This is a genomic window from Aquabacterium sp. (genome assembly GCF_049317225.1).
Taxonomy (GTDB): Bacteria; Pseudomonadota; Gammaproteobacteria; order Burkholderiales; family Burkholderiaceae_C; genus Aquabacterium.
Map to the genome: position 1 here is coordinate 172110 of NZ_JBMOIR010000002.1, position 55086 is coordinate 227195.

Annotated in this window: 58 protein-coding genes and 1 pseudogene (2 of these 59 running past the window's edge); 38 read left to right on the forward strand and 21 right to left on the reverse strand. The window is 62.5% G+C overall.

Annotated elements, in window-relative coordinates:
- Together ACOYNB_RS02715 and ACOYNB_RS02720 are read left to right on the forward strand one after the other, a co-directional pair.
- Positions 1 to 603, forward strand: partial view of a hypothetical protein gene (locus tag ACOYNB_RS02715; RefSeq protein ID WP_422837581.1) — the final stretch only. Its footprint begins 843 nt before the window's first position; only the last 603 of its 1446 coding nucleotides appear in the window; the start codon falls outside the window, past its left edge; it ends in the stop codon at positions 601 to 603.
- Between the two features lie 23 nt (positions 604 to 626).
- Positions 627 to 1403, forward strand: coding sequence for an energy transducer TonB (locus ACOYNB_RS02720; protein WP_422837582.1), 777 nt, complete (start codon positions 627 to 629; stop codon positions 1401 to 1403).
- Here the strand turns inward: ACOYNB_RS02720 and ACOYNB_RS02725 are convergent, their stop codons facing one another.
- The 5 genes from ACOYNB_RS02725 to modA are packed head-to-tail and all read right to left on the reverse strand — an operon-like array spanning position 1404 to position 4800.
- Positions 1404 to 1814 carry a PaaI family thioesterase gene (locus tag ACOYNB_RS02725; protein WP_422837583.1) on the reverse strand — a complete coding sequence of 137 codons (411 nt, stop codon included), beginning with the start codon at positions 1812 to 1814 and terminating at the stop codon, positions 1404 to 1406. It lies immediately after the preceding gene.
- A gap of 29 nt (positions 1815 to 1843) precedes the next feature.
- Positions 1844 to 2656: a TOBE domain-containing protein gene (locus tag ACOYNB_RS02730; protein WP_422837584.1), complete on the reverse strand. Its 813-nt coding sequence runs from the start codon at positions 2654 to 2656 to the stop codon at positions 1844 to 1846.
- 23 nt (positions 2657 to 2679) lie between these two features.
- Positions 2680 to 3345 carry a sulfate/molybdate ABC transporter ATP-binding protein gene (locus tag ACOYNB_RS02735; protein WP_422837585.1) on the reverse strand — a complete coding sequence of 222 codons (666 nt, stop codon included), beginning with the start codon at positions 3343 to 3345 and terminating at the stop codon, positions 2680 to 2682.
- Between the two features lie 8 nt (positions 3346 to 3353).
- Entirely contained in the window at positions 3354 to 4028 is a 675-nt protein-coding gene (gene modB / locus ACOYNB_RS02740; RefSeq protein ID WP_422837586.1) for a molybdate ABC transporter permease subunit, read from the reverse strand.
- 16 nt (positions 4029 to 4044) lie between these two features.
- Positions 4045 to 4800, reverse strand: coding sequence for a molybdate ABC transporter substrate-binding protein (modA, locus tag ACOYNB_RS02745; RefSeq protein WP_422837587.1), 756 nt, complete (start codon positions 4798 to 4800; stop codon positions 4045 to 4047).
- Positions 4801 to 4943: 143 nt separating this feature from the next.
- On the opposite strand from modA, the gene ACOYNB_RS02750 reads away from it, so the two are divergent.
- The 5 genes from ACOYNB_RS02750 to ACOYNB_RS02770 are packed head-to-tail and all read left to right on the forward strand — an operon-like array spanning position 4944 to position 8815.
- Positions 4944 to 6704 carry an ABC transporter ATP-binding protein/permease gene (locus ACOYNB_RS02750; RefSeq protein ID WP_422837588.1) on the forward strand — a complete coding sequence of 587 codons (1761 nt, stop codon included), beginning with the start codon at positions 4944 to 4946 and terminating at the stop codon, positions 6702 to 6704.
- Between the two features lie 19 nt (positions 6705 to 6723).
- On the forward strand, positions 6724 to 7302 hold the full coding sequence (locus tag ACOYNB_RS02755) for a TMEM165/GDT1 family protein (RefSeq protein WP_422837682.1): 579 nt from the start codon (positions 6724 to 6726) through the stop codon (positions 7300 to 7302).
- 14 nt (positions 7303 to 7316) lie between these two features.
- Positions 7317 to 7769, forward strand: a complete 453-nt coding sequence (locus ACOYNB_RS02760; RefSeq protein WP_422837589.1) for an acyl-CoA thioesterase — start codon at positions 7317 to 7319, stop codon at positions 7767 to 7769.
- Positions 7770 to 7776: 7 nt separating this feature from the next.
- Positions 7777 to 8562 (forward strand): hypothetical protein, encoded by a 786-nt coding sequence (locus ACOYNB_RS02765; protein WP_422837590.1) that lies wholly within the window; start codon positions 7777 to 7779, stop codon positions 8560 to 8562.
- A gap of 31 nt (positions 8563 to 8593) precedes the next feature.
- Entirely contained in the window at positions 8594 to 8815 is a 222-nt protein-coding gene (locus ACOYNB_RS02770; protein WP_422837591.1) for a SlyX family protein, read from the forward strand.
- A gap of 3 nt (positions 8816 to 8818) precedes the next feature.
- On the opposite strand, the gene ACOYNB_RS02775 is transcribed toward ACOYNB_RS02770, so the two are convergent.
- Entirely contained in the window at positions 8819 to 9328 is a 510-nt protein-coding gene (locus tag ACOYNB_RS02775; protein WP_422837592.1) for a hypothetical protein, read from the reverse strand.
- 104 nt (positions 9329 to 9432) lie between these two features.
- On the opposite strand from ACOYNB_RS02775, the gene ACOYNB_RS02780 reads away from it, so the two are divergent.
- From ACOYNB_RS02780 to ACOYNB_RS02800, 5 genes are all read left to right on the forward strand, one after another.
- Entirely contained in the window at positions 9433 to 9693 is a 261-nt protein-coding gene (locus tag ACOYNB_RS02780) for a DUF2249 domain-containing protein (protein WP_374257211.1), read from the forward strand.
- Positions 9690 to 10265, forward strand: coding sequence for a cytochrome c oxidase subunit 3 family protein (locus tag ACOYNB_RS02785; protein ID WP_422837593.1), 576 nt, complete (start codon positions 9690 to 9692; stop codon positions 10263 to 10265). Before ACOYNB_RS02780 ends, ACOYNB_RS02785 begins: the two co-directional genes overlap by 4 nt.
- Entirely contained in the window at positions 10262 to 10558 is a 297-nt protein-coding gene (locus ACOYNB_RS02790; RefSeq protein ID WP_422837594.1) for a cytochrome C oxidase subunit IV family protein, read from the forward strand. The genes ACOYNB_RS02785 and ACOYNB_RS02790 overlap by 4 nt, the downstream gene beginning before the upstream one ends.
- Positions 10559 to 10670: 112 nt before the next feature.
- Positions 10671 to 11072, forward strand: a complete 402-nt coding sequence (locus ACOYNB_RS02795; RefSeq protein ID WP_422837595.1) for a PA2779 family protein — start codon at positions 10671 to 10673, stop codon at positions 11070 to 11072.
- 32 nt (positions 11073 to 11104) lie between these two features.
- On the forward strand, positions 11105 to 12061 hold the full coding sequence (locus ACOYNB_RS02800) for a PA2778 family cysteine peptidase (protein ID WP_422837596.1): 957 nt from the start codon (positions 11105 to 11107) through the stop codon (positions 12059 to 12061).
- Here the strand turns inward: ACOYNB_RS02800 and ACOYNB_RS02805 are convergent.
- The gene (locus tag ACOYNB_RS02805) at positions 12050 to 13216 is read right to left on the reverse strand and encodes a GGDEF domain-containing protein (RefSeq protein WP_422837597.1); all 1167 of its coding nucleotides are present in this window, start codon (positions 13214 to 13216) and stop codon (positions 12050 to 12052) included. The genes ACOYNB_RS02800 and ACOYNB_RS02805 overlap by 12 nt on opposite strands.
- A gap of 45 nt (positions 13217 to 13261) precedes the next feature.
- Between ACOYNB_RS02805 and ACOYNB_RS02810 the strand changes: the two genes are divergently transcribed.
- Positions 13262 to 14050 carry a 2-keto-4-pentenoate hydratase gene (locus ACOYNB_RS02810; RefSeq protein WP_422837598.1) on the forward strand — a complete coding sequence of 263 codons (789 nt, stop codon included), beginning with the start codon at positions 13262 to 13264 and terminating at the stop codon, positions 14048 to 14050.
- 94 nt (positions 14051 to 14144) lie between these two features.
- On the opposite strand, the gene ACOYNB_RS02815 is transcribed toward ACOYNB_RS02810, so the two are convergent.
- The gene (locus ACOYNB_RS02815) at positions 14145 to 14603 is read right to left on the reverse strand and encodes an Rrf2 family transcriptional regulator (RefSeq protein WP_422837599.1); all 459 of its coding nucleotides are present in this window, start codon (positions 14601 to 14603) and stop codon (positions 14145 to 14147) included.
- Between the two features lie 105 nt (positions 14604 to 14708).
- Between ACOYNB_RS02815 and ACOYNB_RS02820 the strand changes: the two genes are divergently transcribed.
- The 6 genes from ACOYNB_RS02820 (at position 14709) to ACOYNB_RS02845 (ending at position 22523) form a co-directional block, all read left to right on the forward strand.
- Positions 14709 to 18335, forward strand: coding sequence for a DUF748 domain-containing protein (locus ACOYNB_RS02820; RefSeq protein ID WP_422837600.1), 3627 nt, complete (start codon positions 14709 to 14711; stop codon positions 18333 to 18335).
- Between the two features lie 123 nt (positions 18336 to 18458).
- Positions 18459 to 18758 carry a flagellar basal body protein gene (locus ACOYNB_RS02825; protein ID WP_422837601.1) on the forward strand — a complete coding sequence of 100 codons (300 nt, stop codon included), beginning with the start codon at positions 18459 to 18461 and terminating at the stop codon, positions 18756 to 18758.
- A 79-nt stretch (positions 18759 to 18837) separates the two neighbouring features.
- Positions 18838 to 20058, forward strand: a complete 1221-nt coding sequence (dinB, locus tag ACOYNB_RS02830; RefSeq protein ID WP_422837602.1) for a DNA polymerase IV — start codon at positions 18838 to 18840, stop codon at positions 20056 to 20058.
- A 22-nt stretch (positions 20059 to 20080) separates the two neighbouring features.
- The gene (locus tag ACOYNB_RS02835; protein ID WP_422837603.1) at positions 20081 to 20302 is read left to right on the forward strand and encodes a hypothetical protein; all 222 of its coding nucleotides are present in this window, start codon (positions 20081 to 20083) and stop codon (positions 20300 to 20302) included.
- A 7-nt stretch (positions 20303 to 20309) separates the two neighbouring features.
- On the forward strand, positions 20310 to 20585 hold the full coding sequence (locus ACOYNB_RS02840; RefSeq protein ID WP_422837604.1) for a 2Fe-2S iron-sulfur cluster-binding protein: 276 nt from the start codon (positions 20310 to 20312) through the stop codon (positions 20583 to 20585).
- 75 nt (positions 20586 to 20660) lie between these two features.
- Complete coding sequence (locus ACOYNB_RS02845) at positions 20661 to 22523, forward strand: polysaccharide biosynthesis protein (RefSeq protein ID WP_422837605.1); 1863 nt, start codon at positions 20661 to 20663, stop codon at positions 22521 to 22523.
- Here ACOYNB_RS02845 and ACOYNB_RS02850 read toward each other — a convergent pair whose 3' ends face one another.
- A complete protein-coding gene (locus tag ACOYNB_RS02850; RefSeq protein WP_422837606.1) occupies positions 22524 to 25292 on the reverse strand; it encodes a CHASE domain-containing protein in 2769 nt (922 codons plus the stop codon).
- A 161-nt stretch (positions 25293 to 25453) separates the two neighbouring features.
- Here ACOYNB_RS02850 and ACOYNB_RS02855 point away from each other — a divergent pair, with 161 nt between their 5' ends.
- The 11 genes from ACOYNB_RS02855 (at position 25454) to ACOYNB_RS02905 (ending at position 36920) form a co-directional block, all read left to right on the forward strand.
- Entirely contained in the window at positions 25454 to 26422 is a 969-nt protein-coding gene (locus ACOYNB_RS02855) for an MBL fold metallo-hydrolase (protein ID WP_422837607.1), read from the forward strand.
- 198 nt (positions 26423 to 26620) lie between these two features.
- Entirely contained in the window at positions 26621 to 28060 is a 1440-nt protein-coding gene (locus ACOYNB_RS02860) for a S41 family peptidase (RefSeq protein ID WP_422837608.1), read from the forward strand.
- A 37-nt stretch (positions 28061 to 28097) separates the two neighbouring features.
- A complete protein-coding gene (locus ACOYNB_RS02865) occupies positions 28098 to 28886 on the forward strand; it encodes a HesA/MoeB/ThiF family protein (protein WP_422837609.1) in 789 nt (262 codons plus the stop codon).
- A gap of 26 nt (positions 28887 to 28912) precedes the next feature.
- Positions 28913 to 29818: a TIGR00730 family Rossman fold protein gene (locus tag ACOYNB_RS02870; protein WP_422837610.1), complete on the forward strand. Its 906-nt coding sequence runs from the start codon at positions 28913 to 28915 to the stop codon at positions 29816 to 29818.
- A gap of 105 nt (positions 29819 to 29923) precedes the next feature.
- Positions 29924 to 30817 (forward strand): arginase, encoded by an 894-nt coding sequence (gene rocF / locus ACOYNB_RS02875; RefSeq protein WP_422837683.1) that lies wholly within the window; start codon positions 29924 to 29926, stop codon positions 30815 to 30817.
- Positions 30818 to 30864: 47 nt separating this feature from the next.
- Positions 30865 to 32106 carry a patatin-like phospholipase family protein gene (locus ACOYNB_RS02880; RefSeq protein WP_422837611.1) on the forward strand — a complete coding sequence of 414 codons (1242 nt, stop codon included), beginning with the start codon at positions 30865 to 30867 and terminating at the stop codon, positions 32104 to 32106.
- Positions 32107 to 32158: 52 nt separating this feature from the next.
- Positions 32159 to 32470 (forward strand): 50S ribosomal protein L21, encoded by a 312-nt coding sequence (gene rplU / locus ACOYNB_RS02885; RefSeq protein ID WP_420816409.1) that lies wholly within the window; start codon positions 32159 to 32161, stop codon positions 32468 to 32470.
- A 45-nt stretch (positions 32471 to 32515) separates the two neighbouring features.
- Positions 32516 to 32773 carry a 50S ribosomal protein L27 gene (gene rpmA, locus ACOYNB_RS02890; RefSeq protein WP_374255878.1) on the forward strand — a complete coding sequence of 86 codons (258 nt, stop codon included), beginning with the start codon at positions 32516 to 32518 and terminating at the stop codon, positions 32771 to 32773.
- Between the two features lie 159 nt (positions 32774 to 32932).
- Positions 32933 to 34591, forward strand: a complete 1659-nt coding sequence (gene cgtA, locus ACOYNB_RS02895; protein WP_422837612.1) for an Obg family GTPase CgtA — start codon at positions 32933 to 32935, stop codon at positions 34589 to 34591.
- A gap of 43 nt (positions 34592 to 34634) precedes the next feature.
- Positions 34635 to 35753, forward strand: coding sequence for a glutamate 5-kinase (proB, locus tag ACOYNB_RS02900; RefSeq protein WP_422837613.1), 1119 nt, complete (start codon positions 34635 to 34637; stop codon positions 35751 to 35753).
- 111 nt (positions 35754 to 35864) lie between these two features.
- Positions 35865 to 36920, forward strand: coding sequence for a putative solute-binding protein (locus ACOYNB_RS02905; RefSeq protein WP_422837614.1), 1056 nt, complete (start codon positions 35865 to 35867; stop codon positions 36918 to 36920).
- A gap of 59 nt (positions 36921 to 36979) precedes the next feature.
- Here the strand turns inward: ACOYNB_RS02905 and ACOYNB_RS02910 are convergent.
- Positions 36980 to 37631: pseudogene (locus tag ACOYNB_RS02910) on the reverse strand (RNA pyrophosphohydrolase); the annotation flags it as partial.
- 101 nt (positions 37632 to 37732) lie between these two features.
- Between ACOYNB_RS02910 and ACOYNB_RS02915 the strand changes: the two are divergent.
- Complete coding sequence (locus ACOYNB_RS02915) at positions 37733 to 39493, forward strand: proline--tRNA ligase (RefSeq protein ID WP_422837615.1); 1761 nt, start codon at positions 37733 to 37735, stop codon at positions 39491 to 39493.
- A 52-nt stretch (positions 39494 to 39545) separates the two neighbouring features.
- The gene (locus ACOYNB_RS02920; protein WP_422837616.1) at positions 39546 to 40226 is read left to right on the forward strand and encodes a lytic transglycosylase domain-containing protein; all 681 of its coding nucleotides are present in this window, start codon (positions 39546 to 39548) and stop codon (positions 40224 to 40226) included.
- A 6-nt stretch (positions 40227 to 40232) separates the two neighbouring features.
- Here ACOYNB_RS02920 and ACOYNB_RS02925 read toward each other — a convergent pair whose 3' ends face one another.
- The 6 genes from ACOYNB_RS02925 to hemA form a co-directional block, all read right to left on the reverse strand.
- Complete coding sequence (locus ACOYNB_RS02925; protein ID WP_422837617.1) at positions 40233 to 40802, reverse strand: UbiX family flavin prenyltransferase; 570 nt, start codon at positions 40800 to 40802, stop codon at positions 40233 to 40235.
- 7 nt (positions 40803 to 40809) lie between these two features.
- Entirely contained in the window at positions 40810 to 41127 is a 318-nt protein-coding gene (gene grxD, locus ACOYNB_RS02930) for a Grx4 family monothiol glutaredoxin (RefSeq protein WP_422837618.1), read from the reverse strand.
- A gap of 99 nt (positions 41128 to 41226) precedes the next feature.
- A complete protein-coding gene (locus tag ACOYNB_RS02935) occupies positions 41227 to 41970 on the reverse strand; it encodes a hypothetical protein (RefSeq protein WP_422837619.1) in 744 nt (247 codons plus the stop codon).
- 138 nt (positions 41971 to 42108) lie between these two features.
- Positions 42109 to 42924 (reverse strand): peptide chain release factor N(5)-glutamine methyltransferase, encoded by an 816-nt coding sequence (prmC, locus tag ACOYNB_RS02940; protein WP_422837684.1) that lies wholly within the window; start codon positions 42922 to 42924, stop codon positions 42109 to 42111.
- A gap of 7 nt (positions 42925 to 42931) precedes the next feature.
- Positions 42932 to 44032, reverse strand: coding sequence for a peptide chain release factor 1 (gene prfA, locus ACOYNB_RS02945; protein ID WP_422837685.1), 1101 nt, complete (start codon positions 44030 to 44032; stop codon positions 42932 to 42934).
- 8 nt (positions 44033 to 44040) lie between these two features.
- Positions 44041 to 45390 (reverse strand): glutamyl-tRNA reductase, encoded by a 1350-nt coding sequence (hemA, locus tag ACOYNB_RS02950; RefSeq protein WP_422837620.1) that lies wholly within the window; start codon positions 45388 to 45390, stop codon positions 44041 to 44043.
- A 117-nt stretch (positions 45391 to 45507) separates the two neighbouring features.
- On the opposite strand from hemA, the gene ACOYNB_RS02955 reads away from it, so the two are divergent.
- Genes ACOYNB_RS02955 through ACOYNB_RS02975 form a run of 5 tightly spaced genes read left to right on the forward strand, consistent with a single transcriptional unit; the run spans position 45508 to position 49688 of the window.
- Entirely contained in the window at positions 45508 to 45822 is a 315-nt protein-coding gene (locus ACOYNB_RS02955) for a hypothetical protein (protein WP_422837621.1), read from the forward strand.
- Between the two features lies 1 nt (position 45823).
- Positions 45824 to 46486 carry a 7-carboxy-7-deazaguanine synthase gene (queE, locus tag ACOYNB_RS02960; RefSeq protein WP_422837622.1) on the forward strand — a complete coding sequence of 221 codons (663 nt, stop codon included), beginning with the start codon at positions 45824 to 45826 and terminating at the stop codon, positions 46484 to 46486.
- 18 nt (positions 46487 to 46504) lie between these two features.
- Entirely contained in the window at positions 46505 to 47887 is a 1383-nt protein-coding gene (gene bioA, locus ACOYNB_RS02965) for an adenosylmethionine--8-amino-7-oxononanoate transaminase (RefSeq protein WP_422837623.1), read from the forward strand.
- Positions 47888 to 47893: 6 nt separating this feature from the next.
- Positions 47894 to 48631 (forward strand): dethiobiotin synthase, encoded by a 738-nt coding sequence (gene bioD / locus ACOYNB_RS02970; RefSeq protein WP_422837624.1) that lies wholly within the window; start codon positions 47894 to 47896, stop codon positions 48629 to 48631.
- Positions 48632 to 48644: 13 nt separating this feature from the next.
- Positions 48645 to 49688, forward strand: a complete 1044-nt coding sequence (locus tag ACOYNB_RS02975; RefSeq protein WP_422837626.1) for an NAD(P)H-dependent flavin oxidoreductase — start codon at positions 48645 to 48647, stop codon at positions 49686 to 49688.
- Positions 49689 to 49716: 28 nt separating this feature from the next.
- Here the strand turns inward: ACOYNB_RS02975 and ACOYNB_RS02980 are convergent, their stop codons facing one another.
- Positions 49717 to 50367: a Bax inhibitor-1/YccA family protein gene (locus ACOYNB_RS02980; protein ID WP_422837686.1), complete on the reverse strand. Its 651-nt coding sequence runs from the start codon at positions 50365 to 50367 to the stop codon at positions 49717 to 49719.
- Positions 50368 to 50525: 158 nt separating this feature from the next.
- Here ACOYNB_RS02980 and nhaR point away from each other — a divergent pair, with 158 nt between their 5' ends.
- Positions 50526 to 51431, forward strand: a complete 906-nt coding sequence (gene nhaR, locus ACOYNB_RS02985; protein ID WP_422837627.1) for a transcriptional activator NhaR — start codon at positions 50526 to 50528, stop codon at positions 51429 to 51431.
- A 61-nt stretch (positions 51432 to 51492) separates the two neighbouring features.
- Here nhaR and miaB read toward each other — a convergent pair whose 3' ends face one another.
- The 4 genes from miaB to ACOYNB_RS03005 all read right to left on the reverse strand — a co-directional run.
- On the reverse strand, positions 51493 to 52851 hold the full coding sequence (gene miaB / locus ACOYNB_RS02990) for a tRNA (N6-isopentenyl adenosine(37)-C2)-methylthiotransferase MiaB (protein ID WP_422837628.1): 1359 nt from the start codon (positions 52849 to 52851) through the stop codon (positions 51493 to 51495).
- A gap of 13 nt (positions 52852 to 52864) precedes the next feature.
- Positions 52865 to 53248: a hypothetical protein gene (locus ACOYNB_RS02995; RefSeq protein WP_422837629.1), complete on the reverse strand. Its 384-nt coding sequence runs from the start codon at positions 53246 to 53248 to the stop codon at positions 52865 to 52867.
- Positions 53249 to 53319: 71 nt separating this feature from the next.
- A complete protein-coding gene (murU, locus tag ACOYNB_RS03000) occupies positions 53320 to 54036 on the reverse strand; it encodes an N-acetylmuramate alpha-1-phosphate uridylyltransferase MurU (protein ID WP_422837630.1) in 717 nt (238 codons plus the stop codon).
- Between the two features lie 42 nt (positions 54037 to 54078).
- Positions 54079 to 55086: the 3' portion of an EAL domain-containing response regulator gene (locus ACOYNB_RS03005; protein WP_422837631.1), read on the reverse strand. The gene runs 1251 nt beyond the window's last position; the window shows 1008 of its 2259 coding nt (coding positions 1252-2259); the start codon falls outside the window, past its right edge — the gene reads right to left on this strand; its stop codon occupies positions 54079 to 54081.

A 55086-nucleotide genomic window follows, 5' to 3' on the forward strand; every position in this document is an offset into this window, starting at 1 on the left:
GCAGTGGATCTGTTGGTCACGTATGACGTGGTACTGGTGTTCCGTGAGCCTTACTACACCTACGACAACACAGAGTTCCATGGCAGCTTTGTGTTCAATGCGAGCCAGAAGACGGTGTCAGGTCTGACCGGCTCACTCAGTGAAGTCATGGCGGGTAACGACACGGCCAATCAGACGTGGCCAAGTGCCATGCCAGTCTTGAACCTGACGCACCAGTTGGTGAGCCAGCCCGCCTCCGGCGGTCTTCTTGTGGGTACCTTCTTGCTGAACAATGCGCTGACCCTGTCGACCGATCCTCGTGACAACGGCGTGGTCAATGGTTGGCAACCCGGGATGGGGAACTACAAGTACTACGGCTACGCGAACGGGGATCACACTTCAGCCAACCCTGGCAATGCGTATGCGCTGATTTATGTGAACACCACCGATCCCACGACCACGCTGACGCAGGCGCAGATTGACATGCTGGCCTACGCTGACTGCGCAGAGCAAGGGATGATGGGTGAGGACTGCATGACGGGAACCACCGTGAATGGCTATGGCGTGATCGGCTCCATGGGCGGGTATCCGGTTTCGCAGACCATCACGCGGCAAGCGCGCTGAGTCTGGTGCTGGGGATGATTCGCATGCGCAGGACAGGCCAAGGGTTGTGGTGTGGCACGCTACCTCCGCATCTCAAGCTGCTCGTTGGGGTGTTTGGCTCGGCCTTGTTGCATGGGGTCTTGATGCTGATCTTGGCCTCAGGCTCAGGTAAGCAGGTGAGCGCCATGGCCGCAGAGCCTGTCGATGCGGTGCACGTTCGCATCCTTTCCGAATCCATCCACGTGGAACCTGCCAGGCCAGCAGCCATGCCGGTGGTCCCGTCGCAAGCCGTTAGGCATCCTGAGGCGCCGATGCCTGCCGTTCCTCCAGCAGCGATGGCGGCGGTCCCTGCACGTGTTGCAGCGGCGGCCCCAACAACGATGGTGCCGGCGGCAGAACCTGCCGTATCGTCAGAGCCTTTGCGATCTGTGGCGACGACGGGTACGGTCAACCAGACCATGACGACAGCAGGAAGTGGTGCAAAGTCCACCGCGGCCAAAGACGCCTCAGCGACAGCGATCGTTTGGCGGGATGTGCTGAGTGGGATGTTGTTTCAGCGCAAGCGGTATCCCGTTCAAGCCCGGCGCATGCGCTTGCAGGGAACCGTGGAGATCAGCGCAGAGTTCTCGGCCAAGGGCGAGCTGATCGCCGTAGCAGTGAGTCGCAGCAGTGGGTATGACAGTCTGGATGCCGCCGCGATGCAGTTGCTCAGAGAATCTTCTGAGGCGGCGGCCCACGCCTCTGGCGGTCCCGAGCGCCACCTGCATCTGACGATTCCGGTGGTGTACAGCTTGGTTGCAGCCGGCGGCTCGATGGAGTGATCAGCTCGTTGGCGCCGGAATCGCGTACGTCCCCACCACATGGGCAACAGGTTCCGGTTTCCCCTCTGAGTACAAAGAGACTTCGCCCACGGCCAGCGTTCGGCCCGTCTTGATGAGCTTGCACACCCCGATGACACGCTTGTCGCCATCGGGCTTGCGCAGGAAATTGATGTTCAGGTTGGTGGTCACCGCCAGCGGCACGATGCCGATTTCACCCAGGATCGCCACGTACAAGGCCACATCCGCCACACCCATCAAGGTGGGGCCCGAAACCGTGCCACCCGGCCGCAGGTCGTTTGCCTCCACGTGCAGCGACACGGTGGCTCCACCCTGTCCCACCGCATCGATGCGAATCTTGGAGTGCGGAAATTCCTGGGCGATGAACGCGGCGACTTCTGCTGTGGTGGCCATCTGGGCTCCTGGTCAGAGTGGGTCTGGGATCAGGCCGGCACACCTACGATGACGCTGGAGGCCTTGAACACGGCCGTCATGGGCTGGCCGACCACGATGGCCAGATTCTGGCAGCTCTCGCTCGTCACGATGGCCGCGACGCTCAGGCTTTCTCCCAGATCGATGACCACTTCGGTGTTGACCGCACCGTCTTGCACACGGGCGACGACTCCACTGAGTTGGTTGCGCGCAGACAGTTGAACCGAAGCGTCAGCGGGCATCAGGATGATGGAAGACGACTTGACCAGCGCGAAGGCCTTGACGCCCGGCGTCAAGGCCAGTGAGAGGGTGCTGTCGTGTGTCACGATGGCTGTGATGTCGTGACCGGATGCCAGCTTCAGTGAGACTTCGTCGTTGACGGCACCGCGCTTCACTGCTGTGACGGTACCGAGAAACTGGTTGCGTGCGCTGGTTTTCACGGCAAGGTGCTTCAAAAGCAGATAGTCCTGTGTGAGGTGTTGTGCTTGCTGTGCCAGTTGTTGCACAAAGGCTTGGTGCGCTTGCTCAATCACCTGAAAGTTGTGGACCAATTGCTGGCCACGTGCGGTCAGACGTGTGCCGCCCCCGCCTTTTCCGCCTGCTGCCCGCTCGACCAGTGGCTCGCCCGCCAGATTGTTCATGGTGTCGATGGCATCCCAGGCGCCTTTGTAGCTCATGCCAACGACTTTGGCCGCCTGGGTGATGGAGCCACTTTGGGCCAATTGCGCGAGCAGGGCCATGCGGGCGCTGCCGCCCAGCTTTTCGCCATCGGCGCTCAGCCAGATGGCACCTTCCAGTGACAGCGGAGGAGTGGTTGTGGGCATGGGGTCGATGTCGTGCCGTGGCTTCACCTGACGATGATGCCGTTGTCCATGTGGAAGACGTCATCGCCAAAGGCGGCAACGTCTTCCCTGTCGTGTGTGATCAGGATCATCGGGATGTTGAGCCGACGCTGGACGGCATCCAGCTCTTCGCGCAAGGTGTCTCTCAGCGCCTGATCCAGGGCGGCAAAGGGTTCATCCAGCAACAGAATCTCGGGCTGAGTGACCAGGGTGCGCGCGAGTGCCGTGCGTTGCCGTTGTCCGCCCGACAGTTCGTGCGGATGATGGTGGCACAGCCCTTCCAGTTGGAACGCGGCGAGCCAGTAGTCGACGCGCTCATCCTGCTGTGTACGGTGCGTCGGGAGCCAATGCTTGCTCAGCCCAAACGCGATGTTCTGACGCACGGTGAGGTGAGGAAACAAGGCGTAGTCCTGGAACAGGTAGCCCACATGCCTGTCTTGCGTGGGGAGGTCAATGCGCCGGCCTGAGTCAAACAAGGTGCGGCCATTGACGCAGACGTGCCCGGCATCTGGCTTCATCAAGCCAGCGATTGCGCGCAGCGTCATGCTTTTGCCGGATCCGGACGGGCCATGTATGACGATCCGTTGTGCGGCAGATTGCAAGGCCACCTTCAACGCGAAGGTGCGGTGAGGCGAGTGGAGTGTTTTGTCAAAAGCGAGATCGACCAGCATGGGAAGCCTCACGTCCGGTGCGTTTGATGGCCGGGTGCCAGGCGGTGTGCGGCGAGTAGCACGATCATGCAGGTCACCGAGATCACGAGCACCAGCACACCCGCAACATCGTCTTGTCCGGCTTGCACCGCTTCGTAAACGGCCACGGACAACGTTTGTGTCTTGCCCGGGATGCTGCCGGCCACCATCAACGTGGCACCGAACTCACCCAGTGCGCGTGCAAAGCCCAGCAAAATGCCTGCGACGATGCCGCGCCAGGCCAACGGCAAGGTGACGCGACAGAACACAGCCCACTCCGACAAACCGAGGACCCGCGCAGCCATCTCGAGTTGCGCATCTACGCCTTCAAACGCTGCACGTGCAGGCTTGAAAACCAACGGGAAGGCCACGATGGTGGCGGCGATCACGGCGCCTTGCCATGTGAAGATGAGTTGAATGTCCCACGTGGTTTGCAGCCATCGGCCCAGCCAGCCCTTGCGACCCAGCAGCACCAGCAGGTAATAGCCCAGCACCGTGGGGGGCAAGACCATGGGCAAGGTCAGGAGGGTGTCCAGCAAGTTGCGGCCCGGAAAACGCAGACGGGCCAGCGCGTAGCCCACCCCAATCCCGAGCAGGCTCGTGAGCAGCGTGGCCCATCCGGCCACCTTCAACGACAGCCACCAGGCTGACCATGCCATGTCCATGCGTGCAACGCCCGCTTCAGGGCTTCAAGAAGCCATATTTGGCCAGTGTCTGCTGCCCAACGGGTGACAGCACATAGGCCACGAAGCGACGCGCGTCATCCGCATGGAGCGACCCCGCAATCGGTGCAATCGGATAGTGGATGGCCTCTTGGATCGGAACGGAAAAGGCGACCGTCACCTTGTCTTTCATGATCGCAGCATCGGTGGCGTAGACAAATCCCGCATCGACTTCACCGCGTGCCACGTAGTCCAAGGATTGGCGGACGTTCTGGGTGTTCACCGCTTTGACTTGGAGGGTGGGCCAGAGCTTGGCGGATGCCAAGGCTCGTTGGGTGTAGCGTCCCACTGGCACGCTGCCCGGGTTGCCAATGGCGATCCTTCTGATCTGAGGCGCCGTCAGATCCTTCAGTGAACCCAGGCGCACCGCGCTTTCGGCTGGGGTGACCACGACCAGTGTGTTGCGTGCAAACTTGCGACGTCCGCTGGTCAGGATGAGGCCCTGCTTTTCAGCCTGATCCATGGATTCCTCGTCTGCCGAGGCGAACACATCCACGGGGGCTCCTTTGGCGATCTGCTGCAACAGTGCCCCTGACGCACCAAAGTTGAGGAGAACTTTGCTGCCCGGGTTTTGTTGCGCGAAGCCTTGTGCCATCTCCTTGAAGGCGTTGGTCAGACTGGCGGCCGCCGATACCGTGAATTCACCGGCCTGGACCAGGGTACTGAGGCAAACCAGGGCTGCACCAATGAAGGCGGACGGTCGGATGCGACGCATGATGGGCATGAATCCAAGTGAGGGATAGCGCAATATACCCGTGTATATAGTGCTTTGCACATCCTCCGATCGGCGTATGCGAGTCCGGGGATAATCCAAGCTTGAAGCGGCGTTTGCACGGCGCCCTGGATTGACCACTTCCCATGAATCAAGCTGATCACCGCGGATTCAACTCGCGTCTGGCCCGGCGGTTTGCGCAGATTGCGGCCCCTTACTGGCGAGAGTCCGACGAAAAGTGGCGGGCGATCGGCCTGCTGTCCCTGTTGATGTTCTTGCTCTTGGGGCAGACGTGGTTCAACGTGGCGTTCAACCATGAGTCGGGCGAGTTCACCTCGGCACTGGCCGCCGGGGATGCGGACCGTTTCTGGTCGTCCATCAAGCGCTATACCTTCTTGCTGGCGGCTGCGGTGCCGGTCTATGGGCTGTACTACTTTGTGCGCGACACCTTGGGCTTGCGGTGGCGTCGCTGGCTGACTGAACGATTCCTGAACCGCTATTTCACTCATCGCGCTTACTACCGACTCAACAGCAGTGCAGCGATTGACAACCCCGATCAGCGGATCGCGGAGGACATCAACTCGTTCACACAGCAGTCACTGTACTTTTCGATGATCCTGTTGTCATCGATGATCCAGTTGGTCGCCTTTTCGCGGGTGTTGTGGTCCATCTCTCAAGGGTTGGTTTACTTCCTCATTGGCTACGCGCTGGTCATCACGGTGTTCACGGGCGGCGTGTTCGGTCGGCGTCTGATTGGCCTGAACTTCTTGCATCTGCAGCGGGAAGCCAATTTCCGCTTCGGTCTGGTTCGGGTGCGAGAGCATGCCGAGCCGATCGCCTTGCACGATGGTGAGGCCCGAGAAATGTCGGCCTTGATGCGGGTGTTCGAGTCTCTGTACGCCAACTACCGGCAGGTGTTGCGCTGGCAGTTGAAGCTGAACACGTTTCAGTATGCGCACAGCTTTTTGACCGTGGTGCTGCCGGTGGTCATCATTGCCAACGATGTGTTGTCGGGTGACCTGGAGGTCGGCCGCGCCATTCAGGCGACCGGAGCCTTCACAGCCATTTTGAGTGCCGTGTCGGTCATCGTGGAGCACTTTGAGGGCTTGAGTCGTTTTTCAGCGGGCGTGGATCGGCTGCATGCGTTTTCACGCTCACTCGACGACGATGCCCAGTCGACTCAGCAGGAGCCAGGCCAGCCGGCTGATCGTGTGGTGACCCGACCCGGTCAGCATTTGAGCCTGCAGCGCCTGACGGTGTACACCCCGAACAAGGAGCACCTGATCCTGCGTGACCTGACGGTGGATGTGCCGCCAGGACATGGCCTCATGATCACGGGCCCCAGCGGGGTGGGCAAAAGTTCGCTGCTTCGCGTCATCGCGGGGCTGTGGCACACCGGGTCTGGCGCGGTGATCCGGCCGGCCAGCCCGGACATGGTTTTCCTGCCGCAGCAGCCCTATCTGCCGTTGGGTGATTTGCGTGCGCAATTGCTGTATCCGCACACCGAGCGCGATATTTCGGATGCCGAGTTGCTGCAATGGCTGGCCGCCGTGAACTTGCCTGATCTGGCCGAGCGCTTTGGCGGGTTGCATGCGGAACTGGATTGGGGCAAGGTGTTATCGGTTGGTGAGCAGCAGCGACTTGCCTTTGCGCGTGCGTTGCTGGCCAAGCCCCGCTACCTTTTGCTGGATGAGGCCACCAGTGCGCTGGATGCGGACAACGAACGTTTGCTCTACAGCCAGTTGGCGGGACTGTCCATCACGCCCATCTCGGTCAGCCATCACCAGGCCATCATGGCGTTCCACAGCAAAGTGCTGAATGTGATCGGGGAGGGCGCCTGGTCGATTGAAACGGTTGGGGGCGCCTCAGGGGCGTCAACAGGCGCTGGTACCATCGCCGGCTTCTGAAGGACATCTCATCATGCAACTGGATTCGATTCTTGTCTCGACTGGCGTGGTCGCCCTGGCTGAAATTGGCGACAAGACCCAGTTGCTGGCATTCATCCTGGCTGCGCGTTTCAAGAAGCCCGTGCCCATCATCCTGGGCATTTTGCTCGCCACCATCATCAACCATGGTCTGGCAGGTGCCTTGGGCGCTTGGGTGACGTCGGTCTTGAGCCCGCAGGTGTTGCGCTGGGTGCTGGGCTTGTCCTTCATCGGCATGGCCATCTGGACCATGATCCCCGATGAGATCGAGGAGGAAGAAACCCAGATCGCCAGCCGCCTGGGTGTGTTTGGTGCCACCTTGGTCACCTTTTTCCTGGCTGAAATGGGCGACAAGACACAGGTTGCCACCGTGGCCATGGCGGCGCATTACGCCCAACCGTTGATGGTGGTCATCGGGACGACCTTGGGCATGTTGATTGCCGATGTGCCTGCCGTGTTTGTGGGTGACAAGCTCTCGGCACGCATTCCGATGAAGTTGGTGCACACGATTGCCGCAGGCATCTTCGCGGTGCTGGGGATCGTGACTTTGCTGGGCGCAGGCGCGTCGTTTGGATTCTGATGTGAGGGTGTGCCATGGCACGTGTTCAGTTTGATTTGCCCGAAGCCTTCATCTACACCACGGATGTGCAGGTGTATCTCAGTCACGTCAACCAGGCGGGACATCTGGACAACGCGCAACTGTTGACTTTGCTGTCCGAGGCACGGGCGCGCTTCTTCAAGTGGCTGGGTTGCACCGAGTTTGATGTGGGCGACGATGCCTCCATCGTCGTCGGTGACCTGATTGCCCAATACAAGTCCGAAGGCTTCCACGGGGATGTGCTCCGGGTGGAACTGGTGCCGCAGGACTTCAACAAGTACGGCTTTGACCTGGTCTTCAAGATGTCTCAGGCTGACTCCGGGCTGGAGGTGGCGCGCGGCAAGTGCGGGATCGTGTTCATTGACGTGGACACCAAACGTCCGACACCTCGTCCTGCCACGTTCATGGCCCGTTTGCAGGCGCAGGCACCCGGTTTGACGGTGGCGTGAGGTGGTGATGCAGTCTGCGGTTCTGGGTGCGTTTGACCACTACGCGTATGCCGTGGTTGCGGTGGTGGGCACGTTTCTGGCCGTGTGGGCTTGCGATTGGCTGTTGCGGCGGTCGCGTTGGGCGGCTTGGTGTGTGTCATGGCAAGGGGTGGTGCCGCCCTTCATCAACATCCTGGGGATGATGTTTGGCCTGACCTTGGCGTTTCTGGCCAACGACACCTGGAGTGCGCACGACCGCGCCATCAATGCGGTCTATCGTGAGGCCGATGCGTTGCGCACGCTGGCTGCTTTGTCGTCCCCCTTGCCCGAGGTTCAGCGTCTGCAGTTGCGCCAAGCCATGGTCGACTATGGGCAAACCAGTGCGGACGAGTGGTCGTGGTTGGCCCAGCGCACGCAACACCCTGACATGCAACGGCGGGCAGATGCCCTGATGATTCGCGTTGCGGCCAAGGACGTGCGTGAGGCCTTGGGGGACACCGTGCAAAAGCTGATGCTGGACAAGGTCAGCGAAATGCGACGTGAGCGTGATTTGCGCGTCTCATTGAGTCAGACTCACGTGAATCCACTTAAATGGCTGGGCATGGCTTTTCTTGGCTTGCTGACGCTGTTGTCCGTGGCCGTGGTGCATGTGGACAAACCCCGTGCCGCCCTCATGAGCATCATGCTGTTTGCATGCGGGGCAGCCCCCACGGCCGCGATCGTTCTGATCCAAGGTAACCCGTTTCTGGCGCCGACGGCCGTGACGCCCGAGCCGATTTTGTCCGTGCTGCCCGCATTGCGGCCTGCACCCTGAATGCGTGATTTCACGCAAGGAGCGTCCGGTCATGAGTGATGTGCACGCCGATGAACAACGTCTGATCGATCTGGAGATCAAGATGGCGTTCATGGAAGACATGGTCGAAAGCCTCAACCAAGTCATCGTCCAACAGCAGCAGCAAATTGATTTGTTGGTGCGCGAGACGGCTCGCTTGCAGTCCCAGCTCGAGCAGGGGGCGTCAACGCCCACGTTTCGCAGTCTGCGAGATGAGTTGCCCCCTCATTACTGAGGCTCACCGGCTGTCGGAGACCGGCCGTACACACCACACATCGTCGTCGTCCCAGTGCTGGCATAGCAGGCGTGCCACGCGGCCTTGCCACAGTTCTCGTAAACGAGCGCGCTCATCGTGGCTGGCTTCGCCGCGGACGCACCGAGGCAGCAGTGACGCCATCTCTGGGGCCGCCGGGACACGATGCAATTGAGCTTGCGCTTCAATGCTCTGCCCGTTGTCGAGGCGGGTGAAGCGCAGGTGCAGCGCCTGCTCAGGGTGATCGAACACCTGCCGGTTCTGGCGCACGAATTGCCCCCCTATGCCTTTGAAGCCACCGTCTTGTGCGGCACCGGTGAGCAAGGTCAGGATGCTGGCCGCCACGCCGGTGACGCCCTCTGTCACAGGCTGCTGAAACTGGATGCGCACGCTACCCCGTTGTGGCACGGTCTCGGGGTACAGCCGCTGCATGGCTTTGTAGCCCAGCGCATACGCCGAGGCCACGGTGGGGCAGGAATGGCCAGCCAGCTTCACGGCATCGGCATAGTTGTAGATCAGGATGCCGTCTTTGACCTAGCGCATGGTCTCGCCCGAGTCATCTGGTGAAAATAGGTTCATCAAAAATGAACCTTTAAATCGTGTCACATCCTCACCTGCATTTGTCACCTTCCGGGCTGTATCCGTTTGATGCGCGTGGCATTGCCAAGCGCTTTCGCCACGCCGCCATTTTTGGCGCGCTCGATGCTTTGCAGTCCGGCGAAACGATGCGCTTTTGCAATGACCACGATCCACTGCCGTTGCTGGATCAATTGCGCGCCCGCTATGGCGACCGCGTGAGCATCGAGTACCGGCAGCGTGAACCGGGTGCCATCGTGATTGACTTTGCCGTGGTTGGATGACCGCGTCATCTCCGGACGAGCCGCGCTTGGCGGGTGACTTGGCCATCTGGCTGGTCATCCTGGCCGAGTTGTTGACCTTTGCGCTGCTGTTTCTGGCCTACGCCTTCACCCGTGCTGGGCAGGTGGAGGTCTTCGATGCCGGGCAACGCACTTTGAATCTGCATGCCGGGGTGATCAATACCGTGCTGCTGATCACCGGGAGTTGGTGCGTCGCGCGCGCCGTGCATGCGGCGAGGCAGGACGAATCTGGTGCCAGTGCCAGGTGGTTGCTGGGCAGTTTGACCTGCGGCGTGTCGTTCTTGTTCATCAAGGGGCACGAATATGCAGACAAGTGGCAGGCGGGCTTGGACATGTCCACCAACGACTTCTACATGTTCTATTACATGCTGACCGGCTTTCACTTCCTGCATGTGGTGGCCGCGATGGGTTGGTTGGCCTTCTTGTGGTTCCGAACCCGGCAGGGCGCGTATGGTCGTCACGATTGTCATGCCCTCGAAACAGGGGCGGCGTTCTGGCACATGGTTGACCTGCTGTGGATCGTGCTGTTTCCTTTGGTCTATGTGATGCGATGAGCCTTCCTTCCTTCTCCGCCAAGCAGGTGTTTCACCTGAACCGCAATGGGGCCATCCTGTTGGCCGCCACCTTGATCACGTTCGCACTGGGGGAAAGCGGGCTGGCAGATGGACGGGGCGCATGGCCCGTGCTGCTCATGTTCGGTTTGGTCGCACTCAAGGGCTGCCTGGTGATCCTGGATTTCATGGAGTTGCGCCATGCGCCGTCGCTTTGGCGTTGGCTGCTCATCGGCTGGCTCTCCCTGGTGACGTTGGGCATTTTGGTCGCCTATGGGTGGTCTTTGCGGGCTTGATGCTTGGGCGACGGTTGGAACTGCTTACATCTCTTGGCAGTGAGATGCGGGCTGACTTGAGTAAGATTCGCCTCCATCGAGAATGTGTTGTTTGACCGATAGGAGTCGTGAGATGACCCGTACCAAGAAGCTGTTGGCCTGGACTGTTGCCATGGCCATGAGCCATACCGCTGGCTTGCAGGCTGCTCAGGCCGCCATGATTGCGACCGATTCCGTGGCCACGCACAGCAGCCTGACTCAGGTGGAAGCGCGTCGTGCCCAAGTGCTGGCGACGCTGAATCGCGCCGATGTGGCCGAGGCCTTGGTGGCCAAGGGTGTGGACATGGATGCAGCGCGTGCGCGCATTGCTTCGCTGTCTGACCAGGAAGTGGTGGCATTGGCCGACCAACTCGACCGTGCACCTGCGGGCGCGGCCGACATCCTCGGCACGATCGTGTTCATCTTCGTGCTGTTGTTGGTGACGGATATCTTGGGCTTCACCAAGGTCTTCCCCTTCACCCGTTCGATTCGTTGATTCGTTTTCGAATGACAGCAGTCTGGAGGGGGATGGCCGCGTGCATGCTGGCCTTCTGTCTCCAGGGCTGTGCCGATTTGCTGGCCACCCAGTCACGCGCCGTGATGGCGCACCCCCCTGCGGGCATGGCGCCTGTGGCGGAACTGAGGGATGTGCCGTTCTTCCCTCAGACTGAAAATCAGTGCGGCCCCGCCGCCTTGGCGACGGCCATGGGGGCCGTCGGGGTGCAGGTGCCTCCCCAGGCACTGGAAAGTGCGGTGTTTTTGCCTGCACGCCAGGGCAGTCTGCAAATCGAGATGCTGGCAGCAGCGCGGCGCCATGAGTTGGTCGCGACCCGCATTGGTAGCGATCTGCCGTCTTTGCTTCGTGAAGTCGCAGCCGGCCATGCCCCTGTGGTGTTGCTCAACCTGGGGCTGAGTGTTCAGCCGCTGTGGCATTACGCCGTGGTCGTGGGATATGACCTTCGTGCGGGCGAAGCGGTACTGCGCTCCGGCACCACTGAACGCCAGATCCTGCCCTTGTCGACCCTGGAGTTCAGTTGGGCGCGTTCGGGGAACTGGGCGTTTGTGGTGTTGCCGCCAGGGCAATTGCCCACGACGTCGGACGAGGCGGCCATCACCGAAGCCCTGCTCGCCTTTGAACGCGTGGCGCCGGCGAGCAAAGCCGCACAGGCCTATGCACCAGCCCTGGCCAAATGGCCGGACAGCTTATTGTTGGGCTTGGGACTCGCCAACAGCTTGTACGCTGCAGGTCAGACCGACTTGGCGGGGCAGGAATACCAGCGGGTGCTGCAAAAGCATGACAGTGCAGCTGCTTGGAACAACTGGGCCACGTTGCTCAGCGAACGAGGTGAATGGCGCGCAGCACACGATGCGGCAATGCGCGCCGTATCGCGTGCCCGTGCTGCCGAGCCTGAATGGCTGACCGCCGCGCAAGCCACTTTGGCCGACATCCAGGCGAAGCAGCCAGCAGGCGCATCAGTGCGCTGACATGGGGGTGGCCATGACCACTTGGTCGCGGCCCATGCTCTTGGCAGAGTACAGCGCCGCATCGGCTGCACGGATGAGGTCCTGAGGCTCCGACTGCCCTGCAGGATGGTGGCAATACATGCCAATGCTGACGCGCACCCCGATGTCTTCGCCGTCGTGGTGGATGTTGTGCTCGGCGATGGCTTCGCGCAAGGCTTCCGCCAGCAGCTTGCCGCCGGCCTCATCGGTGTTGGGCAGCACGATGAGAAACTCTTCGCCCCCAAGTCGTCCGACCAGATCCTGCGTGCGCAGGCGTTCGCGGATGGTTTGTCCGACGGCGGTCAGGACATGGTCGCCCGCGAGGTGCCCATAGGTGTCGTTGACCTGCTTGAAATGGTCAACGTCCAGCATCAGAATGGTCAGCGGATGCTGACTCCGCTCAGCCAGTGCGAGCTGACGCCGCAGGGCATCCAGGATGGCACGCCGATTGGGTAGACGTGTCAACACATCCTCCATCGCCAGGGTGCGTGTGGATTCACGGGCGCGCTCTTCTGCCATCAGGATGAAACCCGTCATGTAGAGCGTCAGCGTCACGAAACTGGATGCAAACGTGACGATCAAGAGCCAGTCGCTGGTCAGCAGGGTGAACAAACGGGCCGGACCGGTGAGGGCAGTGTCAATGCGAACCAGCAGACCCATGCTGATCACCAGGGTGCCGAGCGCCACCAGATTGGCACCCCGACTGGGTTGCATGCGCCCGTATCGAAACAGGGTGGCGAGGATGGCCAGGTGCTCGCACAGCACCACGGACGAGGTCAGGATCACCCGGTTGGGCGCATCGTCCATCAGCAGGATCAAGCCGGGCACCAAAAACAGAAGCGGGATGCCCACGATGGGAAGATGCCGGGGGCGTTGCCCGTAAAACAGCCGCAGGGACACCAAGATGCCGCTGACCGCCATGGCCAGGATGCTGTTGCCCACCACGATGGACAGGAAATCCGGGATCTGGTCACGGAGGATGAACAGGACGTAGGCCGCCGCATTGCCCAGCATGGCCCAGGCAATCGGGGTCAGGCTGCGGCGAGCTGGCCCCCTCAACACGTAGAGCAACGCCAGCCCAACGGTCAGGCTGACCGTGATCTGGAGCAGCAGCAATGTGGGCAAGTGCAGTGTCATCCGATCAGTCTCGCATAATCCTTCTACAACGGTTGAAGGTGATACATGGCTTACACGATCGAGATGGCAACCCAGGCCGCACAAGCGTTGGTGGCGCGCCGCAGCCATGGCAAGGCCGGTGCGGTGTTGCCGGCGGCTTGCCGCCCACAGACGCTGGATGACGCGCTGCAAATTCAGTCTGCCGTGACCGATTTGCTCGCTGCGCAGACCGGCGATGTGATCTGTGGCTGGAAGTGCGGGCTACCTGCGCCCGATAAAGTGGTTGTCGCCCCGATTTACGGACACAGTCTGCAACACCGAGCACCCTGTGCGGTGTGGGCAACGCACTCGCAAGTGAAGATTGAGCCAGAGTTGGCATTTCTGATGGGGCGTGACTTGCCGCCTTGTGGGCAAGCGTACACACCGCAAGATATTGACGCCGCCATTGCCTCCACCCACCTTGCCCTGGAGTTGATCCATGACCGGTATGTGGCAGATGCCGGTGTGCAGTTCGCGGATCGCCTGGCCGATGGTTTGGTCAATCAGGGCTTGTGGTTGGGGCCGGCGATTTCATCCGAACAGGGCGCGCAGGCGCATCAGATCGACATCCGGATTGATGTGGACGACTGCCCAGGAGACGTGGTGAAGGGGGTGCATCCTGCCGCGCAGCCAAGGGACCCGCTGTATTGGCTGGTCAACCACCTGTGCGAACGCGGCCTGACCCTGAAGGCGGGGCAAGTGGTCATCACTGGTTCATACGCCGGTGCGCCTTGGGTGCCTGTCGACAAGTCTGTGCAAGTGCATTTCATGGGGTTGGGAGTGGTGTCCACGCGTTTCGTGGCGCGTGGCACTTGATCCGGCCATCAACCACTGCAGCGAGCAGCCAGATGTAGCCGAGAGGTTTCCCCCATGGCGTTACCACTTCATGACGCGACCGGCGTTGTCTCACTCATGCTGTCTCCCGCGGAAAGAAGAGTACTTCATGCAGTGCGGCGTGGTTACGCGTGATGTCGGCCAGGGTGTAGTGATTCAGTTGGGCATAAAAAGCCTGAGTGGCTTCGCGCAGTGCGCCACGCAACAGGCAGACCGGATCAATCACGCAGGTGTGCCGTTCGGGATCGAAACACTCGGCAGGCATGGATGCGCCTTCCGTGCTTTGCACGACGTCACCAATGCGGATGTCTGACGGTGCGCGCCCCAGCCCCATGCCGCCGCCTTTGCCGCGGACGGTGCTGAGGTACTGACATTTGCTCAGGTGGTGTACGACTTTGGTCAGATGGCTCTCGGACACATCAAAGGCCCGAGCGATTTCGGCAATCGTGGCGCGACGTTCCGGGTCGGTGGCCAGGTAGATCAACACGCGCAAGCTGTAGTCGGTGAACTGGGTGAGCTTCATGAAACGCATCATAAGATTCATTTGGAAAGAATCTTTTTGAGTTGACTCAAGCTTCATCATGCGCGCAGGGGGCGAGGGGTACCATTCCAACTCTGACTGTTTGCTGCCTGTGTGCCCATGAGTGCTCCTGAAAAATCCACTTTCTTGTCGGCCCGATGGGTCAAGCCGCTGGCCTTGGTGGGGGCGCTGGCCGCTGTCTGGACGGTGGGCGTGGGCGTCTGGTTGCCGGGGTTCGTGCGCGCCAAGGCCGAAGTGGCTGCCACCGAAGCGCTCGGTACACCGGTGCACATTGGTGCGCTGCACATTCAGCCTTGGACTTTGTCCGTGGCTGCTGACGATGTGGCCATGGGGCCTCCCGGGGCGGCGTGGTTCAAACTCAAGCAGGCGCAAGTTCAGCTCTCTCTGGAATCGGTGTGGCGCTTGGCCCCGGTGGTCCGTCGTGTTCAGCTGACCGCGCCCGAGTTCTGGCTGGCGCGTCAGTCTGCGCAGCGGTTCAACATCAGCCCGGTGATCGACAAGCTGATGGCGCCGTCGCCCACGCCGCGGTCGGCGGGGGAGCCGCTTCGGTTCGCGGTCTTCAATGTGGCGCTGACCGATGGCGTCATTCGCTACACCGATCGGGTGCTGAAGCAGGAGCATGTGGTCGACCAATTGCACCTGAGTGTGCCCTTTGTGTCCAATCTGCCCAGTCAGATTGATGTGGAGCTGGCGCCGGAGTTGAAGGCGCGGATTGACGGCAGCCCCCTGAGCCTGCAGGGCAAGGTGCTGCCGTTCCAGGCTGGGCATCGCTCCGAAATCAAGCTGGACTGGCAGTCGGTGGACGTGGCACATTGGCTGGAGGCTGCGCAGCCCTTCCTGCCGGCGGCTCTGGGCCTCACGCCTGGGCAAGGCAAGCTGGACACCGCCTTGACAGTGCGATTCGAGCAGCGCCCTGCGCCTGCTGTGGCCTCGCTGTCCATCCAGGGGGGCGTGCAGTTGAGCCAGTTGGCCATGACCGTGGCGCATGCACCGGCTTTGGGGCATGTGGCGGTGGGCTGGCGCCAGTTCAAGCTGGATGGGCTGGATGCGCGTCCGCTGGAACAGCAGGCCAGCGTGGCTTCGGTCACGTTGGATGGCCTGACGTTGAAGGTGCGGCCCGTCGCTGGCGCTGTGTCGCCCGCACCCGCGAAAGCGGCGGCGGTGGTCTCGCCCCCGGCTTCCACCGCCTCGCCGGCTTGGCGGTGGTCGGTGGCCAAACTGCAGTTGGTGACCGATGCGTTGGATGTGCAGACCGAGGCCGATGCGCCCTGGCCCCGACTGGATCGCATCCAGGTTCAGGCCAGCGGTTTGAGCTCGGATGCCAAGGCCGCACCCGCCACGTGGCAGGTGGATGTGGCGGATCAGCATGGGGCCAAGCTGCACGGGCAGGGGCAAGTGCAGGTGGCGCAGCAGCACGTGGTGGCGGCTTTGGCCCTGGATCATGCCCACATCCCCGCCTGGCTGACCCCCATGGCGCGTGGCTTGGCGCTGCCGGTCCAGATTCAGCAGGGCGAGTTGGCCGTTCAGACCAAGGTGGATGCTCGCTTCCAGCGCGATCCGGCCATCCAGTGGGCAGATGGTGTGATCCGCCTGCAGAACGTGCAGACCCAAGCGTCGTCCTCGCGTGTCAAGGATCAGATTCAGTTTGCAGGATTGGCGGTCGATGGCCTGGCAGGTGAGTTGTCTTTGGCCCCCGAGGCCAAAGGTTTGAAGCGTGTGGACGTGGCCTCGGTGACCGTGGATCAACTGGATGCCCGCCTTACCCGCGGTGCACAAGGAACGTGGTTGGGCATGCCCGCAAGCCAGGCCAAGCCGGGCCGCCACGCCAAGGAGGTCAAGGCGGCCGCTGCACCGGTGGTGGCGCTCAAGTTGTTGCGTTGTCAAACCTGCCGTGTGCAGGTGACCGACCAGACGGTGACGCCCGCAGCGGTGCTGTCGGTGCAAAAGACGGATCTGTCCGTTCAGAACGTGTCGACCGATTTGTCGCAGACCCTGACCGTGGACCTGCGTGCGCTGGCCCAAGGGCAGGGACGCATCAATGTACAAGCCGAGGTGCGCCCCCAGCCCTTGCTGGTCAAGGCCAAACTGGGTGTGGCGGGCGTGGATTTGCGTGCTGTGCAGTCCTACATCGATCCCCACGTCAACATTCAACTGGCAGCTGCCAAGGCGCAAGCCGACGGGCGTCTGATCGTGCAGGACGACGCGCGCAAGGGCTTGTCGGCACGCTATCAGGGGCGTCTGGGCTTGACGGATCTTCGCGTGCTGGACCGCGTGAACGATGCGGACTTTCTCAGCTGGCGCAGCCTCACCTTGGACAAAACCAATTTGGGCTGGGCTGATGGGCAGATCGATGCCGACCTGGGCAAGATGGCGCTGCAATCCTTCTATGGTCGGGTGATCATCAACCCGAACGGGCAGCTGAATTTGGCCAGCATTGCCAAGCGCGAGGCCGGGGCGGCGCCCAAGTCCCTGACCACCCCTGAGCCGGCCTCGCCCACATCTGTGGCCGTGCCGTCTGCACCCTCGGGTGCTGCGCCGGCAAGCCCCGCTGCCGCGCCCATGAAGTTGCGTTGGCAAGGCATTCAGTTGTCCAAGGGCCGCATTGACTTCACCGACAACTTCATCAAGCCGAATTACTCGGCCGACCTGACCCGCATCGAGGGGGCGATTTCCGCAGTGGCATCCGACAAGCCGGAGCCTGCCACGGTGAGTGTGGCGGGTGCTGTGGACGACGGCGCCCCGCTGCAAATCACCGGTCAACTGCACCCCCTGGGCCCCCGTCTGTACACCGACATTCAAGGCAGCGCCAAGGGCATTGAGCTGACCCGTTTGACGCCCTACGCCGCCCGCTATGCCGGCTACAACATCGAGAAGGGTTCGCTGTCGGTCAATGTTCACTACAAGGTGGACGGCGGCAAACTGGAAGCCGACAACAAGATCTTCCTGGACCAGCTGACCTTTGGCGACAAGACCGACAGCCCGGATGCCACCAAGTTGCCTGTGCTGTTTGCGGTGTCCTTGCTGAAGAACACGCGCGGCGAAATCGACATCAACCTGCCCATTTCGGGCTCGCTGGATGATCCGCAGTTCTCGGTCGGCGGCATCATCTGGCGGGTGTTCGTGAACCTGATCACGAAGGCCGTGACGGCGCCGTTCTCACTGCTGTCGGGTGGCGGCGGCGACGAGTTGGGCTTCGTACCGTTCGAGGCGGGTTCGGCGGTGTTGTCCGACGCGGCGCGTCAACGTCTGGATGCCCTGGCGGGCAAGCTCAATGATCGACCGGCGCTGAAGCTGGAGGCCACGGGGCGAGCCGATCCAGCCGTGGATGTGGACGGTTTGCGGCAAGCTCATGTGGACCGGCTGATGCGCGTGGCCAAGGCCAAGGCGACTGGGCAGTCGCCCGATGACGTGAGCGTGGGCGCGGACGAGCGTGACACGTGGCTGACCGCTGCCTACAAGGCCGCCGATATCAAAAAGCCGCGCAATCTGGTGGGCTTGGCCAAGTCGCTGCCCCCGGCGGACATGCTGGCCTTGCTAAGGGCGTCGGCGCCGGTGGGGCCGGAGGTGTTGCGCGAGCTGGCCGACACGCGAGGCAATGCCGTGAAGGCCTATCTGTCGGCGCGGCTCTCGCCTGAGCGCGTGCTGCTGACCGCGTCCAAGGTCGGGGTCGACGGCCTTGCGCAGGACAAGGGCCCCAGTTCGCGGGTGCAGTTCGATATCAAATGATGAAATGACGATCCGACGTGGCGCGTGATTACCGCACGGCCACCATCGGGTCCTTTGGCGAAGGGGCTTTCCTTGTGGCGAGCCCCTGCCGATAATGATGACAGGCTATCCCTTGGGGTCATCATGAGTGCCATTTCATCCATTGCCTTATCGGGTGTGCAGGCGGCTTCGACCCGGCTTGATGCGGCCTCGCACAACATTGCGAACACGCAAACCGAGCGTTTCCATCGACAGGTGGTCAACCAGCAAAGTCAGGAGTCGGGCGGCGTGACCGCATCGGTGGCACAAGCCGATGAAGTGGGTGCAGACTTGGCGGCCGACTTGGTCGAACAGAAGAAGGCCAGCTACACCTACCGGGCCAATCTTCGCAGCATCCAGACCGAAGAACAGATGATGGGCAGCCTGCTCGACGTCAAGGCTTGAATCTGCCGCGGTGCTCCGGCGGCAAGTCGCCCCGTGATGCGTCAGAATCGTCAGCCTCATTGCTGTGAATGTCTGGCCCGTGACCGCGCCCCGCCGATTGATTGCTCACCTTGACATGGATGCGTTTTACGCATCAGTCGAGTTGTTGCGTTACCCCGAACTGAAAGGTTTGCCCATCGTCATCGGGGGCGGCCGTCGGCCAGCAGGTGGGGCATCGAGCCCGCGCGGTGAACCGGTTCAGCACGCACGGTTGCGTGACTACGCCGGGCGCGGGGTCATCACCACAGCCACTTACCCCGCGCGTGCGCTCGGCGTGCATTCGGGCATGGGCTTGATGAAAGCGGCCTTGTTGGCGCCGGATGCCATCTTGCTGCCGCTGGACTTCGAGGCCTATCGCCATCATTCGCGCCAATTCAAGGCGGCCGTGGCCGAGATCGCCCCCGTGGTGGAAGACCGGGGCATCGACGAAATCTACATTGACCTGACTGACGTGCCGGGCGCGCAGGATGCCATCGATGGCGACCCGCTGGGCGGGGTTCGCCAACTGGCCCGACGACTCAAGGACGCGGTGACCCAGGCCACCGGCCTGACGTGCTCGATCGGTGTCACGCCCAACAAGCTGCTGGCCAAGCTGTGTTCGGATCTGGATAAGCCCGACGGCCTCACGGTGCTGATGGCCGATGAGATCCCGGCCCGCATCTGGCCGCTGCCCGCCAGCCGCATCAACGGCATTGGCCCCAAGGCCAACGAGCGTCTGGCGGCCATGGGCATCCACACGATTGGTGAATTGGCGGCGACCCCGCTTCACACCCTGCTGGCCGAGTTCGGAAGCCAGTACGGTCACTGGCTGCACGATGCCGCTCATGGGCGCGATGACCGGCCCGTGGTGACCTGGCGTGAGCCCAAATCCATGAGCCGTGAAACCACCTTCGAGCGTAACCTGCACCCTCGGGAGGACCGTGCCTTGCTCACGCCCATCTTCACCCGCTTGTGTGAACAGGTGGCCGCTGACCTGGCGCGCAAGGACTATGTGGGGCGCACCGTCGGGGTCAAGCTCAAGTACGACGACTTCCGCACGGTGACCCGCAGCGTCACGATGCCGACCCCCACCCGCGAGGCGTCGATCATTCGGCAGTGGGCGGGGCGTTGCCTCAAAACGGTGCCCCTGGACCAGCGCCTGCGCTTGCTGGGTGTGAAGATGGAAGGCTTGCTCAAGGCCGATGCCGCACAGGTCGAAGCCGACGTGGACCCTACGCCCGAGTTGCCGCTGTTCGAGCCCGCCATGGGCGACAATGCGTGAACCCCTGGTCATCGGAGTTCCCATGAAGCGACTGAGTTTGTGCCTGTTGATGCTGCCCGCCTTGTCTGCGTGCTCGGTCCTGAGCGTGGCCGATGCCGCGGTCAGTGTGGCCTCGACCGCCGTGAGCGTGGGCGCGACCGTGGTGGGCACCGCTGTGGATGTGACGGCTGCGGGCGTCAAGGCCGCAGCCGGCTCCGAAAACACCCCGCTGCCAGACGGGCAGTCCCCCGTCGCGCCCCACTGAGACTGCGATGCCGGTGCGCCATCGGGTTCAGGTGCTGCCGGCCGGGACGGTGTTCGAGGTCCAGCCCGGGCAGACCATTTTGGAGGCTGCGCTGGCCGCCGGCCTGAACTGGCCCCGCTCCTGCCGGTCGGGCGCGTGCCGTACCTGCATGTGTCAGATCGAATCGGGGCGTGTCCGCTACCGCGTGGAATGGCCCGGTGTCAGCCCGGAAGAAAAGGAATGGGGTTGCATGTTGCCCTGCGTGGCCGAGCCCGACGCCGATCTGGTCTTGCGGCTGGTGTGACCTCAGGCGCCTGCCACAGCAGGCACAATGGCAGGTTGGCGTTCGTGTTCTGAAGTCTTCATCCTCTTGTCCACCATGCTTTGGACCTCTATTGACCGTTTGCTGGATCATTTGCGTCCCCGTCGCCAGTTGGCGGTGATGCTGGCCGATGCCCTGCTGATCCTGCTGGCTTGGCACACCACCTACCTGTTTCGCATGGGGGTTGAGCGCTGGCTGTACGAGCGTCCGGCTTACGACTGGGCTGTGGTGTTGGGCGTGATCGCTGTTTACAGCGCCGTGTCCTGGGCCCTGGGCGTGCCGCGCGCCAGCTGGCGCTACGTCGGGTTCCATGACATCACGCGTCTGGCTTGGGTGTGCCTGGGCGCCGGCCTGGCCAGTGCCGTGGTCGTGCTGATGGCGCAACTGGTGGAGGTGCCCCGAGCGGTGCTGGCCTTGCATCCGGTGCTCACTCTCATCAACCTGGCCTTGGCGCGCATGACGGTGCGCATGCTCAGCGAATCATCTCGGGCGCGGCGTACCGGGGCGCACACCAACGGCCAGCGGGCGCTGGTCTTGGGCGCGGGCGCAGCGGGCAAGTTGTTGATTGCCGGCATCCAGCACCGTGGCTGGACCGTGGTGGGCTTGCTCGACGACGATCCACGCAAGCAGGGTGCCCGCATTGCCGGGGTGCCCGTCCTGGGCGGCTTGGACCTGCTGGCCGATGCCCGCAACCTCGAAGACGCCACCCATCTGGTCTTGGCCATGCCATCGGCCAGTGTCGAGCAACGTAAGCGGGTGCTGGCGCTGGCCTCTGCCACCGGTTTGCCCGTGGTCACCGTGCCATCGGCCGATGAACTGCGTGAAGGTCGCTCCCGGGTGGACCGGGTGCGTGACATCGAACCCGAAGATGTGCTGGGCCGCGAAGCCGTCAAGCTCGACGAGAACGCCGTCTCCAGCCTGATCAGCGGTCGGGCCGTGTTCGTGACCGGGGCAGGGGGGTCGATCGGTTCCGAGTTGTGTCGCCAGATTGCCCGTTTTGGCCCGAGCCGCATCATCCTGTTTGAACTCAGCGAATTTGCGCTGTACCAGGTCGAGCAGGACCTCGGCGAGCGCTTCCCACACCTGCCTCTGGTGCGCCTGGTCGGCGACGTCAAGGACCTGTCTGCCTTGCGTCGCGCCATGCAATTGCATCAGCCGGATCTGGTCTTCCATGCGGCTGCGTACAAGCACGTGCCCTTGATGGAAGACGACAACGCCTGGATGGCCTTGCGCAACAACACGCTGGGCACTTACCTGGCGGCGCAGGCGGCGGCCGAGTGCGGGGTCAAGCGATTTGTGCTGATCTCGACCGACAAGGCCGTGAACCCCACCAACGTCATGGGCGCCACCAAGCGTGCGGCCGAAATGGTGGTGTCACACTGGGCCTCCAAGGCGCCGGGCACCCGCTACATGGCGGTGCGCTTCGGCAACGTGCTGGGCTCCAGTGGCAGCGTCATCCCCAAGTTCAAGGAGCAGATCGCCAAGGGTGGACCGGTCACGGTCACGCACCCAGAGATCACTCGCTACTTCATGACCATCCCCGAAGCCGCGCAACTGGTCTTGCAGGCAGCCGCCCTGGCCGAGTCGGGGCAGGTGTTCGTGATGGACATGGGGCAGTCCGTCAAGATTGCCGACCTGGCCCGTGAGCTGATTCGTCTGAGCGGCCACACCGAGGCCGAGATCCCCATCGTTTTCAGCGGCCTGCGCCCCGGAGAAAAGCTCTACGAAGAGTTGCTGGCCGATGCAGACACCACGCTGCCCACGCCGCATCCCCGTCTGCGTCTGGCACAGTTGCGCGGCGAGTTGCCCGCCGACTGGATGGAGCGCCTGATGGCTCTGGCGTCCGATGACACCGCCGCCAACCCCTCGGTGCTGCGTGCGCGTTTGCACGAACTGGTGCCCGAATACGCTCCTCGGTGATCAGTGATCCAGCAGAGCGTTGACTTGCGCCAGTAGCTTGGGCATGTTGACCGGCTTGGTGATGTAGTCGAGGGCCCCTGCCTGTTTGGCCGCTTCGATCTGGGCAGGCAGCGCATCGGCCGAAATCACCAGAACCGGAATTTTGCTGGTCTCCGGCTGCGACTTGAGGATGTGCAGGACCTCCATGCCCGACACATCGGGCAGGTGCATGTCGAGCAGGATCAGGTCCGGCCGACGTGTCTGCGTGTGCTGTTTCAGCAAGGCCAGGCCTTCTTCTGACGTGGGGGTGACGGTGACCGTCAGGTCGGGGCGCGTCATCAGGGCCACTCGGATCAACTCGCCATTGACCTGGTTGTCTTCGATGTACAGCACATGCTTGGGCGCGGGCGCAGCGCGCGGAGCGATCGTGGCTTCCTGGATGACTGCGGTCGTGGCTGGCGCCTCCGGTATCTGCACGTTGGCGGCAGGGAGGGTCAGCGTGAAGGTGCTGCCGACATGATCTTGGCTGCTGACCTCTAGCGTGCCACCCATCAAGGCGGCCAAGTGTCGGCTGATGACGAGGCCAATGCCCGTGCCATCCGGTGTGTTGCGTTCGCGGCCCAGTCGGTTGAACGGCTGGAACAAGGACGACAGTTGTTGATCGCTCATGCCCAAGCCCGTGTCGGCCACGATGAAGTGTGTCAGCGGGCGTCCTTGGGCATCACGAGATTGTTGAACTCTGACCGTCACCGAACCGTCCGGCTTGTTGTACTTGATGGCGTTGCTCACCAGGTTGGTCAGAACCTGACGCAGCCGGGTTGCATCCGCCTGCACACCCCAGCTTGCCGGGACCTGGTCAGGCCAATTCAGATGGATGCCTTGCTGGCGGGCCATTTCGTCAAACAGATTGGCAACGGACTGCAGGGCTTCTGTCAGGGGAATGGCCGTTGTTTCCAGCCGCAAGGTGCCAGTGTCCATGCGTGACAGATCCAGCACGTCGTCGATCATGTCCAGCAAGTGCCAACCTGCTTGCTGGATCTGTTTGGTTCGCCGCAACTGCGCGCCCGCCAGTGGGTTCTGCTTGTCCAGTTCCATCACCTGTGCAAAGCCCAGCACGGCGTTGAGTGGTGTGCGCAGTTCATGGCTCATGCGAGACAGGAAGTCACTTTTGGCACGATTGGCGGCCTCGGCCTGACGTGCCAATTCCTTGGCCTCGTCGCGCGCTTGCTCCAGTCGGCGCGTGTGACCGGTCATGGCCAGCAGGAGTGCTGCCAGAGCCGTGCTGAGAAATGCGCCACCCGCTGCGGCCAGCCAATACGTGCCACCACCGCCAGGCAGTGGGATCGGCTGGGTGGCCCAAATGTCCAGCTCCCATGTTCGCTGCGCAAACGAAACGGGAACGACGGTACGGTGCGCTTTGGCGCTGGCGGGAATGCCGGCATGGCAAGCCTCATCGCCCCCCAATAGCTTGCGCTGACCTTCGGCGTACTCGAAGAGGCAGGCATCAACGTACTCAGGCGCGCCCTGCATCATCGACTGCATCATGTCATCCATGCGCACAGCCAGGAACACGGCACCCGTTGCGGCGTGCCGGCGGTCCTCTATCGATTCTGTTTTGCCGTGGTAGATCGCTCGGTAGACGGCGACACCACGTTGATGCCCACTTTCCTGGGCCAGTTTCATGGCCTGAGAGGACACTGCCATGCCGGTGTCGCGCGCCCGTTCATAAGCCTCACGAGCCGCAGGGCGTGATAACACATTGAATCCAAACGCGCGAAGATTCTTGTCCTGAGGTTCAGCATACGTGATTGCGACCACTTCGTCGCCACTGGGCGGGACCCGGCCCTCATCAAACGCCCGGTAGTCCGGTAAGCCAGACTGGCGCTGCCGCGCTTCAAACGAGGCCAATGCCGAAGTCGGTACACGCGCTTCCCATCCCAAGGCTTGTACGCCACCCAAGGAGTTCAGCCAGTAGCGCGATGCTTGCTGGAATTCGCTGCGTGTCACCTCGTCCGATGCTTCAATCAACCCAGCCATGCTTTCCAACGCATGCAAGTAGCCGGTCAGCCGCAAATCCACGGCCTTGGCCGTGGATTCAACCGCCTGCGCAAAAACGGCATCTTTGCGTTCGATTTCCCAGTCCTGCACCTGACGGATGGACAAGGTCAGGGCCAGTGCGGTGATGGCCAGCGGTAGGGCAACGCGCCGCCGGCGAGGGCGCCACACGTCAGCAGGCTGCGCCACCATGGGCAGCATGATGGGGACGCCGACGAGCACCCCCAGGGCATCACCCGCCCACCAGCCGACAAAAATATGCGGCGCGGTCTGCCAAGGCAAACCATTGAGCATGACCATGGTCAGGCATGCCACGCTGGCGCTGGTCAGGCATGCCACCGGTCCGACCAGCAGCAGAAACCTCACCGCCCGCGAGGGCTGCGTCAAATCCAATGGGCCCGGCTCAACCCAACGCGCCAATGCGCGTGCTACCAGCACTTGCAAGGCAGCACCACCGCCAATCAGAAAGGCCTGCCACAAGGGCTGACCGAGTAAATCCGTGGCACCGCTCATCCAGCTGAAGTGCAGCGTGACGATCGTGCCCGCCAGCCAGACCGGCCAGAACATGCTGGCGCCCCAGCCCAGCGCATAAGCCACCCCCAGGCCTGCCGCCAGATACACCGGCGAGACGTAACCGTTCGGGGCGGCCAGTGACACGCAGAGCATGCCCGTGACAGCGCACGTCGTCGCGGCCATCACGAACCGAAATAGCTTGGAGTCGAACTTCGAGGGCATGCGGGGAGGTGCCATGTGCGGCGGCAAGGTGACTACCTGTTTTCAGGACATACCTTAGCACCTGTAATGGGCTCCCTTTGTAGGGATTTGAGGTGATAACTGACGCATATCACGTTAAACACCTAGACTGGTTCGCTCTGATTGAAGGAGGAGAAGCAAGCATGAAGAGATTCAACCGCAGTTTGTCCACGTTGGTTCTGGCATTGACGGCCTTGGGGGCGCCTGCTTTGGCCATGGCCGAAGCCGCCCAAGTCAAGACGCAGGTGCCGGGCTGGTACCGTCACATGGTGGGGCAGTTTGAGGTGACCGCGATCTACGACGGTCAAATCATGCTCGACACCAAACTGCTCAAGGGCGCGACGTCTGCCCAGATTCGCAAGCATTTGCAGGATGCATTCCGCGCTTCACCGACCCCCACGGCCGTGATTGCCTATCTGGTCAATACTGGCGACAAGCTGGTGTTGGTGGACGCGGGTGCGGCCAAGGTGTTTGGCCCGACGCTGGGGAATGTGCAGGCCAATATCAAGGCAGCGGGCTACGACCCTGCTCAGATTGATGCCGTTTTGCTGACGCATTTGCATGGTGACCACGTGGGGGGCTTGCTCACGCCCGACGGGCAGGTGGCGTTTCCGAAGGCGCGCGTCTTTGTGGCCAAAACCGATGCGGATTACTGGCTGAGCGCTGACAACATGGCCAAAGCCCCTGAATCTGCGCGAGGCTTCTTCCAGATTCCTCAGGCCGCTGTGGCGCCCTACGCCAAAGATGGACGGCTGACCACCTACGAGGGCTCTGCCGAAATTTTGCCCGGCATCAAGCCCATCAGCACGAATGGTCATACACCCGGTCACACCAGCTATCTGTTCGAGTCCCGCGGGCAAAAGCTGCTGGTCTGGGGCGACATTGTTCACAACGTGGCCGTTCAGATGCCGCAACCCGAAGTCACCATCGAGTTCGACACCTATCCCAAGCAGGCTTTGGCGACTCGACTGAAAGTGCTGGGATGGACGGCCAAGGATGCGCTCATGGTGGCGGGTGCCCATTTGCCTTTCCCTGGCATTGGGCACGTCCGTGCCGATGGGCGCCATCGTTTCAGCTGGGTGCCGGCTGATTTCGCACCTGTGCAACCGTGACCAAAGGGGCGCTTGTCGCCCCGGTGCCGCGCTGCCGCCCCCAATGCAGCATTCGAGCAACGTGAAACTTTGCAACTAGGGGCAAGTTCTCTCGTTATTCCTCTGTGAGGGGCGCAGCGCGGTCCTATACTGACCGCTCAAGAAGACGGGCTCGTGCGGACAGCTCGTTGCGCGGGTTCCAAAGGGCTGACAAACGCCATGACTTCCAAATTGAAGATTGCAGGCTGGGTTGCGCTGGGTGCGCTGGCCGGTGGCTTGACCACCATGCAGTTCGGGGCGACCGCCCGAAATTCTGTGGCCCCCCTGCCGCTGGAAGAAATGCAGCAGCTCGCGGCGGTCTTCGGCATGATCAAGACCGACTACGTCGAACCGGTGGATGAGAAGAAGCTCATCAGCGACGCCATCGGTGGCATGGTGTCGGGGCTGGATCCGCACTCGGTCTATTTCGACAAGAATTCGTTCAAGGAATTCCGTGAAGGCACCACCGGCAAATTCGTCGGCGTGGGCATCGAAATCGGGATGGAAGACGGGCTTGTCAAAGTCGTCTCGCCCATTGAAGGATCCCCCGCTTTCCGCGCGGGCCTCAAGACAGGTGATCTGATTACCAAGATTGATGACACCTTCGTCAAGGGTTTGACCATGGATCAGGCCGTCAAGCGCATGCGTGGCGAGCCCAACACCAAGGTGATCCTGACGGTGTTCCGCAAGGCTGAAAACCGCAGCTTCCCCGTGACCATCGTGCGCGAAGAAATCCGTGTCCAGAGCGTGCGTGCCAAGATGGTCGAGCCCGGTTATGGTTGGGTCCGTGTCAGTCAGTTCCAAGACCGTACGGTGGAAGATTTCGTGGCCAAGGTCAATGCCCTGTACAAGGAAGACCCCAAGCTGAAGGGTTTGGTGCTGGACCTGCGCAATGACCCGGGTGGCTTGCTGGAAGGTGCGATCGCCGTGTCGTCGGCCTTCTTGCCCAAAGATGTGACCGTGGTGTCCACCAATGGTCAATTGCCTGAATCCAAGGCTGTGTTCAAGGCTCGTGCAGAAGACTACTCGCGTCGCTACGGCTCGGACCCCCTGTCCAAGCTGCCCGCTGCGTTGAAGTCCATCCCGCTGGTCGTGCTGGTGAACGAAGGGTCTGCTTCGGCGTCCGAAATCGTTTCAGGCGCGCTGCAGGATCACAAGCGTGCCGTCATCATGGGTGGCCAGACCTTCGGCAAGGGCTCGGTGCAGACCGTGCGTCAGCTGACGGCTGAAACCGCGCTCAAGATCACCACGGCGCGTTACTACACCCCAAGCGGTCGTTCGATTCAGGCCAAGGGCATCGTGCCTGACGTGATGGTGGATGAAAGCGCTGACGGCAATCTGTACTCGGCCCTGCGCGTGCGCGAAGCCGATCTTGAAAAGCACATCGGCAGCGGGCAAGGCACCGAAGTGAAGGATGAAGCGCGCGAAAAGGCGCGTGAAGAAGCCATCAAGAAGCTGGAAGAGTCCACCAGCAAGAAGGCCGAACCCAAGCCGCTGCCTGAGTTTGGCTCTGCTGAAGACTTCCCGCTGCAGCAAGCGTTGAATCAACTCAAGGGCAAGCCCGTTCAGGTGTCCAAGACCATGACCGAGCGCAAGCCTGAGGACAGCAAGGCTCAGTAATCACCATGGACCCGTGCCTGCGCACGGGGTGAGATTGTTGGACGACGATCAACAGCTTCGATACAGCCGCCACCTCCTGTTGGATGAGTGGTCGGAGGCCGCGCAAGAGCGCCTGTTGTCCGCGCATGCGCTGGTCATCGGTGCGGGCGGCCTGGGTGCTCCGGCATTGATGTATCTGGCGTCGGCCGGTGTGGGACGTATCACGGTCATGGACCCCGATACGGTCGACCTGACCAATCTGCAGCGACAAATTGCGCACACCACCGACCGCGTGGGGCAGGCCAAAGTGCTGTCTGCGCAGTTGGCCATCGCGCAACTCAACCCGGGTGTGCAGGTGCATGCCATCGCTCAGGCGGCGGATGACGTCTTGCTGGCCGAATGGGTGCCGCAGGCTGATGTCGTGCTGGACTGCACCGACCGTTTCGCCATCCGTCAGACCATCAACCGTGCCTGCCGTCAGGCGGGGGTGCCCCTGGTGTCGGCGTCTGCCGTGCGCTTTGATGGGCAGATCAGCGTGTTTGATCCGCGGGTACCCGACGCACCGTGCTACGCCTGCCTGTTCCCTCCTGACGCGCCACCGGAAGAAACCCGTTGTGCCATGTTGGGCGTGTTCGCGCCCGTGGTCGGCATGATGGGCGTCATGCAGGCGGGCGAGGCCATCAAACTGCTGGCTGGGTTGACCGAGGCGGGGGCGCCCGGGCATCACCAAAGTCTGGCGGGCCGATTGTTGATATTCGATGGACGCGATTGGTCCTGGACCGCCATGCGTGCGCGCCGGAACCCCATGTGTCCGGTGTGTGGCACGTCGCCGCCCATCCGAGACTGACTTCACCACAAGAAGAGAGGCAGACGATGAACAATCCCAAAGAACTGCACGGCCGCAACTTCCCCACCGCTGGCCAGGATGCGCTCAACGCCAGTCGCCCTTCTTTGTATGGCGGTGATGACAGCAGTTACGAGTTGGCTTTCACGGACAACGACTTTCTGCTTCACCCCGATCTGCGCCCTGTGCGCATGCAGCTGGAGTTGCTCAAGCCTGAAATGGTTCAGCGCGAGGAGGGCGTCGAGTCCACCATCGTGGTGTTTGGCAGCGCACGCATCCTCCCCGCAGACGAATCGCAAGCTCGCTTGCGTTCGGCCATGGATCTGCCGGACGGGCCCGAGCGAGATCTGGCCGTCCGGCTGGCGCAGCGCCAGGTCGACATGTCGCGCTATTACGAGGAAGCCCGAGCCTTCTCGGCGCTGGTCACCAACAACTCGGCCAAGCTCGACAATCCCATCTATGTGGTGACGGGCGGGGGGCCAGGTGTCATGGAAGCGGGTAACCGTGGCGCGCACGAAGTCGGGGGCAAGAGCATCGGTCTCAACATCGTGCTGCCCCACGAACAAGAGCCCAACCCCTACATCACCCCCAAGCTGTGCTTCCAGTTCCATTACTTCGCCCTGCGCAAGATGCACTTCCTGATGCGCTCGGTCGCACTGGTGTGCTTTCCAGGTGGCTTCGGGACGCTGGATGAGCTGTTTGAAACCCTGACCCTGATTCAAACTGGCAAATGTCGCAAGCGTCCGGTGCTGCTGTTCGGGCGTGAGTTCTGGACCAAGCTGATCAACTTCGATTACCTGGTCGAAACCGGCATGATCAGCCCCCAAGACTTGGGGCTATTCCACTACGTTGAGACCGCCGACGAGGCTTGGGCAACGTTGCAGAAGGTCTACGGTCTGGGTCAACCCGATGCGGACATCGCCTGCGGCTGGTAAGGTGAAGGCGTCTTGACTGAGACGTCCTGCGCCGTGACACAGACCCATTTGCCAGACGCTGCCAGCGTACGATTGATCGGGGTGCCGACAGACATCGGCGCAAGCATGCGCGGGGCCTCGCTGGGGCCCGATGCGTTGCGCGTGGCCGGCTTGCCGGACGCACTTGCCCGGCTGGGCCTGTCGGTGCATGACGCCGGCAATGTCCAGGGCCCCCCTAATCCATGCCACCCGCCGCAGGACGGCTATCGCCATCTTGCTGAATGTGCGACCTGGAATCGGGGCGTTTTCCAACAAGTGGCTGACGCTTTGGCGGCCCGACACATGCCCATGGTCCTGGGTGGCGATCACAGCGTGGCGGTGGGCTCGATCGGCGCTGTCGCGCAGCATTGCCGCGCCACCGGGCAGCACCTGCGGGTGATCTGGCTGGATGCGCACGCCGACTTCAACACCAGTGACATCACCCCCAGTGGCAATCTGCATGGGATGCCCGTGGCCATTTTGTGTGGGCATGGTCCGCGTGAATTGCTGGCTGTGGCGGCGGGCGTGATGGACCGAGACGCGGATCTGTCGCCAGCCTTGACGGCAGATCAGATCAGGCAGGTTGGTGTGCGCAGCGTGGATCCGCTGGAGCGCCGCTTTGTACATTCGGCAGGGCTCGAAGTGTTCGACATGCGCCATCTCGACGAAGTGGGCATGCGCCACGTGATGCAGCAGGCCTTGCTCGGCGTCGATGAGCACACGCATCTCCACGTGAGTTTTGACGTTGATTTTCTGGATCCGGACATCGCGCCGGGGGTGGGGACGCCTGTGCGAGGCGGGCCGACTTACCGCGAAGCGCAGCTCTGCATGGAAATGCTGGCAGACACTGGACGCGTCGCATCGGTGGACATTGTCGAATTGAATCCGGCGCGTGACATTCAGAACCGGACGGCGGAACTGGTGGTGGATTTGGTGGAAAGCCTGTTCGGCAAGTCCACGTTGATGCGTCGCCGCCCCTGAGGAGGGTTCCCGATTCAGTTCGGGGCAGTCGATCCGATTCAAGCACCATGCATTCAAATACCAAAACAGCCCTCGTACTCACTGGCGGTGGGGCGCGTGCGGCCTACCAGGTCGGGGTCTTGCAAGCGCTGCAGCTGATTCGCCGTGATGTGGGTGAGCGTCGCCGGGGCAACCCCTTCCAGATCATTTGTGGCACCTCGGCAGGGGCACTCAACGGCATGGCCCTGGCGTGTCAGGCCGATCATTACGAATTGGCCTTGCGCACCATGGTGGATGTGTGGCGCGACTTCCGTGCCGAGCAGGTCTATCGGGCCGACTCGCTCGGCATCATGCAGACGGGTGCCAAGTGGCTGGCGCTGTTCTCTTTAGGGTGGGCGGTGGCGCGGTGGCGGCGCATGCGGCCTCGGTCCTTGCTGGACAACAGTCCCTTGCAAGAGCTGTTGCCGCAGTTGATGCAGGTCGACCGCTTGCCCAAGCTCATGGCCGAGGGGCACTTGGACGCCGTGGCGGTATCGGCCTCCAGTTACACCACTGGCGAGCACGTGACCTTTTACGACAGCGCCCGTGAGGTGGAACCCTGGATGCGTTCGCAGCGCATGAGTGTGCGCGACCAGTTGAGCGTCAACCACCTGCTGGCCTCGGCGGCCATCCCCTTTGTGTTTCCCTCGGTGCCCCTGACCATCGAGGGTCAGTTGCAATACTTCGGGGATGGCTCCATGCGTCAGGCTGCACCCATCTCGCCGGCTATCCATCTGGGTGCCGACCGCATTCTGGTCGTGGGGGCGGGGCGCTTGCACGAGCCGCCTGCCACCCGTCCTACCGTGGCCGAGTACCCCAATCTGGCGCAGATTGCAGGTCATGCCATGTCCAGCATCTTTTTGGATGCGTTGGCCGTGGACATCGAACGCATGCGCCGCATCAATCACACGTTGAGCCTGCTGACGCCTGAGCAACGTGCGCAAACCAGTTTGCGTCCGGTGGACATTCTGGTGATCGCGCCCAGTCAGCGCATTGACGACATCGCGGCCAAACATCTGTGGGCGTTGCCTCCCGCAGTGCGTGCCATGTTGCGTGCGGTGGGTGTTTATGGGCAGGGCAAGACGGCGCGTGGCACCGCTCTGGCCAGTTACCTGCTGTTCGAGTCGTCCTTCACCCGCGAGTTGATGCACCTGGGCTTCACCGATGCGCTGGCGCGCCGCGATGAGGTGGAGCGCTTCTTTGGCTGGGGGCAGGAGCAGCCTCAAGGGGCTGCGACCCCTTTACATGGGATTGAGACAGTGCTAAAGTAGAGAGCTTCGCTTTATAAAGGCGAGGATTAGTTCTTTCCTGAAAGGTCTCAACATGTACGCGGTCGTAAAAACCGGTGGCAAGCAATACAAGGTTGCTGCTGGCGAAAAGATTAAAGTAGAACAGATTGCTGCGGAAGTTGGCCAAGAGATCGTGATCGACCAGGTTCTGGCAGTCGGCTCCGGCGCTGAACTCAAGGTTGGCACTCCTCTGGTGGCTGGCGCAACCGTCAAGGCAGTCGTGGTGGCCCATGGTCGTCACGACAAGGTCCGCATCTTCAAGATGCGCCGCCGTAAGCACTACCAAAAGCGCCAAGGCCACCGTCAGAATTTCACCGAGCTGCAAATCAGCTCCGTGAACGCCTGATCTCGCGCCTTCATCGTCTAACTTCAGTCACCAAGGAGCAGATCCATGGCACAGAAAAAAGGCGGCGGTTCCACGCGGAACGGCCGTGACTCGCAACCAAAGATGCTGGGCGTGAAGGCCTTCGGCGGTCAAGTGATCTCCGCTGGTTCCATCATCGTCCGTCAACGCGGCACCCGTTTCCACGCTGGTGCTAACGTCGGCACCGGCCGCGACCACACGCTGTTCGCACTGGTCGACGGTACCGTGTCGTTCGCGACCAAGGGTTCGCTGAACCGCAAGACCGTGATCGTGACTCCCGTCTGATCTCGGCGATCAAGTGGCCCTTCAGTGGGCTGCTGAACCAAAGCCCCGGCATGCCGGGGCTTTTGTGTTTGGGTGCCACGTTCTGTGGTGCCGATTCTGTTTTCTCTCTGTCAGAGGCGGGATAATCCCAGCTTCTGCTCAAGCAAGGACACCCGTCTCATGAAATTCGTCGATGAAGCCACCATTGATGTGGCCGCCGGTAACGGTGGTAGCGGATGCATCAGCTTCCGTCGTGAGAAGTTCATTCCCTTCGGTGGCCCCAATGGGGGCGACGGCGGGCGAGGCGGGCACGTCTACGTGGTCGCGGACCGCAACATCAACACCCTGATCGACTACCGCTATGCGCGTCGTCACGAAGCGCGTAACGGCGAACAAGGCCGCGGCTCCGACCAGTTTGGCGCAGCCGGCGAAGACATCGTGCTGCGCATGCCCGTGGGCACCATCATTCGCAACGCCGAAACTGGTGAGTTGATGATGGAGTTGCTGGAGCACGGCGAAAAGCGCCTGCTGGCCAAAGGGGGGGACGGTGGCTTCGGCAACCTGCACTACAAGACTGCCACCAACCGTGCGCCCCGCAAAAAGACGCCGGGCTGGCCGGGTGAGGCGTACAAGCTCAAGCTCGAATTGCGCGTGCTGGCCGACGTGGGCCTGCTGGGCATGCCGAACGCCGGCAAGTCGACCCTGATTGCCGCCATCTCGAACGCGCGCCCCAAGATTGCCGACTACCCCTTCACGACCCTCCACCCCAACCTGGGTGTGGTGCGCGTGGGCCCCGAAAAGAGCTTCGTGGTCGCCGACATTCCCGGCTTGATCGAAGGCGCTTCCGAAGGGGCGGGCTTGGGTCACCAGTTCCTGCGCCACCTGCAGCGCACCCGCGTGCTGCTGCACGTGATCGACCTGGCACCGTTTGATGACACGGATCCTGTGCAGCAAGCGCGCGCCATCGTCAACGAACTCAAGATCTACGACGACGAGTTGTACAACAAGCCGCGCTGGCTGGTGCTCAACAAGCTGGATATGATCCCCGAGGCCGAGCGCATGACGCGCGTGCTGGAGTTCGTGCGCCGTTATGGCTGGAAGGGCCCAGTCTTCCAGATCTCGGCCCTGACCCGTCAAGGCTGCGAGCAGTTGGTGCAAACCATTTACCAGCACGTGGCCAGCATGCAGGAGCACCATGAAGAAGCGGACATTCGCTTTGACGTGGAGGCCAGCCTGCCCATGGCCAGCGATCTGGTGGCGCGTGCCGGTCTGGAGTACGACGACGATCTGACGGCTCTGATCAAGCCGAAGCAGGCGGCGGACGCAGCCAAGAAGACCGCGACCAAGAAGCCTGCTGCGAAGAAGGCTGCAGCCAAGAAGGTCGCAGCCAAGAAGGCGGTTGCCAAGAAAGCGGCACCGAAGGCCGCAGCGGTGGCCCCCGTCGTGGCCAAGCCGGCTGCGGGCAAGGCGCCTGCCAAGAAGGCCCCTGCCAAAAAAGTGGCAGCGAAAAAGGCTGCCGTGAAAACCGCAGCAGTGAAGAAGGCTGCCGCGCCGAAGGTGGCGACTGCGAAAAAAGCGGCGCCAGCTAAAAAAGCGGCTGTGAAGGTGGCGCCGGTCGTCAAGAAGGCTGCAGCCAAGCCCGTGACGCCCGCCAAGAAGGCTGCCGTGAAGTCGCCTGCCAAGAAGACTGTGGCGACCAAGGTGGCAGCCAAGAAGGCCGCGCCTGCCCCCAAAGTGGCGGCGAAGAAAGCCGTCGCGGTCAAGAAAGTCGCTGTGAAGAAGGTTGCCGCTAAAAAGGTGGTGGCCAAGAAGGCAGCGACCAAGAACACCGCACGCTGATCCCCTGTCCCTGATCTTTGCCTGACCCGACCGAGTCCCGCCCATGAACGATGTGTTGAAGAACGCCCGCCGCATTGTGGTCAAGGTAGGTTCCAGTCTGGTCACCAACGAAGGCAAGGGCGTGGATGCCGAAGCCATCGGCACCTGGTGCAGACAAATGGCCGCGCTGGCCCACGATGGCCGTGAGGTCATCATGGTTTCCAGCGGCGCCATTGCCGAAGGCATGAAGCGCCTGGGGTGGGCCACGCGACCCAAAGAAATCCACGAACTGCAGGCTGCGGCCGCTGTGGGGCAGATGGGGCTGGCGCAGATGTACGAAACCAAGCTGCGTGAGCATGGCATGGGCAGCGCCCAGGTGCTGCTGACGCACGCGGACTTGGCGGACCGCGAGCGTTACCTCAATGCCCGTTCGACCTTGTTGACCTTGTTGTCACACAAGGTGGTGCCGGTCATCAACGAAAACGACACCGTGGTCACCGATGAAATCAAGTTCGGTGACAACGACACCTTGGGGGCCTTGGTGGCCAACTTGGTCGAAGCCGATGCCTTGGTGATCCTGACCGACCAGAAGGGCTTGTACAGCGCTGACCCTCGCAAGGATCCGGCTGCACGCTTCATCGATGTCTGCACGGCGGGTGACCCTGCTCTGGAGCAGATGGCGGGTGGTGCGGGTTCTCGCGTGGGCACGGGTGGCATGATCACCAAAGTGCTGGCGGCCAAGCGCGCAGCCGGGAGTGGTGCTTCGACGGTCATCGCCTGGGGGCGTGAGCCGGATGTGCTGGTGCGCCTGACGCAGGGCGAGGCCATCGGCTCGCTGTTCGTGGCCGATACCGCCAAACTGACCGCACGCAAGCAATGGATGGCCGATCACCTGCAACTGCGTGGCGCCGTGATCGTCGATGACGGTGCCGTGCGCAAGTTGCAGGAAGAGGGTGCCAGCCTGCTGCCCATCGGCATGACCGAGGTGGTGGGCGAGTTTTTCCGCGGCGATGTCATTGCCGTGCGAAACAGCCAGGGGCAAGACGTGGCCCGGGGACTGGCCAATTACGCCAGCAGTGAGGCGCGTCTGATCGCGCGCAAGGCGTCGGGCGAGATCGAGGCAGCATTGGGCTTCAGTCATGAGCCAGAAATGATTCACCGGGACAACCTTGTCCTGGCCTGATCCCCCCGGAACAGGGTCATATCAGGGTAGATCCTGCCCTGTGAGAGCCACTTCTCCACGTACAAAGCCATCCGTGCTTATTTCACGTGATCCCGCCCGAGGAGGCTCTCCATGTCCCTGATGACCCGCATTGTTCTTCGTTCGACTCCCTTGGCCCTGGCCGCTGTGGCGCTGCTGAGCGCCGGTACTGCGCAGGCCAAGAGCCTCGTGTGTGTGTGGGATGTGGCAGGCAAGACCGGTGACGTGTACGCCGGCGCGACCGACTACGCCGTGGCCATGCAAAAGAACGGCGCCGATCTGGAGCTCAAGAGCTACGTGGACGAACGCGTCGCCATCGAAGACTTCCGCTCCGGCCAATGTGATGCCGTGATCGCTACGGCCTTCCGGACCCGTCCGTTCAACAGCGTGGCCGCCACGCTCGACAGCATCGGCTCCACCACCATCGTCAAGAACGGCAAGGTGGACATCGACGCCGGCTACGAAGTCGTGCGCAAGGTCATTCAGGTGTTTGCTGATCCCAAGGCTGGCAAGCTGATGGTCGAAGGCAACTACGAAGTGGGCGGCATCTTCCCTCTGGGCGCCGCGTACCCCATGGTGCGTGACCGCAAGATCAACACCGTCGAAGGCCTGTCGGGCAAGAAGATCGCCGCCTTTGACTACGACAAGGCCCAGGGCGTGATGATCCAGCGCATCGGCGCGCAGCCCGTGTCGGTGGACGTGACCAACATCGGCCCCAAGTTCAACAATGGCTTTGTCGACATGGTGACCCTGCCGGCCGTGGCCTTCAAGCCGTTTGAGCTGGCCAAGGGCATTGGCAGCCAGGGCGGCATTGGTCGCCTGCCCATCGTCATCCCCACGGTGCAAGTGATTCTCAACAAGGCCAAGTTCCCTGAAGGGTTTGGTGAGAAGTCGCGCCAGTATTGGCTGTCGCAGTTTGATCGCGCTCTGAGCATCGTGCGCACGGCCGAAAAGGGCATTCCTGCATCGATGTGGCAAGACCTGCCTGCTGAGAGCATCCCCAAGTACGCGCTGATGTTCCGCGAGTCGCGCATCGAGATCGCCAAGCTGGGCTTCTACAACAAGACCGGTCTGAACATCATCAAGAAGGCCCGCTGCAGCGTGAACCCCTCGGATGCCGAGTGCGCCACCCCACGTGAAGTGGAATAAGTCGGCCGACTGCACCGGGGCAAGACCCGGCGCCTGACAAACAAAGAGCCCGTGTCAGCGATGACCGGGCTCTTGTCTTGTGGGGGCAGAGAAGGTTCAGCGCTCGGCCATCTGGTCGTGGTCCAGGTGCAGGGCGTTCACTTCATCGGGGTGAGCGTTGTCGGGCATGAGCACGTCCGCGTCCCGTCGCATGCCCATGCGCACATGACCGCGCAGAAAGCGGTTGGTGTGCGGCTGCGGCCGGGGCAGGAAGCGGGCCAGCTCCTGCAGGGCCATCTCGTAGACACCCCGCTTGAACTCGATCACGCTTTCCAGCGGCACCCAGTATTCATGCCAGCGCCAGGCATCGAACTCGGGATGGCTGGTGGCGCGCAAGTTCATGTCGGAATCCCGCCCCATCAATTGCAGCAAGAACCAGATCTGCTTCTGGCCCTTGTAATGGCCGCGCGCATCTTTGCGAATGAAATGCTGAGGCACCTCATAGCGCAGCCAATCACGGGTTCTGGCGATGATGCGGACGTGGTCAGGCAGCAAGCCCACTTCTTCGTGGAGCTCGCGGTACATCGCCTGCTCTGGCGACTCACCGTGTTTGATGCCGCCCTGAGGAAACTGCCAGGAATGGGTGCGAATGCGCTTGCCCCAGAAGACCTGGTTACGGTGATTGAGCAGGATGATGCCGACGTTCGGCCGAAAGCCTTCACGGTCGAGCATAATCAACTCCAAATTTTCAACTAGATTCATTATTGCACCGCATTGCCGTGCTCGACTAGAGCGATTGCCCTGACAGGCGGCCTGCGGTGCGTTTTCATGCCATGAAAGCCTCTCAGTTCTTCATTTCCACCCTCAAGGAAGCTCCCGCTGACGCAGAAATCGTCAGCCACAAGCTGATGATGCGTGCCGGCCTGATCAAAAAGCTGGGTGCCGGTCTCTACAACTACATGCCGATGGGCCTGCGCACCATCCGCAAGGTGGAAAACATCATCCGCGACGAGCTGAACAAGGCGGGTTGCGTCGAGTTGACCATGCCGGTGGTGCAACCGGCCGAGCTGTGGGTGGAAACCGGCCGTTTCGAGAAAATGGGCGAAGAAATGCTGCGGTTCAAGGACCGTCATGGCCGCGACTTCGTCATCCAGCCGACCGCTGAAGAAGTCATCACCGACATCGCGCGCCAGGAGTTGCGCAGCTACCGTCAGCTGCCCAAGAACTTCTATCAGATCCAGACGAAGTTCCGTGATGAGCGCCGTCCCCGTTTTGGCGTGATGCGCGGTCGTGAATTCACGATGAAGGACGCGTACTCCTTCGACCGTGACGTGGAGAGCGCAGGCAAGACCTACGATGCCATGTACGCGGCCTACACCCGCATCTTCGAGCGCCTGGGTCTGCAGTTCCGTGCCGTGGCCGCCGACACGGGCGCCATCGGTGGCGACCGTTCGCATGAGTTCCAGGTGATCGCAGACACAGGCGAAGACGCCATCGTCTACTGCCCCACCAGCGACTACGCTGCCAACATCGAACTGGCGGAAGCCGTGGGCCTGATGGCCGAGCGCGGCGCCGCCACCGTGGCCCTGCAAAAGGTGGCCACCCCCGGCAAGAGCACTTGCCCGGATGTGGCAGCCCTGCTGGGCCTGCCCCTGAGCCAGACCGTCAAATCGCTGGTGCTGGCCACGGACGAGACCAATGAGCACGGCGAGATCGTCAAGTCCACCATCTGGCTGCTGCTGGTGCGTGGCGACCACGACCTCAACGAAGTCAAGGCCGGCAAGATTCAGTTGGCCGATGGTTCGGGCCTCAAGGCGGGCTTCCGCTTTGCCACCGAGTCTGAAATCGTGGCGCATTTCGGCACCAAGCCGGGCTACCTGGGCCCCATTGGCGTCCAGAACGTGAAGGTCATTGCCGACCGCACCGTGGCCAACATGTCGGACTGGGTGTGCGGTGCCAACGAAGAAGGCTTCCACATCCAGGGCGTGAACTGGGGCCGTGACCTGCCCGAACCCGATCTGGTGGCCGACATCCGCAATGTGGTGGAAGGCGACCCCTCGCCAGACGGCAAGGGTGTGCTGGCCATCCAGCGTGGCATCGAAGTGGGGCACGTGTTCTATCTGGGCACCAAGTACTCCAAATCCATGAATGCCACCTTCCTGGATGTGGACGGTAAGCCCAAGCATTTCGAGATGGGTTGCTACGGTATCGGTGTGACCCGTATCCTGGGTGCCGCCATCGAGCAGAAGCACGACGATCGCGGCATCATCTGGCCGGACGCGATTGCACCGTTCACGGTGGTGATCTGCCCGGTGGGCTACGACCGCTCTGAGGCCGTCAAAGCCGCAGCCGACGAGTTGCACGCGCAACTGTTGGCCCAAGGCGTGGACGTGATCCTGGACGACCGTGGCGAGCGCCCCGGTGCCATGTTTGCCGACTGGGAACTGATTGGCGTGCCGCACCGCGTGGTCTTTGGCGACAAGGGCCTCAAGGAAGGCGTGGCCGAGTACCAGGGTCGTCAGGATGCCGAAGCCAGCAAGTTGCCCGTGGGTGACGTGCTGGGCCACTTGCTGGCACGCCTGCAGAACGCCTGACAAGGTGGGGCTGAGGGCGTACCATTCCAAAATGGTGTCTGTTTTGCGTGTGATGCGCGCGTGGCGCGCGGCGTGCCTGACCTCGATGTGGATCGCAGGGGGGCTGCCGCATGCCTGGGCAGGCGCCCAGATTGAAGAGCCCTTGGCCGACTCGGTGCGGTCGGCTTTGTCAGCCGCCGTGGGTCGGGGCGAACCGCCCAAGCTGGTCTTTGCCGATGACGTTCAGCGTCGTCAGTGCGAGCGCTGGTCCATGGCGCAGGAAGACCGCCTCATCAAGCGCAAACCCGAGCAACTGGTGCGCATGGAGTTTCTGAACACCGTGTGTTACGAGGCCAAGCGTGCAGGGCTGGAGCCCTCGCTGGTGCTGGGCCTGATTCAGGTGGAAAGCGGGTTTCGCAAGTACGCCATCTCGCCCGTGGGGGCGCGGGGCTACATGCAGATCATGCCGTTTTGGGCTCGCACCATTGGCAATGGCGATCCGGCAAGCCTGTTTCACATGCAGACCAACATCCGGTTTGGCTGCGTGATCCTGCGGCACTACCTGGATCGCGAAAAGGGCAATCTCTTTTACGCGCTGGGCCGTTACAACGGCAGCCGCGGCCGTGCCGAGTATCCCAATATGGTGACCGCTGCGGCGCGTGGGTGGCGGCAGCTGGATGGCCTGGTGGGCACGCGTGTCGCCGACGCCCACAGCGAAGCCGGCGTCAATACCATCGCCTGGTCGGGGCGTTGAACGGTTTCAGAGGCCTTGCCACGACTGTGGCTGAGCCTGTTCGATCTGGACGAGGCTGAGCACCCTCTCCACCGTGTCCTGCACCAGGTCTTCAATGCTTTGAGGACGGTGGTAGAACGCAGGCAGGGGAGGGAACACAATGCCACCCATCTCGGTCACCGACGTCATGTTGCGAAGGTGTGCGAGATTGAAGGGCGTTTCACGCACCATCAGTACCAGGCGTCGACGCTCTTTCAACGTCACATCGGCTGCACGGGTCAGCAGGTTGTCGCCCAGGCCATGTGCCACGGCGGCCAGCGTTTTCATGCTGCAGGGTGCGATCACCATCGCATCGGTCATGAAGCTGCCGCTGGCGATGCAGGCACCCACGTCACCGGGGGCATGTGCCTGATCGGCCAGTGCCTCCAGCGCCGTGCGGTCCAGTCCCAGCTCGTGGTGCGCGTTCAGGATGCCCGCAGGCGTGGCCACCAGATGGGTTTGCACACCCAGCTCACGGGCACGTTGCAGCAGGCGCACGCCATAGACGGCGCCGCTGGCACCCGTGATCCCGATGATCAGCCGGCGAGGACGTGTCATGGCTGACTTATTGTGCGCCAGACAGAGTTTGTTGCAGCTCGCCAGCCTGATACATCTCCATCATGATGTCCGAGCCGCCGATGAACTCGCCGTTGATGTACAACTGAGGGATGGTGGGCCAGTTTGCGTACTCTTTGATGCCTTGGCGGATGGCTTCATCTTCCAGCACGTTGACCGTCTTCAGATCGGTCACGCCGCAGGCCTTCAGGATCTGGACAGCACGGCCCGAGAAACCGCATTGGGGGAACTGTGCGGTGCCCTTCATGAACAGGACCACGCGATTGCCCTTGACCAACTCGTCGATGCGTTGTTGAACGTCGCTCATAAGAAACCAATGTCAAAAAAGAAAACAGGCCCGGTTATATCAGGCCTGCGGGGTTTCGGGGCGAGTGGGGCTGTTGATTGGTGCGGCAGAAGGCGTAGTTCAGAAGGCGTATCCCACGGAAACCTTCACCAGCGGACGCAGGCCCAATCCTTGAACCAATTGGCTGGTATTCAGATTGCCTTGCAGCGCATCGCCCAGACGATTGAGGGCGCCATTGCGGGTGCCGATCAAACCCAGGTCGGCATTGAATTGCCAGGCCGTGCTTGCACCGGGTTTCTGGAAGCTGGCGGAGTAGCCGGCGCCGATGTAGGGGCTGGGTTGGTTGCTGGTGTCTCCCGCTTGAGCACGCCCCAGAGACAGACTGTCGAGCCGTTGCAAGCTGAGGTTGAGGCCCCCGCCATGATCGGCGCCCGACCACCAGGCTTGGCTGGCATCGCCTTGCACCACCCCTGCGGTGGCTCGGAAGCCGCCCTCCATGTAGTAGTCGGACAGGATGTGGAGGCTGCGCATGCGCAAGCCGGCCGGAACGGGCTGGGTCAGCACGAAACTGTCTTTGAGCGGGTTGACCGGGCGATCAATCACCACCCCGACGCGACCTTCCCATTGGGGCCACAAGGTCTGTCCGGCCGCCTGCAGGCCGTTCGCAGCCTCTTTGCTTTGCACTTGCTGCCAGCCAATGCGCACGGTGGTGAGGCTGCCGGAGGTGGCCTGACGCAGGGCGTGTTCGGCGCGGGGCACCATTTGGGCATGGGCCGTTGAGAGTGCCACGAGACTCAGGCACAGCGCCGGCAGCGCGCCACGCATCGGGTGCGAACGGGGCGGTGTGGTCGTGGTGTGTGCCATGGCGATCTCCTCAGGGACGTCTGGATGCTACGCCCCGGCCTGACATTTGTGTGTGAGAGATGTGAGCGTTCGTCACCCCATTTTCAGTGTCTGGAAATGCCCCCGGTAGCAGGGCTTTCCCAGTGCGAGGGCAGGGGCTCAGGCGGGCCGGCGGCCGCCGGTGCAGCGTGGCTGCCCGCCCAGATCGAAGCGGGTGCTCACTTCTTCAAAGCCTTGCTGGCGCAGCAGGGCACCCACTTCGGGGGCCTGGTTGTAACCATGCTCCAGCAGCAGCCAGCCGCCTGGGGCCAGATGCGCGGGGGCTTGCGCCACGATGAGGCGAATGTCGTCCAGTCCATCGGGGCCAGAGGTCAGAGCCGTGATGGGTTCGTGCCGCAGCGCGGGGAGGTGGGGGTCCCCTTCTGCGATGTAGGGCGGGTTGCTGACGATCAGGTCAAACTGCTCGCCAGGCAGGGGATCGAGCCAGGAGCCATGCAGGCCACGGACGTTGAGTCCCAGTTGACGGGCGTTGTCCAACGCGACCGACAGGGCGCCGGCGCTGGCATCCACTGCCGTGATCTGCGCCTGGGGGCGTGCATGAGCCAAAGCCAGCGCGATGGCGCCACTGCCTGTCCCCAGATCCACCACGCGCGTGGGGGCGGCTTCGGGGATGAGGGTCAAGGCCCATTCGACCAGCGTTTCCGTGTCGGGGCGGGGGATCAGGGTGTCGGGCGTGACCTTGAGGGGCAGGCCGAAAAACTCTTTGTCGCCCAGCAGGTAGGCCAAGGGTTCGCCCTCGGCGCGCCGGCTCAGCCAGGACAGGTAGCGCGTCAGCGGACCCTCCGGCATGGCATCCTGATCGTGCGACAGCAACCAGGTGCGGGAGCATCCCAGCACCGTGCACAGCAGCACGTGCGCGTCCAGGCGGTCCACGCCCAGGGTGCGTGCGTGCGCCAGCGCACCACCGACGGTCATGTTGAGGTCAGACACCGGTGGCCGCCTCCAGCTCCGCCAATTGGTCGGCCGCCTGCGCACTCAGCAGGGCGGCGACCACGTCGTCCAGATCACCTTCCATGATGGCAAGGAGCTTGTAAAGCGTCAGGTTGATGCGGTGGTCGGTCAGGCGTCCCTGCGGGAAGTTGTAGGTGCGGATGCGGTCAGAGCGATCACCGCTGCCGATCAGCCCTTTGCGCATGGCCGCCTCTTTGGCTGCGCGCTCGCTGCGCTCTTTCTCTTGCAGACGAGCTTGCAGCACTTGCAGGGCCTTGGCCTTGTTGCTGTGCTGGCTGCGCCCATCCTGGCACTCGGCCACCAGCCCGGTGGGCAAGTGCACCACGCGCACGGCCGAATCGGTCTTGTTGATGTGCTGGCCACCCGCGCCACTGGCTCGGAAGGTGTCGATGCGCAGATCGGCCGGGTTCAGGGTGATGGCGGCGGCCTCGTCGGGCTCCGGCATCACGGCCACGGTGCAGGCACTGGTGTGGATGCGGCCTTGGGTCTCGGTGGCGGGGACGCGCTGCACGCGGTGTCCACCTGACTCGAACTTCATCTTGCCGTAGACGCCATCGCCCTCGAAGCGCAGGACCACTTCCTTATAGCCGCCCAAATCTGACTCGCTGGCAGACATGATCTCGCTGCGCCAACCTTGACGCTCTGCGTAGCGGGTGTACATGCGGGCGAGGTCGGCCGCAAACAGCGCCGATTCGTCCCCGCCGGTTCCAGCACGGATTTCGATGAAGGCGTTGCGGACGTCGTCAGGGTCTTTGGGCAGCAGGGCTGTTTGCAGTTCGGCCACCAGACGATCGAGGTCGGCCTCGGCCTGCGTGATTTCATCTTGCGCCATGGCGCGCATGTCGGGGTCGTCACCCGAATCGGTCAGCATCTCGCGCGCGGTGTCCAGATCCTGCTGGCGCTGGGTGTGGCGGCGAGCGAGGTCGCACACACCGCTGACCTCGGCATGTTCGCGAGACAGTTCACGGAAACGCTTGTTGTCGGCGGCAATGACCGGGTCGGACAACGCCATGTCCAGCTCTTGCAGGCGGTGGGCCAGACGTTCGAGCGAGGAGGCGAGAGACGGCGCCAGCACGGCGCTCACGCGAGGCCCTCGTCCGAGGTGTCGGGGCGCACGGGAGGGCGCTCTGAGGCAGGGCTCGCGAGCACGGTTTCGCCACGCAGGAACAGGCGCGACAAGGCGGCTGCCACCTGAGGGCGAGTGTGCGCATCGGCACTGTGCAATTCGGCCATGGCGCCGTGCAGCATCTTCTGGGTCAAGCCGCGCGACAGGGCTTCCAGCACGGCTTCGATGTCATCGCCCTTGCTCAGCATCTTGCGTGCGCGGGCCAGTTCGGTGGCGCGCCAGTCGTCGGCTTGGGCGTGCAGTGCCTTGATCAGGGGCACCGTGGTGCGCTGGTCCAGCCAGTGAACAAAGCCTTGCACCCCGGTTTCGATGATGGCCTCGGCCTGGGCCACCGCTGCCTGACGCTTTTCGCCAGCGGTTTGCACCATGGTTGACAAGTCATCCACGGTGTAGAGGTAGACGTCACCCAGTCGACCCACTTCGGGTTCGATGTCGCGGGGCACAGCCAGGTCCACCATGAACATGGGGCGACGCTTGCGAGCCTTCAATGCGCGCTCGACCGCACCCAGACCGATGATGGGCAGGCTGCTGGCGGTGCAGGACACCACGATGTCAAATTCGTGCAGGCGCTGGGGCAGGTCGGCCAAACGCATGGCTTGAGCGCCCAGATGGGTGGCCAGCTTTTCGCCACGCTCCAGCGTGCGGTTGGCTACGGCCATGCCACGTGGATTGCGCGCGGCAAAGTGCGTGGCGGTGAGCTCGATCATTTCGCCTGCGCCCACAAAGAGCACACGCGTTTTGCTCAGGTCTTCAAAGAGTTGCGACGCCAGGCGAACTGCGGCGGCGGCCATGCTGATGGAGTGCGCCCCGATTTCGGTCGAGGAGCGAACTTCTTTGGCCACGGCAAAACTGCGCTGGAACAACTGGTGCAGTGTCGTGCCCAGGGTGCCGGCATTGTCGGCTTCGCGGACCGCTTGCTTCATCTGCCCCAGGATCTGAGGCTCACCCAGGACCATGGAGTCCAGGCCACTGGCCACGCGGAACGCATGGCGTGCGGCCTGTCCGCCCTCCAGCACATAGGTGTGCCGCATCAGTTCGTCGGCAGACACCCCTCCGGTGCGGCTGAGCCAGTCCACCGCGGCGTGGCGCAGTTGGTGAATCGGGCCACCCATGCCGCCCGCTGCCACGTACAACTCGGTTCGGTTGCAGGTGGACAGCAGCGCGGCTTCAGAATGAGGGGTGCCCGTCAATTGCTGGTGCAAGGCTTGCAGCGCCGGGGCCAGTTGATCCACCGCGAATGCGAAACGGCCGCGCAGATCAACAGCGGCAGTGGTGTGGTTGAGGCCCAGGGTCAAGACGGTCATAGGCCGCGATTATAAAATCGCCCCGTTTGCATTGGGGACGAACCTGATTTTGCCCTTTGCAGGAATTTTTGGGTACGTCGCCACGAGATCGCTGCCTTTTTGATGCAGCGCAATGGCATGAGCCCCTTTTTCGCCCGCTTGCCTTGCTGGACCAATCTGCTCATGGGTTTTTTTGACGCACTCGACCACCTTGTCAACTTCCTCCTGCCCGCCTTGGGCATGGCCGTGCTCGTGCCCTCTCTGGCGCGGCTGGTCTGGTGGAAGGAACTGAAGGGCAAGGGCTGGACCTTGCAGGTCACGCGCACCGCGCTGGCCAATGGTGTGGTGTTGCTGCTCGGGCTGCTGGTGCTGGGGCGAGACGGTGCCATGATGACTTATGCCGCCTTGGTGCTGAGTTCAGCCCTGATGGTCTGGTGGACAGGACTTCGTTGACATGACCTACAGCGTCAAAGAAATTTTCTACACCCTCCAAGGCGAGGGCACCCACGCAGGCCGTCCGGCGGTGTTCTGCCGCATGGCGGGATGCAACCTGTGGACCGGCCGCGAGCAGGATCGCACCAGTGCCATCTGCCAGTTCTGCGACACCGACTTCGTGGGCACCGATGGCCTGGGTGGGGGCAAGTTCGACACAGCCCAGGCACTGGCACAGCGCATCGCCTCGTTCTGGCCGGACACCCCAGCGGGTCAACAAGGCAAGCGCTTTGTGGTGATCACAGGGGGCGAACCTCTGTTGCAGGTGGATGCCGCCCTGATTGACGCCCTGCACGCCGAGGGATTTGAAATCGCCGTCGAAACCAATGGCACCGTGGCGGCCCCGGAAGGGTTGGACTGGATTTGCGTCAGTCCCAAGGCCGGCTCGAAGCTGGTTCAGACCCGGGGGCACGAACTCAAGGTGGTGGTGCCGCAAGCTGGGTTCACTGAAGCCGACTTACTGGCCTTTGAGCAACTGGACTTTCAGCAGTGGCGTGTGCAAGCCATGGACAGCGCCCAACCAGAGGCGCGGCGTCAGGCCATGCATTGGGCCGTGCAATGGTGCCTGGATCATCCGCGCTGGATGCTCAGCGTGCAGACCCACAAATCGCTTGGCATTCGCTGAGCGCCGGAGTCACGCATCATGAATTGGGCGGAACGCAGTCGTCAGGCCGTCTGGCACCCTTGCACCCAGATGAAGGTGCACGAGCACTTTCCGCCTCGCGCCATCGTCGCGGCCGACGGCCCTTGGCTGATCGATGACCAAGGGCACCGTATCCTGGACGCGGTGAGTTCGTGGTGGGTCAATCTGTTTGGTCACAACTTCGAACCCATCAAGGCGGCGATCACCGATCAGCTTGGCAAGGTGGACCACATCATGCTGGCCGGTTTGACGCACCCGCCGGTGGTCGAATTGTCGGAACGCTTGGCTGCACTGACGGGACTTGGCCATGCCTTTTATGCCAGCGATGGAGCCAGCGCCACCGAAATCGCGCTGAAGATGAGCGCTCACAGTTGGCGCAATCTGGGGCGCGCCGAGAAGAACCAGTTCATTGGCTTGCAAGGCGGCTACCACGGTGAAACGGCCGGTGCGCTGTCGGTGACCGACATCCCCTTGTTCCGCGAAGCCTATGCGCCGTTGGTGCGTCTGAGCGCCACGCTGCCGTCCCCCGATCCTCGCCATGCGGCGCCGGGCGTCAGTGCCGAGGCCCATACGCAGTGGGCGATGGAGGCCCTGGCCAACTACCTGGCTCAGCATCACAACCAGACGGCCGCGCTGATCCTTGAGCCTTTGGTGCAAGGCGCTGCCGGCATGGCCATGTATGCCCCCGAGTACCTGGTGGCCGTGCGTGAACTCTGTGATCGCTACGAGGTGCACTGGATTGCCGATGAAATTGCCGTGGGCTTTGGCCGCACCGGCACCCTGTTTGCGCACCAGCAGGCGCGTCGCGCGGATGGCGGACACGTCACGCCCGATTTCATCTGCCTGAGCAAGGGGTTGACTGGTGGCGTCATGCCGTTGTCAGCCGTGCTCACGACGGATGCCGTGTACCAAGCGTTCTACGACGACCGCACGGTGCATGGCTTTTTGCACTCGCACTCGTACACCGGCAACCCCTTGGCTTGTCGGGCTGCGCTGGCGGTGTTGGACACCTTTGCTGAACAGGATGCGCAAGGTCGTGACGTGCTGAGTCGCAACCGTGAGGCGGCCGAGCGCTTTCACGCCTTGACAGCCCCCTTGCGGGCGCACCCGCGGGTCAAGGGGCATCGTCACCTGGGCATGATCTGGGCCTGGGACATCGATTGCCAGGAACCGACCTTTGCCGCGCGCTACCACCGGGCGGCGCTGGACGCGGGCCTGTTGCTGCGCCCCATTGGCACGACCTTGTATGTCATGCCCCCGTACGTGCTGACGGAAGCGGACCAAGCCCATCTTGCACAAGGTCTGGTGCGCGTACTGGACCACGTGCTGGCCGACATCGACGCCTTGCCGCAGGCGCAGGCACCGGTCGTGCCTGTCCCTTGAGCCATCATGGATGGAGTCTCTGTGAAGCCCTTGTCGCCAGCCTATTTCATCACCGGAACCGACACCGGCGTGGGCAAGACCCGCACCAGTTGTGCCCTGATCCATGCCCTGCGGCACGCGGGTCATGCCAAGGTGGTGGGCATGAAGCCCGTGGCTGCCGGATGCGACTGGGTGGACGAAACTGCCACTCAGCCTGGTCACTGGCTCAATGAAGACGTGGCCGCCATGCGTGCAGCCTCCAGCTTGCTTGTGCCTGCGTCGTTCGACAATCCGTATGCCTTGCCAGACGCGGTCTCACCGCACATCGCCGCCCGGCGCGCTGGTGTGGTGATCGAACTGGATCATCTGGAAGCCTCCTTTCATGCACTGCGCAGCCACGCCGACGCCGTGGTGGTGGAGGGAGCGGGCGGCTTCATCGTGCCTTTTTGCGAACCCGATCCTGACCTGGGGGGGGACTGGGCCACCAGTGCCGATCTGGCTCAACGTTTGCGCTTGCCCATCATCCTCACGGTGGGGGTGAGGTTGGGGTGTCTGAACCATGCCCTGTTGACGCAAGAGTCCATCTTGTCGCGTGGCTTGCACTTTGCCGGCTGGGTGGCCAATGTGGTCGATCCCGACATGCCCGAACAGGCTGCCAACCTGGCGACCTTGCAAGCCCGCTTGCGCGCTCCCATGCTGGCCCATTGGCCTTGGGACCCGTTGGCCACGCCTGCGGATCTGGCGCACCGACTGACTTTGCCTTGATATCCGATTGACCATGCAAACCCGTTTGACCCGCCTGCTCGGCATTCAGCATCCCATCGTCCTGCCAGGGATGACCTACATCGCCGTGCCGCGTCTGGTGGCCGCCGTGAGCAATGCCGGTGGGCTGGGCATTTTGGCATCGGGGGCGCTGTCGCCCGACGAGTGCCGCGCGGCCATCCGCGAAGTGCGCCGCCTTACCGACAAGCCGTTTGGTGTGGGGTGCAGCCTGATGTTGCCGGGTGCAGCCGAGTGCGCCAAAGTGGCGCTGGAAGAAAAGGTGCCCGTCATCAACGTGTCGATGGGCAAAGGCGAGTGGGTCACAGAAGCCGCGCATGCCTATGGTGGCAAGGTGGTGGCCACGGTATCCACCGAAGCCCACGCGCGGTCGGCACTGGCGGCCGGTGTGGACGGACTGATCGTGACCGGGCATGAGGCGGCAGCCCACGGTGGCAAGGTCACCTCCATGGTGTTGATCCCGGCAGTGCGAGACATGACCGATCTGCCCATCATTGCAGCGGGTGGTTTTGCCGATGGCCGGGGGTTGATAGCGGCGCTGGCGCTGGGCGCCGATGCGGTGGCCATGGGTACGCGCTTTGCCAGTTCATTGGAAAGTCCCATGCATGCCGAGACCAAGCAACTGGTGCGCCGCAAAGAGGCGGAAGAGACCATTTACTCGTCGAACTTCGACACATTCCCGTGTCGCGTCATGCGTACGCCCGGTGGGCGCAAGTACACGGCTCGCAAGCTCAGCCCGCCCGTGGCCATCACCCGTTCGCTGGCGGCCGCGCGCGAACTCAACACACCGCTGACCGCCCTGGCCAAGGACGCCATGGGCCAAGGTCTGGTTGGGGCCGTCAAGGTGGCGTATTTTGGTGCTGCCACCCTGGCCATGCGAAAAGCCATCCACGAGGCGAACCACGAGGATGGCGTGCAACTGATCGGTCAGTCACAAGGACTGGTCCACGACATCGCCAGTGTGGCCGACATCGTGGACCGCGTCATGAAGCAGGCGCAGAGCGTGGCGACCAGCCTCTCTGCGCTGCAGACCGCCTCCTGAGCAGGTAGAGGCGGTCGACCCCAAACGTTTACTCGTCGCGACCGCCCAGACCGAACAGCATCAGCAGGCTGGTGAACAGGTTGTAGATTGAGACGAACAGGCTGACGGTGGCCATCACGTAGTTGGTCTCGCCACCATTGACGATGCGGCTGGTCTCGAACAGGATCATGCCACTGGCGATCAGAACGAACAGGCCCGACACGGCCAGGCTCAGGGCGGGCACTTCAAAGAAGATTGCGCCCAGACCCAGCACCACACCGACCAGCGAGCCCACGAACAAGAACTTGCCCATGAAGCTGAAGTCGCGCTTGGTGACCAAGGCCACAGCCGACAAGCCCAGGAAAGCCGCAGCGGTGGCGGCCAGGGCATGGGTGATGGCCGAGGCGCCGCCGGGAATAGACATGACCGCATTGAGCGTGGGGCCCAGGGTGTAGCCCATGAAGCCGGTCAGGGCGAACACAGCCACCACACCCTTGCCGCTGTTGGCGAACTTGTTGACCAGGAAGAACAGGCCGTAGAAACCCACCAGGGTCAGGATCAGACCGGGCGCGGGCCAGTTGAAGGCCATGGCGGCGCCGGCGGTGGCGGCACTGAAGGCCAGGGTCAGGCCCAGCAGGGCATAGGTGTTGCGCAGCACGCGTTGCGCGCTGGCAGGCATCACGGTGGTGACGTCGCCCATCGACAGGGTGCGTGAGTTGGAATGGTCGTAGGACATGGTGTCTTCTCCTCAAACACGGGTGGTTCGCATTGGAGCCACTCCGGATGATTGGCATTGTGAGGACTTCATCATTTCGGGTAAATTCGAATTTATGAAGCCAATCATTCGATAAAACCGATATGAACTACAAACACCTGCAGTACTTCTGGACCGTGGCCAGAATGGGTGGCGTGGTGAAGGCCAGTGAACACCTGCACGTCACGCCCCAGACCATCAGCGGACAGATCCAGTTGCTGGAGGACCATTTCGGGCGTCCCCTGTTCCAGAAAAAGGGGCGCAAGCTGGAGTTGACGGAAACAGGCCAGCTGGCCTTCAGCTATGCCCAGGACATCTTCAACCTCGGGGCAGAGCTGGATCAGGTGGTGCGTCAGCCGCGCGGTGTGGCGCGGCCCATCGAGTTGCGCGTGGGGCTGGCCGACGCGGTGCCCAAGCTGGTCGCCTGCCGTTTGCTGGAGCCCGTGCTGCACAGCACGCAGCGGTTCAAGGTGGTGTGCCGGGAGTGGAAGCTCGACAGCTTGCTGGCCGAGTTGGCCGTGCATCGACTGGATCTGGTGCTGTCAGACACCCCCTTGCCACCGACGCTGAGTGTGCAGGGCTTCAATCACCGGCTGGGCGGTTCGACCGTGGGCTTTTATGCCACGCCGGCCTTGCTGCCCAAGATCAAGGGCGGCTTTCCGGCCTGTCTGGACGATGTGCCCTTGCTGATTCCGGGTACCGAGTCCGCACTGGGGGTCAAGCTGCTGCAATGGCTGGGCAAGCACAAACTCAAACCGCAGGTCGTGGGCGAGTTTGACGATGGTGCCTTGCTGCAGGCACTGGGCCAGCATGGTCATGGCGTGTTCATGGCTCCCATGGTGCTGGATGAGGAAGTGCGTCGCCAATATGGCGTGCACCTGGTGGGCGAGGCGCAGGACCTCATCGAAGAGTTTTACGTGATCACGGTGGACCGCCGTTTGACCCACCCTGGTGTGGCTGCCATCGCCCAAGCGGCCCGTGAGGGACTGTTTGCGGCGTGGAGTCGCTGAGCCGCGCGCATGAAAAGGGGCTCCGAGGAGCCCCTTTGCTTGGGTCTGATGTCGATGGGCTTCAGGCCACGATCATTTCGGCACGCAGGGAGTGCGGGAAGGCCTTGGTGATCTTCACGTCGATCAACTGACCCACCAGGCGGTCGCGCAGGGCTTGCGTGGGACCGGCCGGGAAGTTGACGATACGGTTGCACTCGGTGCGGCCCATCAGCTCGGAGGGGTCCTTGCGGCTGGGGCCTTCCACCAGGATGCGCTGGGTCTTGCCCACCAGGGCCTCGCTGTAGCGCAGCACATTGGCTTCCAGGTAGGCCTGCAGGGTTTGCAGGCGCTTGAGCTTGACCTCATACGTAGCATCATCCTGCAGCGAGGCGGCCGGCGTACCGGGGCGGGCGCTGTAGATGAAGCTGAAGGATGCATCGAACTCCAGGTCGGTGGCCAACTTCATGAGCTTGTCGAAGTCTTCATCGGTTTCACCGGGGAAGCCGACGATGAAGTCGGTCGACAGGCTGATGTCGGGGCGAACCGCGCGCAGCTTGCGGATGGTGCTCTTGTATTCCAGCGCCGTGTAGCCGCGCTTCATGGCCATCAGGATGCGGTCCGAGCCGTGCTGAACTGGCAGGTGCACGTGGTTGACCAACTTGCTGGTCTTGCCGTAGACGTCGATCAGGCGTTGGCTGAACTCGTTGGGGTGGCTGGTGGTGAAGCGGATGCGCTCGATGCCGGGGATCTCGGCCACGTACTCCAGCAACATGGCGAAATCGGCGATCTCGGTGGTGTCGCCCATCTTGCCGCGGTAGCCATTCACGTTCTGGCCCAGCAGGGTGATTTCCTTGACGCCCTGGTCGGCCAGGTCTGCGACTTCGGTCAGCACGTCCTCGAAGGGGCGCGAGACCTCTTCACCGCGGGTGTAGGGCACCACACAGTAGCTGCAGTATTTGGAGCAGCCTTCCATGATCGACACAAAGGCCGAAGCGCCTTCTTTGCGGGGCGGTGGCAGGTGGTCGAACTTTTCGATTTCGGGGAAGCTGATGTCGACCTGCGGACGCTTGAGTTCCTGACGCTTTTCCAGCATGGCAGGCAAGCGGTGCAGGGTTTGCGGGCCGAACACCACGTCCACATAGGGCGCGCGTTCGATGATCGCGGCGCCTTCCTGGCTGGCCACGCAACCGCCCACGCCAATCATCACACCCTTTTCTTTGAGGTGCTTGACGCGGCCGAGGTCGCTGAACACCTTCTCTTGTGCCTTTTCGCGGATGGAGCAGGTGTTGAAGAGGATCAGGTCGGCTTCTTCGGGGTTGTCAGTGGGCTCGTAGCCCTTGGCAGCATTCATGACGTCGGACATCTTGTCCGAGTCATATTCGTTCATCTGGCACCCATAGGTCTTGATGTAGACCTTCTTGGTCTGTGCGTCGGTACTCATGTGCAGGCGAGGATCAGGACTTGGTCCAGGTGGAAGTGATGGGATCAAAGGTCCACTTGGCGGCTTCTTCCGCCGTAGTGGGCCACACGCGCGCGATTTCATCGCTGCGCAACACCCAGACGTTGAAAAGCAGACCGTAGGGGTCCAGCGTGTAGTTGACTTTCAGCTTTTGCCCCGCCAGCGTGCCGGACAGCACCAGCATGTTGTTGGTGTCACGGATGCGGGCACCGGGTGCGAGACGCATGGCCTTGCCGTTGAGGGTCACTTCGGGTGGTTGGCCGAACGTGGCCTCGCCCCGCAGCGAATGGGTGGGCAGCGCGCGGGCGATTTGGGCGCTGGCCATGACAGGCACAGCCAAGGCCACGGTGGCCAGGGCCATCGAGAGACAGCGGGGCATGGTGTAGATCCAGGGGCTGTTGATCGGACTGACGATTTTACCTGTGCCCCTGAACCGCTGTGTCGGAATCTTCAGCCGAGGGGGGCTGCGTGGTTCAGGTCCGCCAGGCGTTCGGGGGTGCCCACGTCCGTCCACGGTCCGGTGTACACGGTGCCGCTGAGTCGGCCCGCATCAATGGCGAGTTCCAGGCAGGGGCGCAGGGCGGCCTTCTCACCCACCGTTAAGTGGTTCACCATGGCGGGGCGATACAGCCCAATCGTCGAGTAGGTGTATGTCGGGGTGCCGGCCGCGGCCTGATCTTTGCGCAGGACGCGTCCATCGGGCGTCAGAGCAAAGTCGCCTTGGGGCACGTGCGGTGGATTGGGGACCAGCCACATGCGGCCCCAGTCTGCCTGGGACTTGAAGGCTTCGGCGGCCGTTGCATCAAACCGGAAGCCGGGCACAAACACATCCCCGGCCAGCACCCAGAACGCGTCCCCCAGCAGTGGCAGTGCCTTGGCCATGCCACCGGCGGTTTCGAGGGCGCCACCATGGTCGCGGCCCTCGTGCGAGTAGTGAATGCGCAGGCCCCAGCGTGTGCCATCGCCCAGCGTGGGCTCAAACTGTTCTTCCAGGTAGGCGGTGTTGATGACCACCTGCGTCACGCCGTCGCGTGCGAGGGCTTCCAGGTGCCACTCAATCAGCGGCTTGCCTTGCACGTGCAGAAGGGGCTTGGGCGTGTGGTCGGTCAGGGGGCGCATGCGCTCCCCACGACCGGCAGCCAAGATCAATGCGGACAGCTGAGACATGTGTGTAGGGCTCGGTGGAGACAGCCCTGGATTGTCCTTGAATCAGGGATGCAGGTTGCCCTGCAGCCACGTCACCAAATCGTTCGGCAACATCGGTTTGCCGTAAAGCCAGCCTTGCCCTTCATCGCACCCGAGGGCGAGCAAGGTGTTGCGCTGGACCTCGGTCTCGACGCCTTCGGCAATCACCTTCATGCCTTGGCTGTGGCCCAGGTTGACCACCATGCGGGCGATGCTGACATCGCGGTCGAGTTCGGCCACGAAGCTGCGGTCGATCTTCAGTCGCGCAGCGGGCAGGTGACGCAGGACGCTGAGGGACGAGAAACCCGTCCCGAAGTCATCAATGGCCACCGTGAGTCCCAAGGCGCGAATCTCTTCCAGTCGACGACGGATGAGATTGATGTCTTCTGCGGCCATGGATTCGGTGATTTCCAACTCCACGGAGTCGGAGCGAACATCGGTTTCAGCCAGGGTGTTGGCCAGCAGCGGGATGAAATCAGGTTCTCTGAGCTGGACTTGCGACACGTTGACGGCCATGGTCAGCTCGGTGAACCCCATGTCATGCAGACGCTTGAGTTGGGTACAGGCGCTGTGCATCACAAAGGTGCCCAGCACCATCATCAGACCGGCTTGTTCGGCCACCGGGATGAACTGGTCGGGTGGCACCATGGTGCCGTCAGGTTGTCGCCAGCGGAGCAGGGCTTCCATGCCGATGGCTTGCCTTGTCTGGAGATCGACTTTGGGCTGGTAGACGGCAAACAACTGCGGGGACCCCGTGGCCGCACGCAAGCTGTTGAGCAACTGCATGCGCGCACGCGCGGCATGCCCCATCTCTTCTGAAAAATAGCAAGTGGAACCGCGCTGTTGCAACTTGGCGCGTTTCAGTGCCAGGTGCGCATCCTTGAGCAGATCCGGTCCGCGTTCTTCGTGTTCGTCCAGGCGGACCAGGCCAATCGTGACCGAGATGCGAACCGATTGACCGTTCACCTGCAGCGGCGTGCTGAAGAGGTGCAGCAAGGTATCGCCTGACACCTCATGCGACGGCCCCAGTGC

What these genes read in the sequence shown, in the direction of transcription:
- ACOYNB_RS02815 (WP_422837599.1), bottom strand. Translation starts at nt 14,603, where the DNA reads ATGATGCGTTTCATGAAGCTCACCCAGTTCACCGACTACAGCTTGCGC.
- rocF (WP_422837683.1), top strand. Translation starts at nt 29,924, where the DNA reads ATGCGCGGGGCCTCGCTGGGGCCCGATGCGTTGCGCGTGGCCGGCTTG.
- ACOYNB_RS02880 (WP_422837611.1), top strand. Translation starts at nt 30,865, where the DNA reads ATGCATTCAAATACCAAAACAGCCCTCGTACTCACTGGCGGTGGGGCG.
- nhaR (WP_422837627.1), top strand. Translation starts at nt 50,526, where the DNA reads ATGAACTACAAACACCTGCAGTACTTCTGGACCGTGGCCAGAATGGGT.
- proB (WP_422837613.1), top strand. Translation starts at nt 34,635, where the DNA reads ATGAACGATGTGTTGAAGAACGCCCGCCGCATTGTGGTCAAGGTAGGT.
- cgtA (WP_422837612.1), top strand. Translation starts at nt 32,933, where the DNA reads ATGAAATTCGTCGATGAAGCCACCATTGATGTGGCCGCCGGTAACGGT.
- ACOYNB_RS02955 (WP_422837621.1), top strand. Translation starts at nt 45,508, where the DNA reads ATGAGCCCCTTTTTCGCCCGCTTGCCTTGCTGGACCAATCTGCTCATG.
- ACOYNB_RS02805 (WP_422837597.1), bottom strand. Translation starts at nt 13,216, where the DNA reads ATGACACTGCACTTGCCCACATTGCTGCTGCTCCAGATCACGGTCAGC.
- ACOYNB_RS02850 (WP_422837606.1), bottom strand. Translation starts at nt 25,292, where the DNA reads ATGCCCTCGAAGTTCGACTCCAAGCTATTTCGGTTCGTGATGGCCGCG.
- ACOYNB_RS02790 (WP_422837594.1), top strand. Translation starts at nt 10,262, where the DNA reads ATGAGCCTTCCTTCCTTCTCCGCCAAGCAGGTGTTTCACCTGAACCGC.
- ACOYNB_RS02845 (WP_422837605.1), top strand. Translation starts at nt 20,661, where the DNA reads ATGCTTTGGACCTCTATTGACCGTTTGCTGGATCATTTGCGTCCCCGT.
- rplU (WP_420816409.1), top strand. Translation starts at nt 32,159, where the DNA reads ATGTACGCGGTCGTAAAAACCGGTGGCAAGCAATACAAGGTTGCTGCT.
- miaB (WP_422837628.1), bottom strand. Translation starts at nt 52,851, where the DNA reads ATGAGTACCGACGCACAGACCAAGAAGGTCTACATCAAGACCTATGGG.
- ACOYNB_RS02935 (WP_422837619.1), bottom strand. Translation starts at nt 41,970, where the DNA reads ATGGCACACACCACGACCACACCGCCCCGTTCGCACCCGATGCGTGGC.
- murU (WP_422837630.1), bottom strand. Translation starts at nt 54,036, where the DNA reads ATGTCTCAGCTGTCCGCATTGATCTTGGCTGCCGGTCGTGGGGAGCGC.
- modA (WP_422837587.1), bottom strand. Translation starts at nt 4,800, where the DNA reads ATGCGTCGCATCCGACCGTCCGCCTTCATTGGTGCAGCCCTGGTTTGC.
- ACOYNB_RS02800 (WP_422837596.1), top strand. Translation starts at nt 11,105, where the DNA reads ATGGCCGCGTGCATGCTGGCCTTCTGTCTCCAGGGCTGTGCCGATTTG.
- hemA (WP_422837620.1), bottom strand. Translation starts at nt 45,390, where the DNA reads ATGACCGTCTTGACCCTGGGCCTCAACCACACCACTGCCGCTGTTGAT.
- rpmA (WP_374255878.1), top strand. Translation starts at nt 32,516, where the DNA reads ATGGCACAGAAAAAAGGCGGCGGTTCCACGCGGAACGGCCGTGACTCG.
- ACOYNB_RS02840 (WP_422837604.1), top strand. Translation starts at nt 20,310, where the DNA reads ATGCCGGTGCGCCATCGGGTTCAGGTGCTGCCGGCCGGGACGGTGTTC.
- ACOYNB_RS02795 (WP_422837595.1), top strand. Translation starts at nt 10,671, where the DNA reads ATGACCCGTACCAAGAAGCTGTTGGCCTGGACTGTTGCCATGGCCATG.
- ACOYNB_RS02750 (WP_422837588.1), top strand. Translation starts at nt 4,944, where the DNA reads ATGAATCAAGCTGATCACCGCGGATTCAACTCGCGTCTGGCCCGGCGG.
- ACOYNB_RS02835 (WP_422837603.1), top strand. Translation starts at nt 20,081, where the DNA reads ATGAAGCGACTGAGTTTGTGCCTGTTGATGCTGCCCGCCTTGTCTGCG.
- prmC (WP_422837684.1), bottom strand. Translation starts at nt 42,924, where the DNA reads ATGACCGTCGGTGGTGCGCTGGCGCACGCACGCACCCTGGGCGTGGAC.
- grxD (WP_422837618.1), bottom strand. Translation starts at nt 41,127, where the DNA reads ATGAGCGACGTTCAACAACGCATCGACGAGTTGGTCAAGGGCAATCGC.
- ACOYNB_RS02860 (WP_422837608.1), top strand. Translation starts at nt 26,621, where the DNA reads ATGACTTCCAAATTGAAGATTGCAGGCTGGGTTGCGCTGGGTGCGCTG.
- modB (WP_422837586.1), bottom strand. Translation starts at nt 4,028, where the DNA reads ATGGACATGGCATGGTCAGCCTGGTGGCTGTCGTTGAAGGTGGCCGGA.
- ACOYNB_RS02870 (WP_422837610.1), top strand. Translation starts at nt 28,913, where the DNA reads ATGAACAATCCCAAAGAACTGCACGGCCGCAACTTCCCCACCGCTGGC.
- ACOYNB_RS02785 (WP_422837593.1), top strand. Translation starts at nt 9,690, where the DNA reads ATGACCGCGTCATCTCCGGACGAGCCGCGCTTGGCGGGTGACTTGGCC.
- ACOYNB_RS02905 (WP_422837614.1), top strand. Translation starts at nt 35,865, where the DNA reads ATGTCCCTGATGACCCGCATTGTTCTTCGTTCGACTCCCTTGGCCCTG.
- ACOYNB_RS02765 (WP_422837590.1), top strand. Translation starts at nt 7,777, where the DNA reads ATGCAGTCTGCGGTTCTGGGTGCGTTTGACCACTACGCGTATGCCGTG.
- ACOYNB_RS02760 (WP_422837589.1), top strand. Translation starts at nt 7,317, where the DNA reads ATGGCACGTGTTCAGTTTGATTTGCCCGAAGCCTTCATCTACACCACG.
- ACOYNB_RS02915 (WP_422837615.1), top strand. Translation starts at nt 37,733, where the DNA reads ATGAAAGCCTCTCAGTTCTTCATTTCCACCCTCAAGGAAGCTCCCGCT.
- ACOYNB_RS02995 (WP_422837629.1), bottom strand. Translation starts at nt 53,248, where the DNA reads ATGCCCCGCTGTCTCTCGATGGCCCTGGCCACCGTGGCCTTGGCTGTG.
- ACOYNB_RS02925 (WP_422837617.1), bottom strand. Translation starts at nt 40,802, where the DNA reads ATGACACGTCCTCGCCGGCTGATCATCGGGATCACGGGTGCCAGCGGC.
- ACOYNB_RS02770 (WP_422837591.1), top strand. Translation starts at nt 8,594, where the DNA reads ATGAGTGATGTGCACGCCGATGAACAACGTCTGATCGATCTGGAGATC.
- ACOYNB_RS02735 (WP_422837585.1), bottom strand. Translation starts at nt 3,345, where the DNA reads ATGCTGGTCGATCTCGCTTTTGACAAAACACTCCACTCGCCTCACCGC.
- ACOYNB_RS02720 (WP_422837582.1), top strand. Translation starts at nt 627, where the DNA reads ATGCGCAGGACAGGCCAAGGGTTGTGGTGTGGCACGCTACCTCCGCAT.
- ACOYNB_RS02730 (WP_422837584.1), bottom strand. Translation starts at nt 2,656, where the DNA reads ATGCCCACAACCACTCCTCCGCTGTCACTGGAAGGTGCCATCTGGCTG.
- ACOYNB_RS02920 (WP_422837616.1), top strand. Translation starts at nt 39,546, where the DNA reads ATGCGCGCGTGGCGCGCGGCGTGCCTGACCTCGATGTGGATCGCAGGG.
- ACOYNB_RS02975 (WP_422837626.1), top strand. Translation starts at nt 48,645, where the DNA reads ATGCAAACCCGTTTGACCCGCCTGCTCGGCATTCAGCATCCCATCGTC.
- bioA (WP_422837623.1), top strand. Translation starts at nt 46,505, where the DNA reads ATGAATTGGGCGGAACGCAGTCGTCAGGCCGTCTGGCACCCTTGCACC.
- ACOYNB_RS02810 (WP_422837598.1), top strand. Translation starts at nt 13,262, where the DNA reads ATGGCTTACACGATCGAGATGGCAACCCAGGCCGCACAAGCGTTGGTG.
- ACOYNB_RS02820 (WP_422837600.1), top strand. Translation starts at nt 14,709, where the DNA reads ATGAGTGCTCCTGAAAAATCCACTTTCTTGTCGGCCCGATGGGTCAAG.
- bioD (WP_422837624.1), top strand. Translation starts at nt 47,894, where the DNA reads ATGGATGGAGTCTCTGTGAAGCCCTTGTCGCCAGCCTATTTCATCACC.
- queE (WP_422837622.1), top strand. Translation starts at nt 45,824, where the DNA reads ATGACCTACAGCGTCAAAGAAATTTTCTACACCCTCCAAGGCGAGGGC.
- ACOYNB_RS02725 (WP_422837583.1), bottom strand. Translation starts at nt 1,814, where the DNA reads ATGGCCACCACAGCAGAAGTCGCCGCGTTCATCGCCCAGGAATTTCCG.
- ACOYNB_RS02825 (WP_422837601.1), top strand. Translation starts at nt 18,459, where the DNA reads ATGAGTGCCATTTCATCCATTGCCTTATCGGGTGTGCAGGCGGCTTCG.
- ACOYNB_RS02980 (WP_422837686.1), bottom strand. Translation starts at nt 50,367, where the DNA reads ATGGGCGACGTCACCACCGTGATGCCTGCCAGCGCGCAACGCGTGCTG.
- ACOYNB_RS02855 (WP_422837607.1), top strand. Translation starts at nt 25,454, where the DNA reads ATGAAGAGATTCAACCGCAGTTTGTCCACGTTGGTTCTGGCATTGACG.